This window comes from Pseudomonas sp. FP1740 (genome assembly GCF_030687165.1).
In the GTDB taxonomy this organism is placed as follows: Bacteria; Pseudomonadota; Gammaproteobacteria; order Pseudomonadales; family Pseudomonadaceae; genus Aquipseudomonas.
This window is the reverse complement of sequence record NZ_CP117461.1, coordinates 4497500-4555170: the sequence shown is the minus strand read 5'-3', so window position 1 is coordinate 4555170 and position 57671 is coordinate 4497500. Positions and strand designations below refer to the sequence as shown.

The window sequence follows — 57671 nt, the reverse complement described above, 5'->3', positions numbered from 1 at the left end:
AGCAAATTGAAGCTGTGGTTAAGTGCCGCGCGCGTGCCTTTGCTAAGTCCATGGTCCTTAATGGCCGTATTGACCGCTGCCTCCAATGCTGCTGGACGCCTGTCGCCCGCAGCAGGCGCCAGCGCGGACCAGTGCTGATTCTGCTGCTCGAGATGGCACAGAAATCGTGAAATATAAGAGCGGTATCGATGGTTAAAGGTTTTGGGCAGTTGCGCCATCACTGTTTGGTGTTCGAGCAACACAGGTGCCAGTCGGACCTGACCGGAAGGCGCCTGCAGAACCAGGTTGAAGCCGTTGTTAAGTGCCGCGCGTGTGCTTGGGTCAAGTCCGTGCTCCTGCATGGCCGTATTGACCGCCGCCTCCAACGCGGCTGGGCGCACTTCGCCCGCAACAGGCGCCAGCACTGACCAGCGCTGATTCTGCTGCTCGAGATGGCACAGAAATCGTGAAATATTAGAGCGGTACGACCGGCTAAGGGTTTGGGGCAGTTGTGCCATCATTGTTTGGTGTTCGGCCAGTAATGGTGCCAGTCGGACCCGACCGGAAGGCGCCACTAGAGCCAGGTTGAAGCCGTTGTTAAGTGCCGCGCGTGTGCTTGGGTCAAGTCCGTGGTGCTGCATGGCCGCATTGACCACCGCCTCCAACGCTGCTGGGCGCTTTTCGCCTGCAGCAGGCGCCAGCGCGGACCAGCGCTGATTCTGCCGCTCGAGATGGCATAGAAATCGGGAAATACAAGAGCGGTGCGACCGGTCAAGGATTTTGGGCAGTTGCGCCATCACGGTTTGGTGTTCGGTCAATAATCGTGTGGCTCCCCGCGTGGGGGCGGTGGATGACAGCGCGCGCGAGGATCCGGAGGAGTGCGTCGACGACGGGTAGGGGTGAGTAGCCCGTTTCTTGCCCCTGCGAGTGCGGGAAACGCCTGAGGTGGATGGGGCCGACGCGGCTCCGGACACAATATGCCCAAAAGGATGTGCGCCTTCGTCAAGCAGCGTCGGCGGTGCCCAGTATGATTCAGAGTGGTCGGAATCTCGTGAGGCCTTGCTCGACATCGTCTCCCGGCTCTCAGTCGTGCTGCCCGACGGCAGGGACGGCCCCGAGATGTTCTGCGGACTCCGTCTCTGAATCAAAGCACTGCGCAGTTGCGCTTCTGAGCGTGAGCGCGCGCGGAGGAAATCTTCAGAAGTCAGGTGGCGAGTTAGCAATAAGTCAGTCACGACGGGTGTTATATCCGCGAGGGTATAATTCGCGCTGTCGGAGCTATTCTGAGCCCGTTGCCGATTCAACTTCTCCAGCACAACCGTCTTTGGGTTGGGTAGGGCGTAGTCCTCGGACGGCAATGAATGCAGATAGTTCTTTGAGGAGGGTGAGAGCTCTCTGCGCGATGAGCCCGTGAACTCGGCAGGAAGGTGCTGTTGCACGTCCTCTGTGGTGTTCTGCAAATGATCTGGTCCAAAAGCCGATTGCGTAGAGACTTCCAGTGGCGCTAAATCGCCAGGGCCTCCTGGTGGGTGGGTGGCATTGGGAGCCGGGGCCGATGCAGCGAAGTTGGCGAGGTATGCAGAATACGGGGGAAGGGGGCGCACTCTTTTCTCCTTTGAGGACGAGTAGCAGGCAGTCTCCTGCCAAAGATCGATCGACCGAATGCAAACCACGGCCACGTGCATAGCCTGTTGGGTGGTCTGGGGGCAAGTTGGGTTCCAGGGCACGGGAAAGTCGATGGGGCGGTCCGGCTGAATGGGGGCTACCCCCGTACCCAGCGAGGGCTAGGGGGCATGCCGAGATAAGGCAAAAATCAGGACATTTGCTTCGCAAGCGCCGCGCACGCCTAGCGCGCAGTCTCAGGATTTTCAATGCCGACAAGTAGTTGCAGACCCCATGAGTGAATGTTTGCGTTATCGAAGCGGACGCCTGGGAAGAAGGAGTTGAGCGGCAGTGGTAGGGCTTGCGTTGGTTTTTGGTTCATTGCTCCGGACGGACCTGGCTAAGCGGTCAGAGTTTTGGTCAGCGAGTGCATCCCCGCAACGAACCGCAGCAAGAGCTTGATCCAGTCCTGGTCGGGATCGATTGATGCCAGTCAATCCATGATCCTCCTACGCCTCTGTTTTGCAAGGCAGTAGAGGACCAGCCTGCCGCGATAACACCGTCGCCTTCTACCGGCGTCGCGCAAGCCTTATCGCCTATGAGGATGTCTTCAGCTTCAGCTTGAAGCCCCGGTTAATTGCCGCGCGCGTGCTTGGGTGAAGTCCGTGGCCCTGCATGGCCGTATTGACCGCCGCCTCCAACGCTGCTGTGCGCTCTTCTCCCGCAGCAGGCGCCAGGGCGGACCAGCGCTGATCCTGCTGCTCGAGATGGCACAGAAATCGTGAAATATAAGAGCGCTGTTTCCGGTCAAGGGTGTCGGGCAGTTGCGCCATCACTGTTTGGTGTTCGGGCAGCCAGGTGCCAGTAGGACCTGCCCGGAAGGTCCCAGCAGAGCCAAGTTGAAGCCCTGGTTAAGTGCCGCGCGCGTGCCTTCGCCAATTATGTTCTCCTTAATGGCCGTATTGACCACCGCCTCCAACACTGCTGGGCGCCTGTCGCCCGCAGCAGGCGCCAGCGCAGACCAGCGCAGACCCTGCTGCTCGAGATAGCACAGAAATCGTGAAATTTTAGAGCGGTACGACCGGTCAAAGGTTCCGGGAAGTTGCGTCATCACTGTTCGGTGTTCGGGCTGCACAGGTGCCAGTCGGACCTGACCGGAAGGCCCCTGCAGAAGCAAATTGAAGCCCTGGTTAATTGCCGCGCGCGTGCCTTGGTCAAGTCCGTGGTCCTTAATGGCGGTATTGACCGCCGCCTCCAACACTGCTGGGCGCTTTTCGCCCGCTGCAGGCGCCAGCGCAGACCAGCGCTGACCCTGCTGCTCGAGATGGCGCAGAAATTGTGAAATTTTAGAGCGGTACGACCGGTTAAGGGGAGCGGGCAGTTGCGCCATCACGGTTTGGTGTTCGGCCAGTGATGGTGTAGCTCCCCGCGTGGGGGCGATGGATGACAGCGCGCGCGAGGGCCCGGAGGACTGGGTCGACGACGGATAGGGGCGAGCAGCCCGTTCCTTGCCCCTGCGAGTGCGGGAAACGCCTGTGGTGGATGGGGCCGACGCGGCGTCGGCTCCGGACACAATGTGCCCAAAAGGATGTGCGCCTTCGTCAAGCAGCGTCGGCGGTGCCCAGTATGATTCAGAGTGGTCGGAATCTCGTGAGGCCTTGCTCGACATCGTCTCCCGGCTCTCAGTCGTGCTGCCCGACGGCAGGGACGGCCCCGAGATGTTCTGCGGACTCCGTCTCTGAATCAAAGCACTGCGCAGTTGCGCTTCTGAGCGTGAGCGCGCGCGGAGGAAATCTTCAGAAGTCAGGTGGCGAGTTAGCAATAAGTCAGTCACGACGGGTGTTATATCCGCGAGGGTATAATTCGTGCTGTCGGAGCTATTCTGAGCCCGTTGCCGATTCAACTTCTCCAGCACAACCGTCTTTGGGTTGGGTAGGGCGTAGTCCTCGGACGGCAATGAATGCAGATAGTTCTTTGAGGAGGGTGAGAGCTCTCTGCGCGATGAGCCCGTGAACTCGGCAGGAAGGTGCTGTTGCACGTCCTCTGTGGTGTTCTGCAAATGATCTGGTCCAAAAGCCGATTGCGTAGAGACTTCCAATGGCGCTAAATCGCTAGGGCCTCCTGGTGGGTGGGGGGCATTGGGAGCCGGGACTGATGCAGCGAAGTTGGCGAGGTATGCAGAATATGGGGAAAGGGGGCGCACTCTTCTCTCCTTTGAGGACGAATAGCAGGCAGTCTCCTGCCAAAGATCGTTCGACTGAATGCAAACCACGGCCACGTGCATAGCCTGTTGGGTGGTCTGGGGGCGAGTTGGGTTCCAGGGCACGGGAAAGTCGTTGGGGCGGTCCGGCTGAATGACTGGCCACCTCGGACAATCCGTACACGCCTAGCGCGTTGTCTCAGGATTTTCAATGCCGACAAGTAGTTATAGATTCCATGAGTGAATGTCTCCTCATTTGGGAATGACCGTGAGCCCCCCTTAGAGAACCAGCATGCAGCGATAACAACCGTCGCCTTCTACCAACGTCGCGCAAGCTTTATCGCCTGGAAGGTGCCTTCAGCTTCAACTTGAAGCCCCGGTTAATTGCCGCGCGCGTGCGTTCGTCAAGTCCGTGGTCCTTAATAGCCGTATTGACCGCCGCCTCCAACGCTGCTGGGCGCTCTTCGCCCGCAGCAGGCGCCAGCGTGGACCAGCGCTGACCCTGCTGCTCGAGACGGCACAGAAATCGTGAAATATAAGAGCGCTGTCTCCGGTTAAGGGGTTCGGGCAGTTGCGCCATTACTGTTTGGTGTTCGGGCAGCGCAGGTGTCAGTCGGACCTGACCGGAAGGCCCCACTAGTGCCAAGTTGAAGCGCTGGTTAAGTGCGGCGCGTGTGTTTGGGTTAAGTCCGTGGTGCTGTATAGCGGTATTGACCGCTGCCTCCAACTCTAGTGGGCGCACTTCTTCCGCAGCAGGCGCCAGCACTGACCAGCGCTGATCCTGCTGCTCGAGATGGCACAGAAATCGTGAAATATAAGAGAGGTATCGATGGTCAAAGGTTTCGGGCAGTTGTGCCATCACTGTTTGGTGTTCGGGTTGCACAGGTGCCAGTCGGACCTGACCGGAAGGCGCCAGCAGAGCCAGGTTGAAGCCGTGGTTAAGTGCGGCACGCGTGCCTCGGTCAAGTCCAAGGTGCTTAATGGCTGTATTGACCGCCGCCTCCAGCGCTGCTGTGCGCTTTTCGCCTGCAGCAGGTGCCAGCGCGGACCAGCGCTGACCCTGATGCTCGAGATGGCGCAGAAATCGTGAAATATTAGAGCGCTGTTTCGGGGTAAGGGTTTCGGGCAGTTGCGCCATCACTGTTCGGTGTTCGGCCAGTAATGGTGTGGCTCCCCGCGTGGGGCCGGAGGACTGGGTCGACGACGGGTAGGGGGGAGCAGCCCGTTTCTTGCCCCTGCGATTGCGGGAAACGCCTGTGGTGGATGGGGCCGACGCGGCGTCGGCTCCGGACACAATGTGCCCAAAAGGATGTGCGCCTTCGTCAAGCAGCGGCGGCGGTGCCCAGTGTGGCTCAGAGTGATCGGAGTCTCGTGAGGCCTTGCTCGACGTCGTCTCGCGGCTCTCGGTCGTGCTGTCCGACGGCAGGGGAGACCCCGAGATGTCCTGCGGACTCCGTCTCTGAATCAAAGCATTGCGCAGTTGCGCCTCTGAGCGTGAGCGCGCGCGGAAGAAGTCGTCAGAAGTCAGGTGGCGAGTTAGCAGTAAGTCAGTCACGACGGGTGTTATATCCGCGAGGGTATAATTCGTGCTGTCGGAGCTATTCTGAGCCCGTTGCCGATTCAACTTCTCCAGCACAACCGTCTTTGGGTTGGGTAGAGCGTAGTCCTCGGACGGCAATGAATGCAGATAGTTCTTTGAGGAGGGTGAGAGCTCTCTGCGCGATGAGCCCGTGAACTCGGCAGGAAGGTGCTGTTGCACGTCCTCTGTGGTGTTCTGCAAATGATCTGGTCCAAAAGCCGATTGTGTAGAGGCTTCCAATGGCGCTAAATCGCTAGGGCCTCCTGGTGGGTGGGTGGCATTGGGAGTCGGGGCCGATGCAGCGAAGTTGGCGAGGTATGCAGAATATGGGGTAAGGGGACGCACTCTTTTCTCCTTTGGGGACGAATAGCAGGCAGTCTCCTGCCAAAGATCGTTCGACCGAATGCAAACCACGGCCACGTGCATAGCCTGTTGGGTGGTCTGGGGGCGAGTTGGGTTCCAGGGCACGGGGGGAAAGTCGATGGCAGTCCGGCTGAATGACTGGCCGATCAGTACATGCCATTTGTCCACCGGCATCCGGTTGGTCACCGGCGTCGAGCGGTTGCCGTAATGGTCGTTCGGCAGCTCGAGCATGTCGCGCCGTTGCGCAGCGGTAAACGGTGCCAGGCCCCAGTCGTTCAGGATCAGCAAATCGGTCTTGGCATAACCCGCCATCATTTTCGCGAAGCGACCGTCGCCGTGGGCCAGAGCGCAGGCGAGCCATGTTTTGCCCTCGTCAGTCGGGCCGCCGATGATCAGGTTCAGGCCATCGCGCAGCTACTGGCCGCTGCCTGGTTGCAGGATCAGAGTCTTGTCCAGGCCACGCGGGCTGCGGCGGTCGATGTTTTCCAGGCAGGAGTCAACGAACAGCTTTTCACCTGCGCGGTGCTCCTGGCGCATGACCCGCCGATGCATCGGACGCTGATCGCTTGGAACCGTCGGTGCAGGCGGGAACAGACATTGCTCCAGTTCGGCGCCTGATAACGATGTCGGTCAAGTCAGCCCGCAAGCGTTGAAACGGTGCAGGTAATTGCCGGCACCGAACTTTAGGCGTAGTACCTCTCGGATTTTACGCATGGATATACGCTTCAAGATGACCTCTTCGCTTCAATAAAAGAGGTCGCTACCTGCCTTGGCTTGGGTCGGATCAGTGACAGATCACTGTCCAAGTGGTCGTGGAATCCGCACCTTATCGCCAAGAAGGCGCCTTCAGCTTCAACATGAAGCCCCGGTTAATTGCCGCGCGCGTGTGTGAGGCAAGTCCATGGTCCTTAATGGCCGTATTGACCGCCGCCTCCAGCGCTAGTGGGCGCTTTTCGCCGGCAGCAGGCGCCAGCGCGGACCAGCGCTGATCCTGCCGCTCGAGATGGCACAGAAATCGTGAAATACAATAGCGGTACGACCGGCCAAGGCTTTCGGGCAGTTGCGCCATCATTGTTTGGTGTTCGGGCTGCACAGGTGTCAGCTGGGGCCGGCCGGAAGGCCCCACTAGAGCCAGGTTGAAGCCATGGTTAAGTGCCGCGCGCGTGCCGGGGTCAAGTCTTTTTTCCTGAATTGCCGTATTGATCGCCGCCTCCAACGCTGCTGGGCGCTTTTCGCCCGCAGCAGGCGCCAGTGCGGACCAGAGCTGATCCTGCTGCTCGAGAAGGTACAGAAATCGTGAAATATAAGAGCGGTATCGATGGTCAAAGGTTTGGGGCAGTTGCGCGATCACTGTTTGGTGTTCGGGCAGCGCAGGTGCCAGTCGGACGTAACCGGAAGGCCCCTGCAGAACCAGGTTGAAGCCTTGGTTAAGGGCCGCGCGCGTGCCTTCGTCAAGTCCGTGGTGCTGCATGGCGGTATTGACCGCCGTCTCCAACGCTGCTGGGCGCACTTCTTCCGCAGCAGGCGCCAGTGCGGACCAGAGCTGATCCTGCTGCTCGAGATGGCACAGAAATCGTGAAATACTAGAACGCTGTCTCCGGTCAAGGCTTTCGGGCAGTTGCGCCATCACTGTTTGGTGTTCGGCCAGTAATGGTTTCAGTCGGACCCGACCTGAAGGCGCCAGCAGAGCCAGGTTGAAGCCCAGGTTAAGGGCCGCGCGCGTGCCGGGGTCAAGTCTTTTTTCCTGAATTGCCGTATTGACCACTGCCTCCAACGCTGCTGGGCGCCTGTCGCCCGCAGCAGGCGCCAGCGCAGACCAGTGCTGACCCTGATGCTCGAGATGGCGCAGAAATTGTGAAATTTTAGCGCGGTACGACCGGTCAAGGGTTTTGGGCAGTTGCGCCATCACGGTTAGGTGTTCGGCCAGTAATGATCCGACTCGCCGCGTGGGGGCGGTGGATGGCAGCGCGCGCGAGGGGCCAGAGGGCTGGGTCGACGATGGATAGGGGGGGGCAGCCCGTTCCTTGCCCCTGCGAGTGCGGGAAACGCCTGAGGTGGATGGGGCCGACGCGGCGTCGGCTCCGGACACAATGTACCCAAAAGGATGTGCGTCTTCGTCAAGCAGCGGCGGCGGTGCCCAGTGTGGCTCAGAGTGATCGGAGTCTCGTGAGGCCCTGGTCGACGTCGCCTCCCGGCTCTCAGTCGTGCTGCCCGACGGCAGGGACGGCCCCGAGATGTCCTGCGGACTCCGTCTCTGAATCAAAGCACTGCGCAGTTGCGCTTCTGAGCGTGAGCGCGCGCGGAGGAAATCTTCAGAAGTCAGGTGGCGAGTTAGCAGTAAGTCAGTCACGACGGGTGTTATATCCGCGAGGGTATAATTCGTGCTGTCGGAGCTATTCTGAGCCCGTTGCCGATTCAACTTCTCCAGCACAACCGTCTTTGGGTTGGGTAGAGCGTAGTCCTCGGACGGCAATGAATGCAGATAGTTCTTTGAGGAGGGTGAGAGCTCTCTGCGCGATGAGCCCGTGAACTCGGCAGGAAGGTGCTGTTGCACGTCCTCTATGGTGTTCGGCAAATGATCTGGTCCAAAAGCCGATTGTGTAGAGGCTTCCAATGGCGCTAAATCGCCAGGGCCTCCGGGTGGGTGGGTGGCATTGGGAGCCGGGGCCGATGCAGCGAAGTTGGCGAGGTATGCAGAATACGGGGTAAGGGGACGCACTCTTTTCTCCTTTGGGGACGAATAGCAGGCAGTCTCCTGCCAAAGATCGTTCGACCGAATGCAAACCACGGCCACGTGCATAGCCTGTTGGGTGGTCTGGGGGCGAGTTGGGTTCCAGGGCACGGGGGGAAAGTCGATGGCAGTCCGGCTGAATGACTGGCCGATCAGTACATGCCATTTGTCCACCGGCATCCGGTTGGTCACCGGCGTCGAGCGGTTGCCGTAATGGTCGTTCGGCAGCTCGAGCATGTCGCGCCGTTGCGCAGCGGTAAACGGTGCCAGGCCCCAGTCGTTCAGGATCAGCAAATCGGTCTTGGCATAACCCGCCATCATTTTCGCGAAGCGACCGTCGCCGTGGGCCAGAGCGCAGGCGAGCCATGTTTTGCCCTCGTCAGTCGGGCCGCCGATGATCAGGTTCAGGCCATCGCGCAGCTACTGGCCGCTGCCTGGTTGCAGGATCAGAGTCTTGTCCAGGCCACGCGGGCTGCGGCGGTCGATGTTTTCCAGGCAGGAGTCAACGAACAGCTTTTCACCTGCGCGGTGCTCCTGGCGCATGACCACATCAACCTAGATAGCCCATTTTATATCGAGGCGGCGTAGTTCAGTATGCGCCGATGCATCGGACGCTGATCGCTTGGAACCGTCGGTGCAGGCGGGAACAGACATTGCTCCAGTTCGGCGCCTGATAACGATGTCGGTCAAGTCAGCCCGCAAGCGTTGAAACGGTGCAGGTAATTGCCGGCACCGAACTTTAGGCGTAGTACCTCTCGGATTTTACGCATGGATATACGCTTCAAGATGACCTCTTCGCTTCAATAAAAGAGGTCGCTACCTGCCTTGGCTTGGGTCGGATCAGTGACAGATCACTGTCCAAGTGGTCGTGGAATCCGCACCTTATCGCCAAGAAGGCGCCTTCAGCTTCAACATGAAGCCCCGGTTAATTGCCGCGCGCGTGTGTGAGGCAAGTCCATGGTCCTTAATGGCCGTATTGACCGCCGCCTCCAACGCTGCTGGGCGTATGTCGTCCGCAAAAGGCGCCAGCACTGATCCTGCTGCTCGAGATGGTACAGAAATCATGAAATATTAGAGCGGTATCACTGGGCAAAGGGTTTGGGCAGTTGCGCCATGACTGTTTGGTGTTCGGGCAGCACAGGTGTCAGTTGGACCCGACCGGAAGGTCCCACTAGAGCGAGGTTGAAGCCCTGATTAAGTGCCGCGCGTGTGCTTTCGCCAAGTCCGTGGTCCTGTATGCCCGTATTGACCGCCGCCTCCAACGCTGCTGGGCGCCTGTCGCCCGCGGCAGGCGCCAGCGCGGACCAGTGCTGACCCTGCTGCTCGAGATGGCACAGAAATCGTGAAATATTAGAGCGCTGTTTCGAGTTAAGGGTGTCGGGCAGTTGCGCCATCACTATTTGGTGTTCAGGTTGTACAGGTGCCAGTCGGACCTGACCGGAAGGCCCCAGCAAAAGCAAATTGAAGCTCTGGTTAAGTACCGCGCGCGTGTTTGGGTCAAGTCCATGGTGCTTAATGGCCGTATTGACCGCCGCCTCCAACGCTAGTGGGCGCTTTTCGCCCGCCGCAGGCGCCAGCGCGGACCAGTGCTGATCCTGCTGCTCGAGATGGCACAGAAATCGTGAAATACTAGAACGCTGTCTCCGGTCAAGGCTTTCGGGCAGTTGCGCCATCACTGTTTGGTGTTCGGCCAGTAATGGTTTCAGTCGGACCCGACCGGAAGGGCCCAGCAGAACCAGGTTGAAGCCGTGGTTAAGTGCGGCGCGCGTGGTTATGTTAAGTCCGTGGTCCTTAATGGCGGTATTGACCGCCGCCTCCAACGCTGCTGTGCGCTTTTCGTCCGCAGCAGGCGCCAGCGTGGACCAGCGCTGATCCTGCTGCTCGAGATGGCAAAGAAATCGTGAAATCGCAGAGCGGTATCGCCCGCTCAGGCTTTCGGGCAGTTGCGCCATCACGGTTTGGTGTTCGGTCAATAATGGTGTGGCTCCCCGCGTCGGGACGGTGGCTGACAGCGCGCGCGAGGGGCCAGAGGACTGCGTCGACGACGGATAGGGGCGAGCAGCCCGTTCCTTGCCCCTGCGAGTGCGGGAAACACCTGAGGTGGATGGGGGCGACGCGGCGTCGGCTCCGGACACAATGTGCCCAAAAGGATGTGCGCCTTCGTCAAGCAGCGTCGGCGGTGCCCAGTATGATTCAGAGTGGTCGGAGTTTCGTGAGGCCTTGCTCGACGCTGTCTCCCGGCTCTCGGTCCCCGAGATGTCCTGCGGACTCCGTCTCTGAATCAAAGCACTGCGCAGTTGCGCTTCTGAGCGTGAGCGCGCGCGGAAGAAGTCTTCAGAAGTCAGGTGGCGAGTTAGCAATAAGTCAGTCACGACGGGTGTTATATCCGCGAGGGTATAATCCGTGCTGTCGGAGCTATTCTGAGCCCGTTGCCGATTCAACTTCTCCAGCACAACCGTCTTTGGGTTGGGTAGAGCGTAGTCCTCGGACGGCAATGAATGCAGATAGTCCTTTGAGGAGGGTGAGACTTCTCTGCGCGATGAGCCCGTGAGCTCGGCGGGTTGGGGTGTTGATTGCCTCGACGAGCCGCAAGCAAGGTTTGAATGGTGCTGTTGCACGCCCTCTATGGTGTTCGGCAAATGATCTGGTCCAAAAGCCGATTGCGTAGAGGCTTCCAATGGCGCTAAATCGCTAGGGCCTCCTGGTGGGTGGGAGGCATTGGGAGTCGGGGCCGATGCAGCGAAGTTGGCGAGGTATGCAGAATACGGGGGAAGGGGGCGCACTCTTTTCTCCTTTGAGGACGAGTAGCAGGCAGTCTCCTGCCAAGATCGTTCGACCGAATGCAAGCCACGGCCACGTGCATAGCCTGTTGGGTGGTCTGGGGGCGAGTTGGGTTCCCAGGGCACGGGAAAGTCGATGGGGCGCTCCGGCTGAATGGGGGCTACCCCCGTACCCCGCGAGGGCTAGGGGGCATGCCGAGATAAGGCAAAAATCAGGACATTTGCTTCGCAAGCGCCGCGCACGCCTATCGCGTTGTCTCAGGATTTTCAATGTCGACAAATAGTTGCAGATCCCATGAGTGAATGTCCCCTCATCTGGGCATGACCCTGGTGAGCCCCCCCCTAGAGGACGAGCATGCAGTGATAACAACCGTTGCCACCGGCGTCGCGCAAGCCTTATCGCCTATGAGGATGTCTTCAGCTTCAACTTGAAGCCCCGGTTAATTGCCGTGCGCGTGCGTTCGTCAAGTCCGTGGTTCTTAATGGCCGTATTGACCGCCGCCTCCAACGCTAGTGGGCGCTCTTCACCCGCGGCAGGCGCCAGCGTGGACCAGCGCTGACCCTGCTGCTCGAGATGGCACAGAAATCGTGAAATATTAGAGCGGTATGACTGGTTAAGGGTTTTGGGCAGTTGCGCCATGACTGTTTGGTGTTCGGGCAGCCCAGGTGTCAGTTGGACCCGACCGGAAGGTCCCACTAGAGCGAGGTTGAAGCCCTGGTTAAGGGCCGCGCGCGTGGTTATGTGAAGTCCGTGGTCCTGCATGGCCGTATTGACCGCCGCCTCCAACGCTGCTGTGCGCTTTTCTCCCGCAGCAGGCGCCAACGCGGACCAGTGCTGATCCTGCTGCTCGAGATGGCACAGAAATCGTGAAATTTTAGAGCGGTACGACCGGCTAAGGCTTTGGGGCAGTTGCGCCATCATTGTTTGGTGTTCGGGTAGCGCAGGTGCCAGTCGGACCCGACCGGAAGGCGCCACTAGAGCCAGGTTGAAGCCGTGGTTAAGGGCCGCGCGCGTGTTTGGGTCAAGTTCGTGGTCCTGCATGGCCGTATTGACCGCTGTCTCCAACGCTGCTGGACGCATGTCGTCCGCAGCAGGCGCCAGCGCGGACCAGCGCTGATCCTGCTGCTCGAGGTGGCATAGAAATCGTGAAATATTAGAGCGTTGTTTTTTGTTAAGGCTTTCGGGCAGTTGCGCCATTACTGTTTGGTGTTCGGGCAGCACAGGTGTCAGTCGGACCTGACCGGAAAGCCCCACTAAAGCCAGGTTGAAGCCGTGGTTAAGTGCCGCGCGCGTGCTTGTTTGAAGTCCGTGGTCCTTAATGGCGGTATTGACCGCCGCCTCCAACGCTGCTGTGTGCTCTCCGCCTGCAGCAGGCGCCAGCGCGGACCAGCGCTGATTCTGCTGCTCGAGATGGCGCAGAAATCGTGAAATCGCAGAGCGGTATCTCGGGTTAAGGATTTCGGGTAGTTGCGCCATCACGGTTCGGTGTTCGGCCAGTAATGGTGTGGCGCCCCGCGTGGGGCCGAAGGACTGGGTCGACGACGGATAGGGGCGAGCATCCCGTCCCTTGCCCCTGCGAGTGCGGGAAACGCCTGTGGTGGATGGGGTCGATGCGGCGCCGGCTCCGGACACAATGTGCCCAAAAGGATGTGCGCCTTCGTCAAGCAGCGGCGGTGCCCGGTATGATTCAGAGTGGTCGGGGTCTCGTGAGACCTTGCTCGACGTCGCCTCCCGGCTCTCGGTCCCCGAGATGTCCTGCGGACTCCGTCTCTGAATCAAAGCACTGCGCAGTTGCGCTTCTGAGCGTGAGCGCGCGCGGAGGAAATCTTCAGAAGTCAGGTGGCGAGTTAGCAGTAAGTCAGTCACGACGGGTGTTATATCCGCGAGGGTATAATTCGCGCTGTCGGAGCTATTCTGAGCCCGTTGTCGATTCAACTTCTCCAGCACAACCGTCTTTGGGGTGGGTAGAGCGTAGTCCTCGGACGGCAATGAATGCAGATAGTCCTTTGAAAAAGGTGAGAGCTCTCTGCGCGATGAGCCCGTGAACTCGGCAGGAAGGTGCTGTTGCACGTCCTCTGTGGTGTTCGGCAAATGATCTGGTCCAAAAGCCGATTGCGTAGAGACTTCCAGTGGCGCTAAATCGCTAGGTGGGTGGGTGGCATTGGGAGCCGGGGCCGATGCAGCGAAGTTGGCGAGGTATGCAGAATATGGGGAAAGGGGGCGCACTCTTCTCTCCTTTAGGGACGAATAGCAGGCAGTCTCCTGCCAAAGATCGTTCGACCGAATGCAAGCCACGGCCACGTGCATAGCCTGTTGGGTGGTCTGGGGGCGAGTTGGGTTCCCAGGGCACGGGAAAGTCGATGGGGCGCTCCGGCTGAATGGGGGCTACCCCCGTACCCAGCGAGGGCTAGGGGGCATGCCGAGATAAGGCAAAAATCAGGACATTTGCTTCGCAAGCGCCGTGCACACCTGCCACGTTGTCTCCGGACTTTCAATGCCGACAAGTAGTTACAGATCCCATGAGTGAATGTCCCCACATCTGGGCATGACCCTGGTGAGCCCCTTAGAGAACCAGTATGCAGCGATAACAACCATCGCCTTCTACCGGCGTCGCGCAAGCCTTATCGCCTATGAGGATGCCTTCAGCTTCAACTTGAAGACCCGGTTAATTGCCGTGCGCGTGCGTTCGTCAAGTCCGTGGTGCTGCATGGCCGTATTGACCGCCGCCTCCAACGCTAGTGGGCGCTCTTCATCCGCGGCAGGCGCCAGCGTGGACCAGCGCTGATCCTGCTGCTCGAGATGGTACAGAAATCGTGAAATATTAGAGCGGTATGACTGGGTAAGGGTTTTGGGCAGTTGCGCCATGACTGTTTGGTGTTCGGGCAGCCCAGGTGTCAGTCGGACCCGACCGGAAGGGGCCCGCAGAGCCAGGTTGAAGCCCTGGTTAAGTGCCATGCGCGTGTTTATGTGAAGTCCGTGGTGCTGCATGGCTGTATTGACCGCCGCCTCCAACGCTAGTGGGCGCACTTCGTCCGCAGCAGGCGCCAGCGCGGACCAGCGCTGATCCTGCTGCTCGAGATGGCACAGAAATCGTGAAATTTTAGAGCGGTATGACCGGGTAAGGGTTTGGGGCAGTTGCGCCATCATTGTTTGGTGTTCGGCCAGTAATGGTGCCAGTCGGACCCGACCGGAAGGCGCCACTAGAGCCAGGTTGAAGCCGTGGTTAAGTGCCGCGCGCGTGCTTGGGTGAAGTCTGTGGTCCTTAATGGCTGTGTTGACCACCGTCTCCAACGCTGCTGGGCGCCTGTCGCCGGCAGCAGGCGCCAGCGCGGACCAGCGCTGATCCTGCTGCTCGAGATGGCACAGAAATCGTGAAATATTATAGCGGTATGGCAGGTCAAGGCTTTCGGGTAGTTGCGCCATCACTGTTTGGTGTTCGGGCTGCACAGGTGCCAGTTGGACCCGACCGGAAGGCGCCTGCAGAACCAGGTTGAAGCCGTGGTTAAGTGCCCCGCGCGTGCCTGTGTTAAGTCTGTGGTCTTTAATGGCCGTATTGACCACCGCCTCCAACGCTGCTGGGCGCCTGTCGCCCGCAGCAGGCGCCAGCGCGGACCAGTGCTGACCCTGATGCTCGAGATGGCGCAGAAATCGTGAAATATTAGAGCGCTGTTTTTTGTTAAGGGTTTCGGGCAGTTGCGCCATTACGGTTTGGTGTTCGGTCAATAATCGTGTGGCTCCCCGCGTGAGGGCGGTGGATGACAGCGCGCGCGAGGGCCCGGAGGACTGGGTCGACGACGGATAGGGGCGAGCAGCCCGTTCCTTGCCCCTGCGAGTGCGGGAAACGCCTGTGGTGGATGGGGCCGACGCGGCGTCGGCTCCGGACACAATGTGCCCAAAAGGATGTGCGCCTTCGTCAAGCAGCGGCGGCGGTGCCCAGTGTGGCTCAGAGTGGTCGGAGTCTCGTGAGGCCTTGCTCGACGTCGTCTCGCGGCTCTCGGTCGTGCTGTCCGACGGCAGGGGAGACCCCGAGATGTCCTGCGGACTCCGTCTCTGAATCAAAGCATTGCGCAGTTGCGCCTCTGAGCGTGAGCGCGCGCGGAAGAAGTCGTCAGAAGTCAGGTGGCGAGTTAGCAGTAAGTCAGTCACGACGGGTGTTATATCCGCGAGGGTATAATCCGTGCTGTCGGAGCTATTCTGAGCCCGTTGCCGATTCAACTTCTCCAGCACAACCGTCTTTGGGTTGGGTAGAGCGTAGTCCTCGGACGGCAATGAATGCAGATAGTTCTTTGAGGAGGGTGAGAGCTCTCTGCGCGATGAGCCCGTGAACTCGGCGAGTTGGGGGGGTGATTGCTTCGACGAGCCGCAAGCAAGGTTTGAACGGTGCTGTTGCACGTCCTCTATGGTGTTCGGCAAATGATCTGGTCCAAAAGCCGCTTGCGTAGAGGCCTCCAACGGCGCTAAATCGCTAGGGCCTCCTGGTGGGTGGGTGACATTGGGAGCCGGGGCCGATGCAGCGAAGTTGGCGAGGTATGCAGAATATGGGGAAAGGGGGCGCACTCTTTTCTCCTTTTGGGACGAATAGCAGGCAGTCTCCTGCCAAAGATCGTTCGACCGAATGCAAACCACGGCCACGTGCATAGCCTGTTGGGTGGTCTGGGGGCGAGTTGGGTTCCAGGGCACGGGAAAGTCGATGGGGGGCTCCGGCCCAAGACCGGACTCCGGGACCTTCCCGTGGAGTTGATACAGGATATTATCCGTCGGGTCGTCAGTGGTTCAGCGGGTGATGCGGCCGGGGGCTGCGCGCCATCATGTTGAGCAACAGGTTTTTAAACGAGTCGGTATTGGGTGAGCAGTCGGTCAAGGAGCATTACCTTTTTCTGCAACCGTTGATAGGCGCCTTCAAAGAGCTCAAACCGCCACCTGGCGATTACGAGATGAATAGCCACATGCTGACGGATGGGGCCTAAACAGCGCAATACGCTGGCCAGGGCCGTGTTCTTTAATCGGTTGGGCGAAATCCGTGACCGCAGTTTCGAAGCGATGAAGCATTTACCCCATGACGATGCGCGACCTCTCTGTGGCCTGCGCTCCCCGAGCAGTAATCTTCAACAACCGACAATTTCGTCTGCTCTGTGTACTTCTTCATGACATCCCCCGATGTTGATGTCCAACTTTCCGGGGTCAGATCATTTTAATCGGACGCGATAGCCCCTAACGTCAGGATTTCCATGCGCCAACGAAGCTCTTCCCCGAAGCCCTTCAAGGCCCAGGTTATTCAGGAATGCCTGCAATCGGGCGCAACCCTATTCAACGTTGCCATCAGCCACGGCATCAACGCCAACGTTATCCGCAGTGGCTACCGCTTCACCGAGACCAGCCGCCAGCGGCGTTGCCGGCTTTCGTTCCGTTGAGAGCTACGCCCAAACGGCAGGCGGAAGCGTTGGCGATTATGAGCTGCCGCTTGGCGAGCAATCGATCACAGTGAAATGGCCAACTTGAGATCCTGAAGGCTGCGCCCGCTTTGTCCGTGGATTCACTCAATGATTCGTATCGACGCCATCTAGCTCGCCACCGAGCCCATGGGCATGCGTGTCGGCACTGAAACTGCGCTGGCCAGAGTGAACGCGGTGTTCGGTGCGGCGAAGCCGCACTGCGCTTATCTGTCTGTCAACCGGATGGGCAAGAAAAACGGCCGCGACCAAGCCATCATCGAGCAACTCACCCACGAAATCGCCTGGTTCAAACGTAACAAGTTTGCCAAGCGCAGTGAGCATTTGAGCCCTGCTCAAAGCAGCCTGCTTGACGACCTGCCGATACCGACATCGCGGCCATCGAAGCCGAGCTGAAAGCATTGAATTCGCCGGCTGCGCCGGCCGAACCACGCAAGCGTGTTCCTTTGCCTGCGCAGTTTCCGCGTACCGTGATTTATCACGAACCAGACAACACCCAATGCGCCTGCGGCTGCCAGCTCCAGCGGATCGGTGAGGACATCAAAGAGAAGTTGGATTACACGCCGGGCGTGTTCACCGTGGCGCAGCATGTGCGTGGGAAGTGGGTCTGCCGCGAGTACGTAGCGGATGCCCACCTGAGCACGCAAGGTCACTTCGGCGGACGCTTACAATTGGTCGCCGGTCCGCAGCTATAGAAATGATCATGACAGCCTGATCTCATTTCCGGAATGGGGCTACAAATGATACGAGAGGCGGGCGTCCGCTTCTAAAACCAGCCTTTCGCTTCCGTTCCGCATTCTCGGCAGTACACCGCACCACTCTTTTGATTTTTTTTGCGCATGATGAAAAAATTTTCACCACCGCACTGACATCGGAAGCCTTCATCATGTGCTTCCGGCTCGTGTAATTCATTGACATTGACATTGACCTTGCCCTTGAAAGCACCACAGTAGGGACACTCAAAGTTACAGGTACCATGTGTGCCGGATGCGAACCATTCTTGCCTGCAACTCAGGCATGTGGCTTCGGCTGGAAGAACATGCTTCTGCTCAACGATCCCCTTCAAAACAAAAAGACTGAAACCGGGTTTTTTCATAAAAATTTCCTCCAGAAGTACTTCGCCTTGAACCCGGGCGGATACCTATGAGTGACAAATCAATACATTCAGTTCCTTGGAATTTGGTATTGGAGGAGAGGTGCGTTCGCCGGCCGCTTACATTTCGCTGACATTCTCGCCGATACGCTTGCAGGGCGGCACTTTTCTGCGATTGCAGCCGAATTCACTTATGGACGAGGTTCGCGTTGAGTCTGTGGCTCAGTGCAACATTATCAATCGAGCCCCCAGGCTGGGCGCACTCCTGAATGACCTGCGCCTTGAAGGATTTGGAGTAGGAACGGCGTTGTGGCTGAATGGACGATCCGCTTAAAAGGCTTGAAATGATGCCCACTTAAATTGATCTGCCCCCGAAATGTTGGACGCCTTTTATGCCCGCCGGGCTGGATCCATGATCCTCTTACGGCCTCTGTTTGCAAGGCAGTAGAGGACCAGCCAGCAGCGATGACCGTCGTTTTCTACCAGCATCGCGTAAGCTTTATCGCCTGGAAGGCACCTTCAGCTTCAACTTGAAGCCTTGGTTAATTGCCGCGCGCGTGCCTGTGTTAAGTCCATGGTGCTGCATGGCCGTATTGACCGCTGTGTCTCCAACGCTGCTGGGCGCACTTCGCCCGCAGTAGGCGCCAGGGCGGACCAGCGCTGATCCTGCGGTTCGAGATGGCAGCTCGTTCCTAATGATCTGGTCCAAAAGCCGATTGCGTAGATACCTCCAATGGCGCTAAATCGCTAGGACCTCCTGGTGGGGTGGTGGCATTGGGAGCCGGGGCCGATGCAGCGAAGTTGGCGAGGTATGCAGAATACGGGGAAAGGGGACGCACTCTTTTCTCCTTTGGGGACGAGTAGCAGGCAGTCTCCTGCCAAAGGTCGTTCGACCGAATCTAACCACGGCCAGGTGCATAGCCTGTTGAATGTCCCCTTATCTGGGCATGACCCTGGTGAGCCCCCTTCGAGGACCAGCTGCAGCAATAACAACCGTCGCCTTCTACTGACGTCACACAAACCTTATCGCCTGAAAGGCGCCTTCAGTTTCAACTTGAAGCCGTGGTTAATTGCCGCGCGCGCGCCTGCCTCAAGTCCGTGGTCCTTAATGGCGGTATTGACCGCCGCCTCCAGCGCTGCTGGGTGCTCTCCACCCGCAGCAGGCGCCAGCGCGGACCAGCGCTGACCCTGCTGCTCGAGATGGCACAGAAATCGTGAAATATTAGAGCGTTGTTTCGGGATAAGGGTGTCGGGCAGTTGCGCCATCACTGTTTGGTGTTCGGGCAGCCCAGGTGTCAGTCGGACCCGACCGGAAGGCGCCAGCAGAGCCAGGTTGAAGCCCCGGTTAAGGGCCGCGCGCGTGCTTGGGTGAAGTATGTGGTCCTGAATGGCCGTATTGACCACTGCCTCCAGCGCTAGTGGGCGCTCTTCGCCTGCAGCAGGCGCCAGCGCGGACCAGCGCTGACCCTGCTGCTCAAGATGGCACAGAAATCGTAAAATTCTAGAGCGGTACAACCGGTCAAAGGTTTTGGGCAGTTGCGTCATCACTGTTTGGTGTTCGGGCAGCCCAAGTGTCAGTTGGACTGGTACTACCAGAACCAACTTGAAACCCCGGTTAATTGCCGCGCGTGTGCCTGTGTCAAGTCCGTGGTCCTTAATGGCCGTATTGACCGCCGCCTCCAACGCTGCTGGGCGCACTTCGCCCGCAGCAGGTGCCAGTGCCGACCAGCGCTGACCCTGCTGCTCGAGATGGCACAGAAATCGTGAAATATTAGAGCGGTATGACGAGGTAAGGGTTTTGGGCAGTTGCGCCATCACTGCTTGGTGTTCGGGCTGCACAGGTGCCAGTCGGACGTGACCGGAAGGTGTCTGCAGAACCAAGTCGAAGCCATGGTTAAGTGCCGCACGCGTGTTTTTGTGAAGTCCGTGGTCCTTAATGGCCGTATTAACCGCCGCCTCCAACGCTGCTGGGCACTTTTCGCCCGCAGTAGGCGCCAGCGCGGACCAGCGCTGATTCTGCTGCTCGAGATGGTACAGAAATCGTGAAATATTAGAGCGGTATGTCGAGGAGAGGCTTTCAGGCAGTTGCGCCATCACGGTTCGGTGTTCGGCCAGTAATGATCCGACTCGCCGCGTGGGGGCGGTGGATGGCAGCGCGCGCGAGGGGCCAGAGGGCTGGGTCGACGATGGATAGGGGGGGGCAGCCCGTTCCTTGCCCCTGCGAGTGCGGGAAACGCCTGAGGTGGATGGGGCCGACGCGGCGTCGGCTCCGGACACAATGTGCCCAAAAGGATGTGCGCCTTCGTCAAGCAGCGGCGGCGGTGCCCAGTGTGGCTCAGAGTGATCGGAGTCTCGTGAGGCCTTGCTCGACGTCGTCTCGCGGCTCTCGGTCGTGCTGTCCGACGGCAGGGGAGACCCCGAGATGTCCTGCGGACTCCGTCTCTGAATCAAAGCATTGCGCAGTTGCGCCTCTGAGCGTGAGCGCGCGCGGAAGAAGTCGTCAGAAGTCAGGTGGCGAGTTAGCAGTAAGTCAGTCACGACGGGTGTTATATCCGCGAGGGTATAATTCGTGCTGTCGGAGCTATTCTGAGCCCGTTGCCGATTCAACTTCTCCAGCACAACCGTCTTTGGGTTGGGTAGAGCGTAGTCCTCGGACGGCAATGAATGCAGATAGTCCTTTGAGAAAGGTGAGAGCTCTCTGCGCGATGAGCCCGTGAACTCGGCGAGAAGGTACTGTTGCACGTCCTCTATGGTGTTCGGCAAATGATCTGGTCCAAAAGCCGATTGCGTAGAGACTTCCAATGGCGCTAAATCGCCAGGGCCTCCGGGTGGGAGGGTGGCATTGGGAGCCGGGGCCGATGCAGCGAAGTTGGCGAGGTATGCAGAATATGGGGAAAGGGGGCGCACTCTTCTCTCCTTTAGGGACGAGTAGCAGGCAGTCTCCTGCCAAAGATCGATCGACCGAATGCAAACCACGGCCACGTGCATAGCCTGTTGGGTGGTCTGGGGGCGAGTTGGGTTCCAGGGCACGGGAAGCCGATGGGCCTGCCATTGAGCCGCGTCATCAGGAATCCGGGAGGCCGATGCTGTTAAGCGACGCTGGAAGGCAATCCGGAGCATGGCGTTATACGCCAATGCCTCGAAAACACGACTGATTGAGTTTGGTCGTTTTGCTGCGAGAAATCGTAGGAAGCGAGGTTTATACAGACCGGAGGCGTTTGACGTCCTGGGCTTCACGCATTGTTGCAGTGCCGACAGAAGCGGTGGATCTCAAATCCTGCGACTGACGGCCAAGACGCAAATGTGTACAACACTGTTGGCTATTCGGGATGAGTTGAAACGCCAACGTCATGAGCCTGTTCGACCAAAGGATCGCAGCAGCAGGCGCTGGTCACGGCCGCCTCGGCCAGCCCGGCGACGGGAACACGTCCATGGCGATCGTCCGGGTTGGGTGCCGGGCTGGAGGCTCTCAGGCGAAAACCGTTCCTTGCCGGTACTCACCCAACTTTTGGAGGCGCGAGCGATTACGACCAGCATGGAAGTGCATCAGAAAACGGAATTTAAAGCACGTTAAGCGTGTTCGGGGGGCCCCCCAGGAAGCCTATCGAAGCGGATGCCTTGGAAGAAGGCACAGAGCGAGGTTGGTAGGACGCAATTCCGTTGCACCTCAAACCCCAATATTGGCGATGGCTATTTCCACGTTGTCGTGCAAATAGCCTTGAGGATCGGTGTTTGCCAGACACCCGCGGAGGGTGTCGCCCTTTTCGCGGCCTCAGCGATTAACCGGCGTGTCCTGACTTGGGGTTGTGGGTTGGCGCCAGTTTGCACAGGGTATCGGCCAGCCCCTCAACGAAGATAGTCACGAACCCTGGAAGCTTGATAGCCATTGACCAGCCCGGCGAGCGCCCGGGCCTTGGGTGACTCCTCGGTCAGGCCGAGGGCGGCGGTGATCAGCTCCTCGCGCTGCGACTCGCTCAGGTGCGCCAGCCCGGCGCCCAACCCGGCGATCGCCCGGGCCTTGTCCCACTCGCGGGCCAAGCCGAGGGCGGCGGTGACCAGCTCCTCGCGCTGCGACTCGCTCAGGTGCGCCAGCCCGGCGCCCAACCCTCGGATCGCCAGGGCCTTGTCCCAGTCTTTGGCCAAGCTGAGGGCGGCCGTGACCAGCTTCTGCTGCTGCGACTCGCTCAGGTGCGCCAGCCCGGCGCCCAACCCGGCGATCGCCTGGGCCTTGTCCTCCTCGCCGGTCAGGTCGAGGGCGGCCGTGATCAGCGCCTCCTGCTGCGACCGGTCGAGAGCCGCCAGCCCGGCGCCCAGTCCGGCGATCGCCTGGGACTTGTCCCACTCGTAGGCGAGGCCGAGGGCGGCGGTGACCAGCTCCTCGCGCTGCGACTCGCTCAGGTGCGCCAGCCCGGCAGCCAACCCTTCGATCGCCTCGGACTTTTCCCACCCGTAGGCCAGGCCGAGGGCGGCCGTGACCTGCTCCTGGCGCTGTTTAGGCCCCATCAACGCCAGCAGCTGGCTATTTATCTCATGAATCGGCAGTTGGGGTTTGAGCGCTTTGAAGGCGCCTATCAACGGTTGCAGAAAAAGGTAATGCTCCTTGACCGACTTCCCATTCAATACCGACGCCTTTAAAAACCTGTTGCTCAACATGAGGGCGTGCAACCCCGCGGCCGTATCACCCGCCGAGCCACTGGCGACCCGACGGCTAATCTCCTGTAGCAACTCCGCGGGAAGGTTCCGGAGTCCGGTCTTGGTCGATGTGCCCGATCGGTTAAGGGCCGCCTCCAGGATCGCCGAGGACAACGAAGTTTTTTGTGAGGACTTGCCCGGTTTGATCGGTGTCCCTGTCGCATCCGTACGATCCATGCGCTTCCCGGGTGGCTCTGGTGTCGCTGTCGTTGAAGTCGAAATGGAGGCGACTGCAGAGGGTGTTACGTCTGGCACAACAGCGGGTGGCGGCGGGCTGGCAGAGGAAATACGCGTCATCGGTTGTAGATTTCTTACGGTTCAGTTGACGGCCGGCACACGGAAGCCGGCGGCGTAACCGTGGATTGACTCACGGCCCTGTGTGTCGAGAGTCTTGAGTGGTCTGAGCGCGGTTCGAGTTCCGGCTACAGCTACCCGACCCATGGGGAAATCACCCTGGCTCATGAAGCGCAGGGGCGAATGTATGGGTTTGTCATGAACTGAATACTGCGAGGGCTATTTGCGCGTTGTCGCGCAAATAGCCTTGAGGCTCGGGTGTCGCCTTCTTCGCGGACCCAGCGATTAATCAGCGTGTCATGGCTGGGGCTGTGGGTTGGCGCCAGCTTGCGCAGGGTATCGGCCAGCCTCTCAACGAAGATAGTCACGAACCCTCGAAGCTTGATAACCATTGACCAGTCCGACGATCGCCTGGGCCTTGTACCAGTTGCTGGTCAGGCCGAGGGCGGCCTTGACCAGCGCCTGCTGTTGCGTCCCGTCGAGAGCCGCCAGCCCGGCGCCTAGCCCGACGATCGCCTCGGCCTTTTCCGAGTCGTCGGCCAGGCCGAGGGCGGCCGTGACCAGCGCCTGCCGCTGCGGCGGTTCGAGAGCCGCCAGCCCGGGGCCCAGCCCGGCGATCGCCAGGGCCTTGGGCCTGTCGTCGGCCAGGCGGAGGGCGCCCGCGACCAGGTCCTCGCGCTGCGACTCGCTCAGGTGCGTCAGCCCGGCACCCAGTCCGGCGATCGCCTGTCCTTTGGGCCCCTCGTCGACCAGGCCGAGGGTGGTCGTGACCAGGTTCTCGCGCTGCGACTCGCTCAGGTGCGCCAGCCCGGCGCCCAACCCGGCGATCGCCCGGGCCTTGTGCTTCTCGTCGGCCAAGCTGAGGGCGGCCGTGACCAGCTCCTCGCGCTGCGACTCGCTCAGGTGCGCCAGCCCGGCGCCCAACCCGGCAATCGCCAGGGCCATGGGCCACTCGGGGGCCAGGCCGGGGGCCAGGCGGAGGGCGGCGGTGACCAGGTCCTCGCGCTGCGACTCGCTCAGGTGCGCCAGCCCGGCGCCCAACCCTTCGATCGCCTCGGCCTTGTCCCCCTCGTAGGCCAGGCGGAGGGCGGCGGTGACCAGCTCCTCGCGCTGCGACTCGCTCAGGTGCGCCAGCCCGGGGCCCAGTCCGGCGATCGCCTGGGCTTTGTCCCACCCGTTCAGGCGGAGGGCGGCGGTGACCAGCTCCTCGCGCTGCGACTCGCTCAGGTGCGCCAGGCCGGTGCCCAGTCCGGCGATCGCCTGGGACTTGTCCCATTCGCGGGCCAGGCCGAGGGCGGCCATGACCAGCTCCTCGCGCTGCGACTCGCTCAGGTGCGCCAGTCCGGCGCCCAACCCGGCGAGCGCCTTGGCCTTTAGAAGCTCGTCGGTCAGGCCGAGGGCGGCGGTGACCAGGTCCTCGCGCTGCGACTCGCTCAGGTGCGCCAGCCCGGCGCCCAGTCCGGCGATCGCCTGGGTCTTGTCCGAGTCGTAGGCCAGGCGGAGGGCGGCGGTGACCAGGTCCTCGCGCTGCGACTCGCTCAGGTGCGCCAGCCCGGGGCCCAACCCGGCGATCGCCATGGACTTTTCCCAGTCGTAGGCCAAGCCGAGGACGGCCGTGACCTGCTCCTGGCGCTGTTTAGGCCCCATCAACGCCAACATCTGGCTATTTATCTCATGAATCGGCAGCTGGGGTTTGAGCGCTTTGAAGGCGCCTATCAACGGTTGCAGAAAAAGGTAATGCTCCTTGACCGACTTCCCAGCCAATACTGACGCCTTTAAATACTTGTTGCTCAACATGATGGCATGCAGCCCCGCGGCCGCATCACCCGCTGAGCCACTGGCGACCTGACGGCTAATAGCCTGTACCAACTCCACGGGAAGGTCCTGGAATCCGCTCTTGGGCGATGTGCCCGATCGATCAAGGGCCGCCTCAAGGGCCACCTGGGACAACGAAGTTTTTTGTGAGGCGCTGCCCGCCTGAATCAGTGCCCCGTTCGCATCCGTGCGATCCATACGCTTCTTGGGTGGCTCTGGTGTCGCTGTCGTTGAAGTCGAAATGGGGGCGACTGCAGAGGGTGTCGTGTCTACCTCCACAGGGCCGGGTGACCAGCAGCAGCTTAAAATAGAGAGTTTCATCGATATAGACCCTTATTGGAGACGGCCGGGCACACGGAAGCCGGTAGCGTAACCGTGGATTGACTCACGGCCCTGTGTGTCGAGAGTCTTGAGTGGTCTGAGCGCGGTTTGAGTTCCGGCTACAGCTACCCGACCCATGGGGAAATCACCCTGGCTCATGAAGCGCAGGGGCGAATGTATGGGGTCGTCATGAACTGAATACTGGCGAGGGCTATTTCCGCGTCGTCGCGCAAATAGCCTTGAGGGGTGGTGTTCGCCAGGCGCCCGCGGAGGGTATCGCCCTTGTTCATGAAGCGCAGAAGTGGATGTATTGGCGCCAGCTTGCGCAGGGTATCGGTCAGCCCCTCAGCGAAGATAGCCACGAACCCTCGAAGCTTGATAACCATTAGCCAGTCCGGCGATCGCCTGGGCCTTTAGAAGCCCGCTGGTCAGGTCGAGGGCGGCGGTGACCAGCTTCCTGCTGCGACCCTTCGAGAGTCGCCAGCCCGGGGCCCAGTCTGGCGAACGCCATGGAACTGTCCCCCTTGTCGGTCAGGCGGAGGGCGGCCGTGACCTGCTCCTGACGCTGTTTAGGCCCCATCAACGCCAGCAGCTGGCTATTTATCTCATGAATCGGCAGTTGGGGTTTGAGCGCTTTGAAGGCGCCTATCAACGGTTGCAGAAAAAGGTAATGCTCCTTGACCGACTTCCCATTCAATACCGACGCCTTTAAAAACCTGTTGCTCAACATGAGGGCGTGCAACCCCGCGGCCGTATCACCCGCCGAGCCACTGGCGACCCGACGGCTAATCTCCTGTAGCAACTCCGCGGGAAGGTTCCGGAGTCCGGTCTTGGTCGATGTGCCCGATCGGTCAAGGGCCGCCTCCAGGATCGCCGAGGACAACGAAGTTTTTTGTGAGGACTTGCCCGGTTTGATCGGTGTCCCTGTCGCATCCGTACGATCCATGCGCTTCCCGGGTGGCTCTGGTGTCGCTGTCGTTGAAGTCGAAATGGAGGCGACTGCAGAGGGTGTTACGTCTGGCACAACAGCGGGTGGCGGCGGGCTGGCAGAGGAAATACGCGTCATCGGTTGTAGATTTCTTACGGTTCAGTTGACGGCCGGCACACGGAAGCCGGCGGCGTAACCGTGGATTGACTCACGGCCCTGTGTGTCGAGAGTCTTGAGTGGTCTGAGCGCGGTTCGAGTTCCGGCTACAGCTACCCGACCCATGGGGAAATCACCCTGGCTCATGAAGCGCAGGGGCGAATGTATGGGTTTGTCATGAACTGAATACTGCGAGGGCTATTTGCGCGTTGTCGCGCAAATAGCCTTGAGGCTCGGGTGTCGCCTTCTTCGCGGACCCAGCGATTAATCAGCGTGTCATGGCTGGGGCTGTGGGTTGGCGCCAGCTTGCGCAGGGTATCGGCCAGCCTCTCAACGAAGATAGTCACGAACCCTCGAAGCTTGATAACCATTGACCAGTCGACGATCGCCTGGGCCTTGTACCAGTTGCTGGTCAGGCCGAGGGCGGCCTTGACCAGCGCCTGCTGTTGCGTCCCGTCGAGAGCCGCCAGCCCGGCGCCTAGCCCGACGATCGCCTCGGCCTTTTCCGAGTCGTCGGCCAGGCCGAGGGCGGCCGTGACCAGCGCCTGCCGCTGCGGCGGTTCGAGAGCCGCCAGCCCGGGGCCCAGCCCGGCGATCGCCAGGGCCTTGGGCCTGTCGTCGGCCAGGCGGAGGGCGCCCGCGACCAGGTCCTCGCGCTGCGACTCGCTCAGGTGCGTCAGCCCGGCACCCAGTCCGGCGATCGCCTGTCCTTTGGGCCCCTCGTCGACCAGGCCGAGGGTGGTCGTGACCAGGTTCTCGCGCTGCGACTCGCTCAGGTGCGCCAGCCCGGCGCCCAACCCGGCGATCGCCCGGGCCTTGTGCTTCTCGTCGGCCAAGCTGAGGGCGGCCGTGACCAGCTCCTCGCGCTGCGACTCGCTCAGGTGCGCCAGCCCGGCGCCCAACCCGGCAATCGCCAGGGCCATGGGCCACTCGGGGGCCAGGCCGGGGGCCAGGCGGAGGGCGGCGGTGACCAGGTCCTCGCGCTGCGACTCGCTCAGGTGCGCCAGCCCGGCGCCCAACCCTTCGATCGCCTCGGCCTTGTCCCTCTCGTAGGCCAGGCGGAGGGCGGCGGTGACCAGCTCCTCGCGCTGCGACTCGCTCAGATACGCCAGTCCGGCGCCCAACCCGGCGAGCGCCTTGGCCTTTAGAAGCTCGTCGGTCAGGCCGAGGGCGGCGGTGACCAGGTCCTCGCGCTGCGACTCGCTCAGGTGCGCCAGCCCGGCGCCCAGCCCGGCGATCGCGTGAGCCTTATGCCAGTCGTCGGCCAGGCCGAGGGCGGCGGTGACCAGGTCCTCGCGCTGCGACTCGCTCAGGTGCGCCAGCCCGGGGCCCAACCCGGCGATCGCCATGGACTTTTCCCAGTCGTAGGCCAAGCCGAGGACGGCCGTGACCTGCTCCTGGCGCTGTTTAGGCCCCATCAGCGCCAGCATCTGGCTATTTATCTCATCAATCGCCAAGTCAGGTTTGAGCGCGTTGAAGGCGCCTATCAACGGTTGCAGAAAAAGGTAATGCTCCTTGACCGACTTCCCATTCAATACCGACGCGTTTAAAAACCTGTTGCTCAACATGAGGGCATGCAACCCCGCGGCCGTATCACCCTGAGCCACTGGCGACCCGACGGATAATCTCCTGTAGCAACTCCGCGGAAGGTTCCGGAGTCCGGTCTTGGTCGATGTGCCCGATCGGTCAAGGGCCGCCTCAAGGATCGCCGAGGACAACGAAGTTTTTTGTGAGGACTTGCCCGGTTTGATCGGTGTCCCTGTCGCATCCGTACGATCCATGCGCTTCTCGGGTGGCTCTGGTGTCGCTGTCGTTGAAGTCGAAATGGAGGCGACTGCAGAGGGTGTTACGTCTGGCACAACAGCGGGTGGCGGCGGGCTGGCAGAGGAAATACGCGTCATCGGTTGTAGATTCCTTACGGTTCAGTTGACGGCCGGCACACGGAAGCCGGCGGCGTAACCGTGGGTTGATTCACGGTCCTGTGTGTCGAGTGTCTTGAGTGGTCTGAGCGCGGTTCGAGTTCCGGCTACAGCTACCCGACCCATGGGGAAATCCTCCTGGCTCATGAAGCGCAGGGGCGAATGTATGGGTTTGTCATGAACTGAATACTGCGAGGGCTATTTGCGCGTTGTCGCGCAAATAGCCTTGAGGCTCGGGTGTCGCCTTCTTCGCGGACCCAGCGATTAATCAGCGTGTCATGGCTGGGGCTGTGGGTTGGCGCCAGCTTGCGCAGGGTATCGGCCAGCCTCTCAACGAAGATAGTCACGAACCCTCGAAGCTTGATAACCATTGACCAGTCCGACGATCGCCTGGGCCTTGTACCAGTTGCTGGTCAGGCCGAGGGCGGCCTTGACCAGCGCCTGCTGTTGCGTCCCGTCGAGAGCCGCCAGCCCGGCGCCTAGCCCGACGATCGCCTCGGCCTTTTCCGAGTCGTCGGCCAGGCCGAGGGCGGCCGTGACCAGCGCCTGCCGCTGCGGCGGTTCGAGAGCCGCCAGCCCGGGGCCCAGCCCGGCGATCGCCAGGGCCTTGGGCCTGTCGTCGGCCAGGCGGAGGGCGCCCGCGACCAGGTCCTCGCGCTGCGACTCGCTCAGGTGCGTCAGCCCGGCACCCAGTCCGGCGATCGCCTGTCCTTTGGGCCCCTCGTCGACCAGGCCGAGGGTGGTCGTGACCAGGTTCTCGCGCTGCGACTCGCTCAGGTGCGCCAGCCCGGCGCCCAACCCGGCGATCGCCCGGGCCTTGTGCTTCTCGTCGGCCAAGCTGAGGGCGGCCGTGACCAGCTCCTCGCGCTGCGACTCGCTCAGGTGCGCCAGCCCGGCGCCCAGTCCGGCAATCGCCAGGGCCATGGGCCACTCGGGGGCCAGGCCGGGGGCCAGGCGGAGGGCGGCGGTGACCAGGTCCTCGCGCTGCGACTCGCTCAGGTGCGCCAGCCCGGCGCCCAACCCTTCGATCGCCTCGGCCTTGTCCCACCCGTCGGCCAGGTCGAGGGCGGCGGTGACCAGCTCCTCGCGCTGCGACTCGCTCAGGTGCGCCAGCCCGGGGCCCAACCCGGCGAGCGCCTTGGCCTTTAGAAGCTCGTTGGTCAGGCAGAGGGCGGCGGTGACCAGCGCCTCGCGCTGCGACTCGCTCAGGTGCGCCAGCCCGGCGCCCAGTCCGGCGATCGCCTCGGCCTTGTCCGAGTCGTAGGCCAGGCCGAGGGCGGCGGTGACCAGGTCCTCGCGCTGCGACTCGCTCAGGTGCGCCAGCCCGGGGCCCAACCCGGCGATCGCCATGGACTTTTCCCAGTCGTAGGCCAAGCCGAGGACGGCCGTGACCTGCTCCTGGCGCTGTTTAGGCCCCATCAACGCCAGCATCTGGCTATTTATCTCATGAATCGGCAGCTGGGGTTTGAGCGCTTTGAAGGCGCCTATCAACGGTTGCAGAAAAAGGTAATGCTCCTTGACCGACTTCCCAGCCAATACTGACGCCTTTAAATACTTGTTGCTCAACATGATGGCATGCAGCCCCGCGGCCGCATCACCCGCTGAGCCACTGGCGACCTGACGGCTAATAGCCTGTACCAACTCCACGGGAAGGTCCTGGAATCCGCTCTTGGGCGATGTGCCCGATCGATCAAGGGCCGCCTCAAGGGCCACCTGGGACAACGAAGTTTTTTGTGAGGCGCTGCCCGCCTGAATCAGTGCCCCGTTCGCATCCGTGCGATCCATGCGCTTCTTGGGTGGCTCTGGTGTCGCTGTCGTTGAAGTCGAAATGGGGGCGACTGCAGAGGGTGTCGTGTCTACCTCCACAGGGCCGGGTGACCAGCAGCAGCTTAAAATAGAGAGTTTCATCGATATAGACCCTTATTGGAGACGGCCGGGCACACGGAAGCCGGTAGCGTAACCGTGGATTGACGCACGGTCTGTGTGTCGAGAGTCTTGAGTGGTCTGAGCACGGTTTGAGTTCCGGTCACAGCTACCGACCCATGGGGAAATCACCCTGACTCATGAAGCGCAGGGGCGAATGTATGGGGTCGTCATGAACTGAATACTGGCGAGGGCTATTTGCGCGTTGTCGCGCAAATAGCCTTGAGGGTCGGTGTTCGCCAGACACCCGCGGAGGGTGTCGTTCTTTTCGCGGACCCAGTGATTAACCGGCGTGTCCTCGCCTGGGATCGGCCAGCCCCTCAACGAAGATAGTCACGAACCCTCGAAGCTTGATAACCATTGACCAGTCCGACGATCGCCCGGGCCTTGTGCCACCTATCGGCCAGTCCGAGGGCGGCCTTGACCAGCGCCTGCTGTTGCGTCCCGTCGAGAGCCACCAGCCCGGCACCCAACCCGGCGATCGCCTTAGCCTTGTCCCCCTTGATGGTCAGGCCGAGGGCGGCCGTGACCAGCGCCTCCTGCTGCGACCCTTCGAGGGCCGCCAGCCCGGCGCCCAGTCCGGCGATCGCATGGGCCTTATGCTCCCCGTTGGTCAGGCCGAGGGTGGCCTTGACCAGCGCCTGCCGCTGCGAGCGTTCGAGAGCCGTCAGCCCGGCGCCCAGTCCGGCGATCGCCCGGGTCTTGTGCCTCTCGTGGGTCAGGCCGAGGGCGGCGGTGACCAGGTCCTCGCGCTGCGACTCGCTCAGATGCGCCAGCCCGGCGCCCACCCCGGCGATCGCCTGTCCCTTGGGCCCCTCGTCGACCAGGCCGAGGGTGGCCGTGACCAGGTCCTCGCGCTGCGACTCGCTCAGGTGCGCTAGCCCGGCGCCCAACCTGGCGATCGCGTAGGCCATGTCACCCTCGTTGCTTAGGCCGAGGGCGGTGGTGACCAGCTCCTCGCGCTGCGACTCGCTCAGGTGCGCCAGCCCGGCGCCCAACCCGGCAATCGCCTGGGCCATGGGCCACTGGGGGGCTAGGCCGGGGGCCAGGTCGAAGATGGCCGTGACCAGGTCCTCGCGCTGCGACTCGCTCAGGTGCGCCAGCCCGGCGCCCAACCCTTCGATCGCCTCGGCCTTGTCCCCCTCGTAGGCCAGGCGGAGGGCGGCGGTGACCAGCTCCTCGCGCTGCGACTCGCTCAGATACGCCAGTCCGGCGCCCAACCCGGCGAGCGCCTTGGCCTTTAGAAGCTCGTCGGTCAGGCCGAGGGCGGCGGTGACCAGGTCCTCGCGCTGCGACTCGCTCAGGTGCGCCAGCCCGGCGCCCAGTCCGGCGACCGCCTCGGCCTTCTTCCAGCTGCTGGTCAGGCCGAGGGCGGCGGTGACCAGCTCCTCGCGCTGCGACTCGCTCAGGTGCGCCAGCCCGGGGCCCAACCCGGAGATCGCCCGGGCCTTGTCCTCCTCGTAGGCCAAGCCGAGGACGGCCGTGACCTGCTCCTGGCGCTGTTTAGGCCCCATCAGCGCCAGCATCTGGCTATTTATCTCATGAATCGCCAAGTCAGGTTTGAGCGCTTTGAAGGCGCCTATCAACGGTTGCAGAAAAAGGTAATGCTCCTTGACCGACTTCCCATTCAATACCGACGCGTTTAAAAACCTGTTGCTCAACATGAGGGCATGCAACCCCGCGGCCGTATCACCCGCTGAGCCACTGGCGACCCGACGGCTAATCTCCTGTAGCAACTCCGCAGGAAGGTTCCGGAGTCCGGTCTTGGTCGATGTGCCCGATCGGTCAAGGGCCGCCTCCAGGATCGCCGAGGACAACGAAGTTTTTTGTGAGGACTTGCCCGGTTTGATCGGTGTCCCTGTCGCATCCGTGCGATCCATGCGCTTCTCGGGTGGCTCTGGTGTCGCTGTCGTTGAAGTCGAAATGGAGGCGACTGCGGAGGGTGTTACGTCTGGCACAACAGCGGGTGGCGGCGGGCTGGCAGAGGAAATACGCGTCATTGGTTATAGATTCCTTGCGGTACAGTTGACGGCCGGCACACGGAAGCCGGCGGCGTAACCGTGGATTGACGCACGGTCTGTGTGTCGAGAGTCTTGAGTGGTCTGAGCACGGTTTGAGTTCCGGTCACAGCTACCGACCCGAGGGGAAATCACCCTGACTCATGAAGCGCAGGGGCGAATGTATGGGTTTGTCATGAACTGAATACTGCGAGGGCTATTTGCGCGTTGTCGCGCAAATAGCCTTGAGGCTCGGGTGTCGCCTTCTTCGCAGACCCAGCGATTAATCAGCGTGTCATGGGATCGCCCAGCCCCTCAACGAAGATAGTCACGAACCCTCGAAGCTTGATAGCCATTGACCAGCCCGGCGATCGCGTGGGCCTGGTGCCCCTTGACGGCCAAGCCGAGGGCTGCCGTGACCAGCGCCTGCTGTTGCGTCCCGTCGAGAGCCACCAGCCCGGCACCCAACCCGGCGATCGCCTGGGCCTTGTCCCACCAGTTGGCTATGCCGAGGGCGGCCGTAACCAGCGCCTGCTGCTGCGTCCTGTCGAGAGCCGCCAGCCCGGCACCCAGGCCGACAATCGCCTTGGCCTTGTCCCCCCCATCGGCCAGGTTAAGGGTGGCTTTGACCAGCGCCTCCTGCTGCGGCCGTTCGAGAGCCGTCAGCGCAGCACCCAACCCGGCAATCGCCTCGGCCTTGTTCCCCCTGAAGGCCAGGCCGAGGGCAGCCTTGACCAGCGCCTGCTGCTGCGAGCGTTCGAGAGCCACCAGCCCGGCGCCCAGCCCGGCGAGTGCCTCGGCCTTGTGCCCCTCGTCGGTCAGGCCGAGGGCGGCGGTGACCAGGTCCTCGCGCTGCGACTCGCTCAGGTGCGCGAGCCCTGCGCTCAGTCCGGCGATCGCTTTGGCCTTGCGCCCCTCGTCGGACGGGCCGAGGGCGGCCGTGACCAGGTCCTCGCGCTGCGACTCGCTCAGGTGCGCGAGCCCTGCGCCCAGTCCGGCGATCGCCTGGGCTTTGTCCCACCCGTTCAGGCGGAGGGCGGCGGTGACCAGGTCCTCGCGCTGCGACTCGCTCAGGTGCGCCAGCCCTGCGCCCAGTCCGGCGATCGCCTCGGCTTTGCCCCACTTCAGGCTGAGGGCGGCCGTGACCAGCGCCTGCCGCTGCGAGCGTTCGAGAGACGCCAGCCCGGCACCCAGTCCGGCGAGCGCCCGGGCCTTGTCCCACCCGTCGGCCAGGTCGAGGGCAGCGGTGACCAGATCCTCCTGCTGCTTCGGTTCGAGAGCCGCCAGCCCGGCACCCAGTCCGGCGATCGCCTGGGCCTTGTACGGGGCGAAGGCCAGACCGAGGGCGGCCGTGACCAGCGCCTCCTGCTGCGACCGTTCGAGAGCCGCCAGCCCGGCGCCCAACCTGGCGATCGCGTAGGCCTTTTCAAGCTCGTCGGCCAACCCGAGGACGGCCGCGACCTGCTCCTGGCGCTGTTTAGGCCCCATCAGCGCCAGCATCTGGCTATTTATCTCATGAATCGCCAAGTCAGGTTTGAGCGCGTTGAAGGCGCCTATCAACGGTTGCAGAAAAAGGTAATGCTCCTTGACCGACTTCCCATTCAATACCGACGCGTTTAAAAACCTGTTGCTCAACATGAGGGCATGCAACCCCGCGGCCGTATCACCCGCTGAGCCACTGGCGACCCGACGGATAATCTCCTGTAGCAACTCCGCGGGAAGGTTCCGGAGTCCGGTCTTGGTCGATGTGCCCGATCGGTCAAGGGCCGCCTCAAGGATCGCCGAGGACAACGAAGTTTTTTGTGAGGACTTGCCCGGTTTGATCGGTGTCCCTGTCGCATCCGTACGATCCATGCGCTTCTCGGGTGGCTCTGGTGTCGCTGTCGTTGAAGTCGAAATGGAGGCGACTGCAGAGGGTGTTACGTCTGGCACAACAGCGGGTGGCGGCGGGCTGGCAGAGGAAATACGCGTCATTGGTTATATTCCTTACGGTACAGTTGACGGCCGGCACACGGAAGCCGGCGGCGTAACCGTGGGTTGATTCACGGTCCTGTGTGTCGAGTGTCTTGAGTGGTCTGAGCGCGGTTCGAGTTCCGGTCACAGCTACCGACCCAAGGGGAAATCACCCTGGCTCATGAAGCGCAGGGGCGAATGTATGGGGTCGTCATGAACTGAATACTGGCGAGGGCTATTTCCGCGTTGTCGCGCAAATAGCCCTGAAGGGTGGTGTTTGCCAGACACCCGCGGAGGGTGTTGTCCTCTTCGCGGACCCAGTGATTAATCCGCGTGTCATGGGATCGCCCAGCCCAGCCCCTCAGCGAAGATAGTCACGAACCCTCGAAGCTTGATAACCATTGACCAGTCCGGCGATCGCCTGGGCCTTGTGCCACCCATCGGCCAGTCCGAGGGCGGCCTTGACCAGCGCCTGCTGTTGCGTCCCGTCGAGAGCCGCCAGCCCGGCGCCCAGCCCGGCGATCGCCTTGCCCCTGTTCCACTCGTCGGCCAGGCCGAGGGCGGCGGTGACCAGGTCCTCGCGCTGCGACTCGCTCAGGTGCGCCAGCCCGGCACCCAACCCGGAGATCGCCGGGGCCTTGTCCCCCCCGTTGGCCAGGCCGAGGGCGGCCGTGACCAGCGCCTTTTTCTGCGACTTGCTCAGGTGCGCCAGCCCGGCGCCCAACCCGGCGATCGCTTCGGGCTTTAGAAAACCGATGGTCAGGCCGAGGACGGCGGTGACCAGCTCCTCGCGCTGCGATTCGCTCAGGTGCGCCAGCCCGGGGCCCAACCCGGAGATCGCCGGGGCCTTGTCCCAGTCGTCGGCCAAGTCGAGGGCGGCGGTGACCAGGTCCTCGCGCTGCGACTCGCTCAGGTGCGCGAGCCCTGCGCCCAGTCCGGCGATCGCCTGGGCTTTCTCCCACCTGTTCAGGCGGAGGGCGGCGGTGACCAGGTCCTCGCGCTGCGACTCGCTCAGGTGCGCCAGCCCTGCGCCCAGTCCGGCGATCGCCTGGGCTTTGCCCCCCTTCAGGCTGAGGGCGGCCGTGACCAGCGCCTGCCGCTGCGAGCGTTCGAGAGACGCCAGCCCGGCACCCAGTCCGGCGAGCGCCCGGGCCTTGTCCCCCCCGTTGGCCAGGTCGAGGGCAGCGGTGACCAGCGCCTCCTGCTGCGACCGTTCGAGAGACGCCAGCCCGGCACCCAGTCCGGCGATCGCCTGGGCCTTGTCCGAGTCGTAGGCCAGGCCGAGGGCGGCGGTGACCAGCTCCTCGCGCTGCGACTCGCTCAGGTGCGCCAGCCCGGCGCCCAACCTGGCGATCGCGTAGGCCTTTTCAAGCTCGTCGGCCAACCCGAGGACGGCCGTGACCTGCTCCTGGCGCTGTTTAGGCCCCATCAGCGCCAGCATCTGGCTATTTATCTCATGAATCGCCAAGTCAGGTTTGAGCGCGTTGAAGGCGCCTATCAACGGTTGCAGAAAAAGGTAATGCTCCTTGACCGACTTCCCATTCAATACCGACGCGTTTAAAAACCTGTTGCTCAACATGAGGGCATGCAACCCCGCGGCCGTATCACCCGCTGAGCCACTGGCGACCCGACGGCTAATCTCCTGTAGCAACTCCGCAGGAAGGTTCCGGAGTCCGGTCTTGGTCGATGTGCCCGATCGGTCAAGGGCCGCCTCAAGGATCGCCGAGGACAACGAAGTTTTTTGTGAGGACTTGCCCGGTTTGATCGGTGTCCCTGTCGCATCCGTACGATCCATGCGCTTCTCGGGTGGCTCTGGTGTCGCTGTCGTTGAAGTCGAAATGGAGGCGACTGCAGAGGGTGTTACGTCTGGCACAACAGCGGGTGGCGGCGGGCTGGCAGAGGAAATACGCGTCATCGGTTGTAGATTCCTTACGGTTCAGTTGACGGCCGGCACACGGAAGCCGGCGGCGTAACCGTGGGTTGATTCACGGTCCTGTGTGTTGAGTGTCTTGAGTGGTCTGAGCGCGGTTCGAGTTCCGGTCACAGCTACCGACCCGAGGGGAAATCACCCTGGCTCATGAAGCGCAGGGGCGAATGTATGGGGTCGTCATGAACTGAATACTGGCGAGGGCTATTTCCGCGTTGTCGCGCAAATAGCCCTGAAGGGTGGTGTTTGCCAGACACCCGCGGAGGGTGTTGTCCTCTTCGCGGACCCAGTGATTAATCAGCGTGTCATGGGATCGCCCAGCCCAGCCCCTCAGCGAAGATAGTCACGAACCCTCGAAGCTTGATAACCATTGACCAGTCCGGCGATCGCCCGGGCCTTGTGCCACCCATCGGCCAGTCCGAGGGCGGCCTTGACCAGCGCCTGCTGTTGCGTCCCGTCGAGAGCCACCAGCCCGGCACCCAACCCGGCGATCGCCTGGGCCTTGTCCCACCAGTTGGCCATGCCGAGGGCGGCCGTAACTAGCGCCTGCTGCTGCGTCCCGTCGAGAGCCGCCAGCCCGGCACCCAGTCCGGCGATCGCCTGGGCCTTATGCTCCCCGTTGGTCAGGCCGAGGGTGGCCTTGACCAGCGCCTCCTGCTGCGGTCGTTCGAGAGCCGCCAGCCCGGCACCCAACCCGGCAATCGCCTCGGCCTTGTCCTTGTCCCCCCTGAAAGCCAGGCCGAGGGCGGCGGTGAACAGGTCCTCGCGCTGCGACTCGCTCAGGTGCACCAGCCCGGCGCCCAGCCCGGCGATCGCCTTGGCCTTGTCCTTCTCGTCGGCCAGGTCGAGGGCGGCGGTGACCAGGTCCTCGCGCTGCGACTCGCTCAGGTGCGCGAGCCCTGCGCCCAGTCCGGCGATCGCCTGGGCTTTGGCCCACCCGTTCAGGCGGAGGGCGACGGTGACCAGGTCCTCGCGCTGCGACTCGCTCAGGTGCGCCAGCCCGGCGCCCAGTCCGGCGATCGCCTGGGCTTTGTCCCACCCGTTCAGGCGGAGGGCGGCGGTGACCAGGTCCTCGCGCTGCGACTCGCTCAGGTGCGCCAGCCCTGCGCCCAGTCCGGCGATCGCCTCGGCCTTGTCCCCCTCGTAGGCCAGGCCGAGGGCGGCGGTGACCAGCGCCTCCTGCTGCGACCGTTCGAGAGACGCCAGCCCGGCACCCAGCCCGGCGATCGCCTTGGCCTTGTTCATGCTGCTGGTAAGGCCGAGGGCGGCCGTGACCAGATCCTCCTGTTGCCTCGGTTCGAGAGCCGCCAGCCCGGCACCCAACCCGCTGATCGCCCAGGTCTTGTGCCTCTCGTCGGTCAGGCCGAGAGCGGCGGTGACCAGCGCCTCCTGCTGCGGCCGTTCGAGAGCCGCCAGCCCGGCGCCCAACCTGGCGATCGCGCAGGCCTTTTCAAGCTCGTCGGCCAACCCGAGGACGGCCGCGACCTGCTCCTGGCGCTGTTTAGGCCCCATCAGCGTCAGCATGTGGCTATTTATCTCATGAATCGGCAGTTGGGGTTTGAGCGCTTTGAAGGCGCCTATCAACGGTTGCAGAAATTCGTAATGCTCCTTGACCGACGTCTCAGCCAATATCGCCCCCTTTAAAAACTTGTTGCTCAACATGAGGGCATGCAGCCCCGCGGCCGCATCACCCGCTGAGCCACTGGCGACCTGACGGCTAATAGCCTGTAGCAACTCCACGGGAAGGTCCTGGAATCCGCTCTTGGGCGATGTGCCCGATCGGTCAAGGGCCGCCTCAAGGGCCACCTGGGACAACGAAGTTTTTTGTGAGGACTTGCCCGGTTTGATCGGTGCCCCGCTCGCATCCGTACGATCCATACGCTTCCCGGGTGGTCCTGGTGTCGCTGTCGTTGAAGTCGAAATGGAGGCGACTGCGGAGGGTGTTACGTCTGGCACAACAGCGGGTGGCGGCGGGCTGGCAGAGGAAATACGCGTCATTGGTTGTAGATTCCTTGCGGTTCAGTTGACGGCCGGCACACGGAAGCCGGCGGCGTAACCGTGGGTTGATTCACGGCCCTGTGTGTCGAATGTCTTGGGTGGTCTGAGCACGGTTCGAGTTCCGGCTACAGCTACCTGACCCATGGGGAAATCCTCCTGGCTCATGAAGCGCAGGGGCGAGTGTATGGGTTTGTCATGAACTGAATACTGCGAGGGCTATTTGCGCGTTGTCGCGCAAATAGCCTTGAGGCTCGGGTGTCGCCTTCTTCGCGGACCCAGCGATTAATCAGCGTGTCATGGGATCGGCCAGCCCTCAACGAAGATAGTCACGAACCCTCGAAGCTTGATAACCATTGGCCAGTCCGGCGATCGCCCGGGCCTTGTGCCACCCATCGGCCAGTCCGAGGGCGGCCTTGACCAGCGCCTGCTGTTGCGTCCCGTCGAGAGCCGCCAGCCCGGCGCCCAGCCCGGCGATCACCTTGCCCCTTTCCCAGTCGTCGGCCAGTCCGAGGGCGGCGGTGACCAGCGCCTGCTGCTGCGGCTGTTCGAGAGCCGCCAGCCCGGCACCCAACCCGGCGATCACGCGGGCCTTGTCGGCCAGGCCGAGGGCGGCCGTGACCAGCGCCTTTTTCTGCGACTTGCTCAGGTGCGCCAGCCCGGCGCCCAACCCGGCGATCGCTTCGGCCTTTAGAAAACCGATGGTCAGGCCGAGGACGGCGGTGACCAGCTCCTCGCGCTGCGATTCGCTCAGGTGCGCGAGCCCGGGGCCCAACCCGGCGATCGCCCGGGCCTTGTCCCAGTCTTCGGCCAGGCCGAGGGCGGCGGTGACCAGGTCCTCGCGCTGCGACTCGCTCAGGTGCGCGAGCCCTGCGCCCAGTCCGGCGATCGCCTCGGCTTTGTCCCACATGTTCAGGCGGAGGGCGGCGGTGACCAGCTCCTGCCGCTGCGAGCGTTCGAGAGACGCCAGCCCGGCACCCAGTCCGGCGAGCGCCCGGGCCTTGTCCCCCTCGTTGGCCAGGTCGAGGGCAGCGGTGACCAGCGCCTCCTGCTGCGAGCGTTCGAGAGACGCCAGCCCGGCACCCAGTCCGGCGAGCGCCCGGGCCTTGTCCCTCTCGCGGGCCAGGTCGAGGGCAGCGGTGACCAGCGCCTCCTGCTGCGACCGTTCGAGAGACGCCAGCCCGGCGCCCAGTCCGGCGATCGCCTCGGCCTTGTCCGCCCCGTCGGCCAAACCGAGGACGGCCGTGACCAGCGCCTCCTGCTGCGACCGTTCGAGAGCCGCCAGCCCGGCGCACAGTCCAGCGATCGCCTCGGCCTTGCCCCCCCCGTCGGCCAAACCGAGGACGGCCGTGACCTGCTCCTGGCGCTGTTTAGGCCCCATCAACGCCAACATCTGGCTATTTATCTCATGAATCGCCAGCTGGGGTTTGAGCGCTTTGAAGGCGCCTATCAACGGTTGCAGAAAAAGGTAATGCTCCTTGACCGACGTCTCAGCCAATACTGACGCCTTTAAATACTTGTTGCTCAACATGATGGCATGCAGCCCCGCGGCCGCATCACCCGCTGAGCCACTGGCGACCTGACGGCTAATAGCCTGTACCAACTCCACGGGAAGGTCCTGGAATCCGCTCTTGGGCGATGTGCCCGATCGATCAAGGGCCGCCTCAAGGGCCACCTGGGACAACGAAGTTTTTTGTGAGGCGCTGCCCGCCTGAATCAGTGCCCCGCTCGCATCCGTACGACCCATACGCTTCCCGGGCGGCTCTGGTGTCGCTGTCGTTGAAGTCGAAATGGGGGCGACTGCAGAGGGTGTCGCGTCTACCTCCACAGGGGCGGGGGACCAGCAGCAGCTTAAAATAGAGAGTTTCATCGATATAGACCCTTATTGGAGACGGCCGGGCACACGGAAGCCGGCGGCGTAACCGTGGATTGACTCACGGCCCTGTGTGTCGAGTGTCTTGAGTGGTCTGAGCGCGGTTCGAGTTCCGGTCACAGCTACCGACCCGAGGGGAAATCACCCTGGCTCATGAAGCGCAGGGGCGAATGTATGGGGTCGTCATGAACTGAATACTGCGAGGGCTATTTGCGCGTCGTCGCGCAAATAGCCTTGAGGGGTGGTGTTCGCCAGGCGCCCGCGGAGGGTATCGCCCTTGTTCATGAAGCGCAGAAGTGGATGTATTGGCGCCAGCTTGCGCAGGGTATCGGTCAGCCCCTCAGCGAAGATAGCCACGAACCCTCGAGGCTTGATAACCATTGACCAACCCGGTGATCGCCAGGGCCTTGTGCCACCCATCGGCCAGTCCGAGGGCTGCCTTGACCAGCGCCTGCTGCTGCGTCCCGTCGAGAGCCACCAGCCCGGCACCCAACCCGGCGATCGCCTTGCCCCTTTCCCAGCCGTTGGCCAGGCCGAGGGCGGCCGTGACCAGCGCCTGCTGCTGCGACTCGCTCAGGTGCGCCAGCCCGGCGCCCAGTCCGGCGATCGCCTGGGCCTTTAGAAGCCCGCTGGTCAGGTCGAGGGCGGCGGTGACCAGCTTCTGCTGCTGCGACCCTTCGAGGGCCGCCAGTCCGGCGCCCAGTCCGGCGATCGCCTGGGCCTTTAGAACCTCGTTGGTCAGGTTGAGGGCGGCGGTGACCAGCTTCTGCTGCTGCGACCCTTCGAGGGCCGCCAGTCCGGCGCCCAGTCCGGCGATCGCCTGGGCCTTTAGAAGCTCGTTGGTCAGGTTGAGGACGGCGGTGACCAGCGCCTCCTGCTGCGACCGTTCGAGAGCCGCCAGCCCGGCGTCCAGTCCGACGATCGCCTGGGTCTTGTGCCTCTCGTCGGCCAAGCCGAGGGCGGCGGTGACCAGATCCTCGCGCTGCGACTCGCTCAGGTGCGCCAGCCCGGCGCCCAGTCCGGCGATCGCCTGGGCCTTGTCCCAGTTGTTGGTCAGGCCGAGGGCGGCGGTGACCAGCTCCTCGCGCTGCGACTCGCTCAGGTGCGCCAGCCCGGCGCCCAACCCGGCGAGCGCCTTGGCCTTGTGCTTCTCGTCGGCCAAGCCGAGGGCGGCGGTGACCAGCTCCTCGCGCTGCGACTCGCTCAGGTGCGCGAGCCCGGCGCCCAACCCGGCGATCGCCTCGGCCTTGTCTCTCTCGTCGGCCAGGCCGAGGGCGGCGGTGACCAGGTCCTCGCGCTGCGACTCGCTCAGGTACGCCAGCCCGGCGCCCAACCCGGCGAGCGCCTTGGCCTTTAGAAACTGGTCGGTCAGGCCGAGGGCGGCGGTGACCAGCTCCTCGCGCTGCGACTCGCTCAGGTGCGCCAGCCCGGCGCCCAGTCTGGCGATCACCATGGACTTGCCCAGTATGTTGGTCTGGCGGAGGGCGGCCGTGACCTGCTCCTGACGCTGTTTAGGCCCCATCAACGCCAGCACCTGGCTATTCATCTGATGAATCGCCAAGTCAGGTTTGAGCGCTTTGAAGGCGCCTATCAACGGCTGCAGAAAGTCGTAATGCTCCTTGACCGACGTCTCAGCCAATACCGACGCCTTTAAAAACTTGTTGCTCAACATGAGGGCATGCAGCCCCGCGGCCGCATCACCCGCTGAGCCACTGGCGACCTGACGGCTAATAACCTGTAGCAACTCCACGGGAAGGTCCTGGAATCCGCTCTTGGGCGATGTGTCCGATCGGTCAAGGGCCGCCTCAAGGGCCACCTGGGACAACGAAGTTTTTTGTGAGGCGCTGCCCGCCTGAATCAGTGCCCCGTTCGCATCCGTGCGATCCATACGCTTCTTGGGTGGCTCTGGTGTCGCTGTCGTTGAAGTCGAAATGGGGGCGACTGCAGAGGGTGTCGTGTCTACCTCCACAGGGCCGGGTGACCAGCAGCAGCTTAAAATAGAGAGTTTCATCGATATAGACCCTTATTGGAGACGGCCGGGCACACGGAAGCCGGTAGCGTAACCGTGGATTGACTCACGGCCCTGTGTGTCGAGAGTCTTGAGTGGTCTGAGCGCGGTTTGAGTTCCGGCTACAGCTACCCGACCCATGGGGAAATCACCCTGGCTCATGAAGCGCAGGGGCGAATGTATTGGCGCCAGTTTGCGCAGGGTATCGGCCAGCCCCTCAACGAAGATAGTCACGAACCCTCGAAACTTGATAACCATTGACCAGTCCGGCGATCGCCCGGGCCTGGTGCCCCTTGACGGCCAAGCCGAGGGCGGCCTTGACCAGCGCCTGCTGTTGCGTCCCGTCGAGAGCCGCCAGCCCGGCGCCCAGCCCGACGATCGCTATGGACTTATGCCACCCGACGGCCAGGCCGAGGGCAGCCTTGACCAGCGCCTGCTGCTGCGACCCTTCGAGGGCCGCCAGCCCGGCGCCCAGTCCGGCGATCGCCTTAGCCTTGTCCCCCCCGAAGGCCAGGTCGAGGGCAGCCTTGACCAGCGCCTGCTGCAGCGGTGGTTCGAGAGCCGCCAGCCCGACGCCCAGTCCGGCGATCGCCTGGGCCTTTAGAAACTCGTTGGTCAGGCCGAGGGTGGCCTTGACCAGCGCCTGCTGCAGCGGTGGTTCGAGAGCCGCCAGCCCGGCGCCCAGCCCGACGATCGCCCGGATCTTGTGTCTCTCGTCGGCCAGGCCGAGGGCGGCGGTGACCAGCTCCTCGCGCTGCGACTCGCTCAGGTGCGCGAGCCCTGCGCCCAGTTCGGCGATCGCCTGGGCTTTGTCCCACCCGTTCAGGCCGAGGGCGGCGGTGACCAGCTCCTCGCGCTGCGACTCGCTCAGGTGCGCCAGCCCGGCACCCAGCCCGACGATCGCCCGGATCTTGTGTCTCTCGTCGGCCAGGCCGAGGGCGGCGGTGACCAGCTCCTCGCGCTGCGACTCGCTCAGGTGCGCCAGCCCGGCGCCCAGTCCGGCGATCACCTGGATCTTGTGTCTCTCGTCGGCCAGGCGGAGGGCGGCGGTGACCAGCTCCTCGCGCTGCGACTCGCTCAGGTGCGCCAGCCCGGCGCCCAACCCGGCGAGCGCCTTGGCCTTTAGAAGCTCGTCGTCCAAGCCAAGGGCGGCCGCGACCAGGTTCTCGCGCTGCGACTCGCTCAGGTGCGCCAGCCCGGCGCCCAGTCCGGCAATCGCCTGGGACTTGTCCCACTCGCGGGCCAGGCCGAGGGCGGCCGCGACCAGGTCCTCGCGCTGCGGCTCGCTCAGGTGCGCCAGCCCGGCGCCCAACCTGGCGATCGCGTAGGCCTTTTCAAGCTCGTGGGCCAAACCGAGGACGGCCGTGACCTGCTCCTGGCGCTGTTTAGGCCCCATCAACGCCAGCAGCTGGCTATTTATCTCATTAATCGGCAGGTGGGGTTTGAGCGCTTTGAAGGCGCCTATCAACGGTTGCAGAAAAAGGTAATGCTCCTTGACCGACTTCCCATTCAATACCGACGCGTTTAAAAACCTGTTGCTCAACATGAGGGCGTGCAACCCCGCGGCCGTATCACCCGCCGAGCCACTGGCGACCCGACGGATAATCTCCTGTAGCAACTCCGCGGGAAGGTTCTGGAGTCCGGTCTTGGTCGATGTGCCCGATCGGTCAAGGGCCGCCTCAAGGATCGCCGAGGACAACGAAGTTTTTTGTGAGGAGTTGCCCGGTTTGATCGGTGTCCCTGTCGCATCCGTACGATCCATGCGCTTCTCGGGTGGCTCTGGTGTCGCTGTCGTTGAAGTCGAAATGGAGGCGACTGCAGAGGGTGTTACGTCTGGCACAACAGCGGGTGGCGGCGGGCTGGCAGAGGAAATACGCGTCATCGGTTGTAGATTCCTTACGGTTCAGTTGACGGCCGGCACACGGAAGCCGGCGGCGTAACCGTGGGTTGATTCACGGTCCTGTGTGTTGAGTGTCTTGAGTGGTCTGAGCGCGGTTCGAGTTCCGGTCACAGCTACCGACCCGAGGGGAAATCACCCTGGCTCATGAAGCGCAGGGGCGAATGTATGGGGTCGTCATGAACTGAATACTGCGAGGGCTATTTCCGCGTTGTCGCGCAAATAGCCTTGAGGGTCGGGTGTCGCCTTCTTCGCGGACCCAGTGATTAATCAGCGTGTCATGGGATCGGCCAGCCCCTCAACGAAGATAGTCACGAACCCTCGAAGCTTGATAACCATTGACCAGTCCGACGATCGCCTCGGCCTTGTGCCACCCATCGGCCAGTCCGAGGGCGGCCTTGACCAGCGCCTGCTGTTGCGTCCCGTCGAGAGCCGCCAACCCGGCGCCCAGCCCGACGATCGCCATGGACTTATGCCACCCGACGGCCAGGCCGAGGGCAGCCTTGACCAGCGCCTGCTGCTGCGACCCTTCGAGGGCCGCCAGCCCCGCACCCAGCCCGGCGATCGCCTGGGCCTTGTAGTCGTCGTCGGCCAGGCGGAGGACGGCGGTGACCAGGGCCTCCTGCTGCGACCGTTCGAGAGCCGCCAGCCCGGCACCCAGTCCGGCGATCGCCTGGGCCTTGTCCTCCCCGTCGGCCAGGCCGAGGGCGGCCGTGACCAGCACCTGCTGCTGTGGCCGTTCCAGAGCCGCCAGCCCGGGGCCCAGCCCGGCGATCGCCATGGACTTGTGCCACTCGTCGGTCAGATCGAGGGCGGCGGTGACCAGCTCCTCGCGCTGCGACTCGCTCAGGTGCGCCAGCCCGGCACCCAGCCCGACGATCGCCCGGATCTTGTGTCTCTCGTCGGCCAGGCCGAGGGCGGCGGTGACCAGCTCCTCGCGCTGCGACTCGCTCAGGTGCGCCAGCCCTGCGCCCAACCCGGCGAGCGCCTGGGCCTTGTAGTCATCGTAGACCAGGTCGAGGGCGGCGGTGACCAGCTCCTCGCGCTGCGACTCGCTCAGGTGCGCCAGCCCGGCGCCCAGTCCGGCGATCGCCTGGGCTTTGTCCCACCCGTTCAGGCGGAGGGCGGCGGTGACCAGCTCCTCGCGCTGCGACTCGCTCAGGTGCGCCAGCCCGGCGCCCAACCCGGCGATCGCCTCGGCCTTGTGATTCTCGTCGTCCAAGCCAAGGGCGGCCGCGACCAGGTTCTCGCGCTGCGACTCGCTCAGGTGCGCCAGCCCGGCGCCCAGTCCGGCAATCGCCTCGGCCTTGTGCCTCTCGCGGGCCAGGCCGAGGGCGGCCGCGACCAGGTCCTCGCGCTGCGGCTCGCTCAGGTGCGCCAGCCCGGCGCCCAGTCCGGCGATCGCCTCGGCCTTGTCCCCCCCGTCGGCCAAACCGAGGACGGCCGTGACCTGCTCCTGGCGCTGTTTAGGCCCCATCAACGCCAGCATCTGGCTATTTATCTCGCGAATCGGCAGGTGGGGTTTGAGCGCTTTGAAGGCGCCTATCAACGGTTGCAGAAATTCGTAATGCTCCTTGACCGACGTCTCAGCCAATATCGCCCCCTTTAAAAACTTGTTGCTCAACATGAGGGCATGCAGCCCCGCGGCCGCATCACCCGCTGAGCCACTGGCGACCTGACGGCTAATAGCCTGTAGCAACTCCACGGGAAGGTCTGGAGGAATGGCCGCTCTTGGGCGATGTGCCCGATCGGTCAAGGGCCGCCTCAAGGGCCCCTGGGACAACGAAGTTTTTTGTGAGGCGCTGCCCGCCTGAATCAGTGCCCCGTTCGCATCCGTGCGATCCATACGCTTCTTGGGTCTCTGGTGTCGCTGTCGTTGAAGTCGAAATGGGGGCGACTGCAGAGGGTGTCGTGTCTACCTCCACAGGGCCGGTGACCAGCAGCAGCTTAAAATGAGAGTTTTCATCGATATAGACCCTTATTGGAGACGGCCGGGCACACGGAAGCCGGTAGCGTAACCGTGGATTGACTCACGGCCCTGTGTGTCGAGAGTCTTGAGTGGTCTGAGCGCGGTTTGAGTTCCGGCTACAGCTACCCGACCCATGGGGAATCACCCTGGCTCATGAAGCCAGGGGCGAATGTATGGGGTCGTCATGAACTGAATACTGGCGAGGCTATTTACGCGTCGTCGCGCAATAGCCTTGAGGGTCGGGTGTCGCCTTCTTCGCGGACCCAGTGATTAATCAGCGTGTCATGGATCGGCCATCCCCTCAACGAGATAGTCACGAACCCTCGAAGCTTGATAACCATTGACCAGTCCGACGATCGCCTCGGCCTTGTGCCACCCATCGGCCAGTCCGAGGGCGGCCTTGACCAGCGCCTGCTGTTGCGTCCCGTCGAGAGCCGCCAGCCCGGCGCCCAGTCCGGCGATCGCCTTAGCCTTGCCCCCCCCGAAGGCCAGGCCGAGGGCGGCGGTGACCAGCTCCTCGCGCTGCGACTCGCTCAGGTGCGCCAGCCCGGCACCCAGCCCGGCGATCGCCTTAGCCTTGTCCCCCCCGAAGGCCAGGTCGAGGGCAGCCTTGACCAGCGCCTGCTGCAGCGGTGGTTCGAGAGCCGCCAGCCCGACGCCCAGTCCGGCGATCGCCTGGGCCTTTAGAAGCCCGTTGGTCAGGTCGAGGACGGCCTTGACCAGCGTCTGCTGCAGCGGTGGTTCGAGAGCCGCCAGCCCGGCGCCCAGCCCGACGATCGCCCGGATCTTGTGTCTCTCGTCGGCCAGGCGGAGGGCGGCGGTGACCAGCTCCTCGCGCTGCGACTCGCTCAGGTGCGCCAGCCCGGCGCCCAGTCCGGCGATCGCCCGGGACTTGTCCCACTCGCGGGCCAAGCCGAGGGCGGCGGTGACCAGCTCCTCGCGCTGCGACTCGCTCAGGTGCGCCAGCCCGGCACCCAACCCGGCAATCGCCCGCGCCTTGTCCAAGTCGTTGGCCAAGCTGAGGGCGGCGGTGACCAGCTCCTCGCGCTGCGACTCGCTCAGGTGCGCCAGCCCGGCGCCCAGCCCGACGATCGCCTCGGCCTTGTGCCTCTCGCGGGCCAGGCCGAGGGCGGCCGTGACCAGCTCCTCGCGCTGCGACTCGCTCAGGTGCGCCAGCCCGGCGCCCAGTCCGGCGATCGCCTCGGCCTTGTGCCTCTCGTAGGCCAGGCCGAGGGCGGCCATGACCAGGTCCTCGCGCTGCGACTCGCTCAGGTGCGCCAGCCCGGCGCCCAGTCCGGCGATCGCCTCGGCCTTGTCCTCCTTGTCGGTCAGGCTGAGGACGGCCGTGACCTGCTCCTGGCGCTGTTTAGGCCCCATCAACGCCAGCAGCTGGCTATTTATCTCATTAATCGGCAGGTGGGGTTTGAGCGCTTTGAAGGCGCCTATCAACGGTTGCAGAAAAAGGTAATGCTCCTTGACCGACTTCCCATTCAATACCGACGCGTTTAAAAACCTGTTGCTCAACATGAGGGCGTGCAACCCCGCGGCCGTATCACCCGCTGAGCCACTGGCGACCCGACGGATAATCTCCTGTAGCAACTCCGCGGGAAGGTTCCGGAGTCCGGTCTTGGGCGATGTGTCCGATCGATCAAGGGCCGCCTCAAGGATCGCCGAGGACAACGAAGTTTTTTGTGAGGACTTGCCCGGTTTGATCAGTGTCCCTGTCGCATCCGTACGATCCATGCGCTTCTCGGGTGGCTCTGGTGTCGCTGTCGTTGAAGTCGAAATGGAGGCGACTGCAGAGGCTGTTACGTCTGGCACAACAGCGGGTGGTGGCGGGCTGGCAGAGGAAATACGCGTCATCGGTTGTAGATTCCTTGCGGTTCAGTTGACGGCCGGCACACGGAAGCCGGCGGCGTAACCGTGGATTGACTCACGGCCCTGTGTGTCGAGAGTCTTGAGTGGTCTGAGCGCGGTTTGAGTTCCGGCTACAGCTACCCGACCCATGGGGAAATCACCCTGGCTCATGAAGCGCAGGGGCGAATGTATGGGGTCGTCATGAACTGAATACTGCGAGGGCTATTTCCGCGTTGTCGCGCAAATAGCCTTGAGGGTCGGGTGTCGCCTTCTTCGCGGACCCAGTGATTAATCAGCGTGTCATGGGATCGGCCAGCCCCTCAACGAAGATAGTCACGAACCCTCGAAGCTTGATAACCATTGACCAGTCCGACGATCGCCTCGGCCTTGTGCCACCCATCGGCCAGTCCGAGGGCGGCCTTGACCAGCGCCTGCTGTTGCGTCCCGTCGAGAGCCGCCAACCCGGCGCCCAGCCCGACGATCGCCATGGACTTATGCCACCCGACGGCCAGGCCGAGGGCAGCCTTGACCAGCGCCTGCTGCTGCGACCCTTCGAGGGCCGCCAGCCCGGCGCCCAGTCCGGCGATCGCCTTAGCCTTGTCCCCCCCGAAGGCCAGGTCGAGGGCAGCCTTGACCAGCGCCTGCTGCAGCGGTGGTTCGAGAGCCGCCAGCCCGACGCCCAGTCCGGCGATCGCCTGGGCCTTTAGAAACTCGTTGGTCAGGCCGAGGGTGGCCTTGACCAGCGCCTGCTGCAGCGGTGGTTCGAGAGCCGCCAGCCCGGCGCCCAGCCCGACGATCGCCCGGATCTTGTGTCTCTCGTCGGCCAGGCCGAGGGCGGCGGTGACCAGCTCCTCGCGCTGCGACTCGCTCAGGTGCGCCAGCCCGGCACCCAGCCCGACGATCGCCCGGATCTTGTGTCTCTCGTCGGCCAGGCCGAGGGCGGCGGTGACCAGCTCCTCGCGCTGCGACTCGCTCAGGTGCGCCAGCCCTGCGCCCAACCCGGCGAGCGCCTGGGCCTTGTAGTCATCGTAGACCAGGTCGAGGGCGGCGGTGACCAGGTCCTCGCGCTGCGACTCGCTCAGGTGCGCCAGCCCGGCGCCCAGTCCGGCGATCGCCTGGGCTTTGTCCCACCCGTTCAGGCGGAGGGCGGCGGTGACCAGCTCCTCGCGCTGCGACTCGCTCAGGTGCGCCAGCCCGGCGCCCAACCCGGCGATCGCCTGGGCCTTGTGCCTCCAGTTGGCCATGCCGAGGGCGGCCGTGACCAGCTCCTGCTGCTGCGACTCGCTCAGGTGCGCCAGCCCGGCGCCCAGTCCGGCAATCGCCTCGGCCTTGTCCCACTCGCGGGCCAGGCCGAGGGCGGCCGCGACCAGGTCCTCGCGCTGCGGCTCGCTCAGGTGCGCCAGCCCGGCGCCCAGTCCGGCGATCGCCTCGGCCTTGTCCCCCCCGTTGGCCAAACCGAGGACGGCCGTGACCTGCTCCTGGCGCTGTTTAGGCCCCATCAACGCCAGCATCTGGCTATTTATCTCGCGAATCGGCAGGTGGGGTTTGAGCGCTTTGAAGGCGCCTATCAACGGTTGCAGAAAAAGGTAATGCTCCTTGACCGACTTCCCATTCAATACCGACGCGTTTAAAAACCTGTTGCTCAACATGAGGGCGTGCAACCCCGCGGCCGTATCACCCGCTGAGCCACTGGCGACCCGACGGCTAATCTCCTGTAGCAACTCCGCGGGAAGGTTCCGGAGTCCGGTCTTGGGCGATGTGTCCGATCGATCAAGGGCCGCCTCAAGGATCGCCGAGGACAACGAAGTTTTTTGTGAGGACTTGCCCGGTTTGATCAGTGTCCCTGTCGCATCCGTACGATCCATGCGCTTCTCGGGTGGCTCTGGTGTCGCTGTCGTTGAAGTCGAAATGGAGGCGACTGCAGAGGCTGTTACGTCTGGCACAACAGCGGGTGGCGGCGGGCTGGCAGAGGAAATACGCGTCATCGGTTGTAGATTCCTTGCGGTTCAGTTGACGGCCGGCACACGGAAGCCGGCGGCGTAACCGTGGGTTGATTCACGGTCCTGTGTGTCGAGAGTCTTGAGTGGTCTGAGCGCGGTTCGAGTTCCGGCTACAGCTACCCGACCCATGGGGAAATCACCCTGGCTCATGAAGCGCAGGGGCGAATGTATGGGGTCGTCATGAACTGAATACTGGCGAGGGCTATTTACGCGTCGTCGCGCAAATAGCCTTGAGGCTCGGGTGTCGCCTTCTTCGCGGACCCAGCGATTAATCAGCGTGTCATGGCTGGGGCTGTGGGTTGGCGCCAGCTTGCGCAGGGTATCGGCCAGCCTCTCAACGAAGATAGTCACGAACCCTCGAAGCTTGATAACCATTGACCAGTCCGACGATCGCCTGGGCCTTGTACCAGTTGCTGGTCAGGCCGAGGGCGGCCTTGACCAGCGCCTGCTGTTGCGTCCCGTCGAGAGCCGCCAGCCCGGCGCCTAGCCCGACGATCGCCTCGGCCTTTTCCGAGTCGTCGGCCAGGCCGAGGGCGGCCGTGACCAGCGCCTGCCGCTGCGGCGGTTCGAGAGCCGCCAGCCCGGGGCCCAGCCCGGCGATCGCCTGGGCTTTGTCCCACCCGTTCAGGCGGAGGGCGCCCGCGACCAGGTCCTCGCGCTGCGACTCGCTCAGGTGCGTCAGCCCGGCACCCAGTCCGGCGATCGCCTGTCCCTTGGGCCCCTCGTCGACCAGGCCGAGGGCGGCCGTGACCAGCTCCTCGCGCTGCGACTCGCTCAGGTGCGCCAGCCCGGCGCCCAACCCGGCGATCGCCCGGGCCTTATCCTCCTCGAGGGCCAAGCTGAGGGCGGCCGTGACCAGCTCCTCGCGCTGCGACTCGCTCAGGTGCGCCAGCCCGGCGCCCAACCCGGCAATCGCCAGGGCCATGGGCCACTCGGGGAATAGGCCGGGGGCCAGGCGGAGGGCGGCGGTGACCAGGTCCTCGCGCTGCGACTCGCTCAGGTGCGCCAGCCCGGCGCCCAACCCTTCGATCGCCTCGGCCTTGTCCCCCTCGTAGGCCAGGCCGAGGGCGGCGGTGACCAGCTCCTCGCGCTGCGACTCGCTCAGATACGCCAGTCCGGCGCCCAACCCGGCGAGCGCCTTGGCCTTTAGAAGCTGGTCGGTCAGGCCGAGGGCGGCGGTGACCAGGTCCTCGCGCTGCGACTCGCTCAGGTGCGCCAGGCCGGTGCCCAGTCCGGCGATCGCCTGGGACTTGTCCCATTCGCGGGCCAGGCCGAGGGCGGCCATGACCAGCTCCTCGCGCTGCGACTCGCTCAGGTGCGCCAGCCCGGGGCCCAACCCGGAGATCGCCCGGGCCTTGTCCTCCTCGTAGGCCAAGCCGAGGACGGCCGTGACCTGCTCCTGGCGCTGTTTAGGCCCCATCAACGCCAGCATCTGGCTATTTATCTCATTAATCGGCAGGTGGGGTTTAAGCGCTTTGAAGGCGCCTATCAACGGTTTCAGAAATTTGTAATGCTCCTTGACCGACGTCTCAGCCAATACTGACGCCTTTAAATACTTGTTGCTCAACATGATGGCATGCAACCCCGCGGCCGCATCACCCGCTGAGCCACTGGCGACCTGACGGCTAATAGCCTGTACCAACTCCACGGGAAGGTCCTGGAATCCGGTCTTGGGCGATGTGTCCGATCGGTCAAGGGCCGCCTCAAGGGCCACCTGGGACAACGAAGTTTTTTGTGAGGAGTTGCCCGGTTTGATCGGTGCCCCGCTCGCATCCGTACGATCCATGCGCTTCCCGGGTGGTCCTGGTGTCGCTGTCGTCGAAGTCGAAATGGGGGCGACTGCAGAGGGTGTCGTGTCTACCTCCACAGGGCCGGGTGACCAGCAGCAGCTTAAAATAGAGAGTTTCATCGATATAGACCCTTATTGGAGACGGCCGGGCACACGGAAGCCGGTAGCGTAACCGTGGATTGACTCACGGCCCTGTGTGTCGAGAGTCTTGAGTGGTCTGAGCGCGGTTTGAGTTCCGGTCACAGCTACCGACCCGAGGGGAAATCACTCTGGCTCATGAAGCGCAGAGACGGATGTATTGGCGCCAGTTTGCGCAGGGTATCGGCCAGCCCCTCAACGAAGATAGTCACGAACCCTCGAAACTTGATAACCATTGACCAGTCCGGCGATCGCCCGGGCCTGGTGCCCCTTGACGGCCAAGCCGAGGGCTGCCGTGACCAGCGCCTGCTGTTGCGTCCCGTCGAGAGCCACCAGCCCGGCACCCAACCCGGCGATCGCCTGGGCCTTGTCCCACCAGTTGGCTATGCCGAGGGCGGCCGTAACCAGCGCCTGCTGCTGCGTCCCGTCGAGAGCCGCCAGCCCGGCACCCAGGCCGACAATCGCCTTGGCCTTGTCCCCCCCATCGGCCAGGTTAAGGGTGGCTTTGACCAGCGCCTCCTGCTGCGGCCGTTCGAGAGCCGTCAGCGCAGCACCCAACCCGGCAATCGCCTCGGCCTTGTTCCCCCTGAAGGCCAGGCCGAGGGCAGCCTTGACCAGCGCCTGCTGCTGCGAGCGTTCGAGAGCCACCAGCCCGGCGCCCAGCCCGGCGATCGCCTCGGCCTTGTGCCTCCCGTTGGCCAGGTCGAGGGTGGTGGTGACCAGGTCCTCGCGCTGCGACTCGCTCAGGTGCGCGAGCCCTGCGCCCAGTCCGGCGATCGCCTGGGCTTTGTCCCACCCGTTCAGGCGGAGGGCGGCGGTGACCAGGTCCTCGCGCTGCGACTCGCTCAGGTGCGCGAGCCCTGCGCCCAGTCCGGCGATCGCCTGGGCTTTGTCCCACCCGTTCAGGCGGAGGGCGGCGGTGACCAGGTCCTCGCGCTGCGACTCGCTCAGGTGCGCCAGCCCTGCGCCCAGTCCGGCGATCGCCTGGGCTTTGTCCCACTTCAGGCGGAGGGCGGCCGTGACCAGCGCCTCCTGCTGCGACCGTTCGAGAGCCGCCAGCCCGGCACCCAGTCCGGCGAGCGCCCGGGCCTTGTCCCACCCGTCGGCCAGGTCGAGGGCAGCGGTGACCAGCGCCTCCTGCTGCGACCGTTCGAGAGACGCCAGCCCGGCACCCAGTCCGGCGATCGCCTGGGCCTTGTACGGGGCGAAGGCCAGACCGAGGGCGGCCGTGACCAGCGCCTCCTGCTGCGACCGTTCGAGAGCCGCCAGCCCGGCGCCCAACCTGGCGATCGCGTAGGCCTTTTCAAGCTCGTGGGCCAAACCGAGGACGGCCGTGACCTGCTCCTGGCGCTGTTTAGGCCCCATCAACGCCAGCATCTGGCTATTTATCTCATGAATCGGCAGTTGGGGTTTGAGCGCTTTGAAGGCGCCTATCAACGGTTGCAGAAAAAGGTAATGCTCCTTGACCGACTTCCCATTCAATACCGACGCGTTTAAAAACCTGTTGCTCAACATGAGGGCGTGCAACCCCGCGGCCGTATCACCCGCCGAGCCACTGGCGACCCGACGGATAATCTCCTGTACCAACTCCGCGGGAAGGTTCCGGAGCCCGGTCTTGGTCGATGTGCCCGATCGGTCAAGGGCCGCCTCAAGGATCGCCGAGGACAACGAAGTTTTTTGTGAGGACTCGCCCGGTTTGATCGGTGTCCCTGTCGCATCCGTACGATCCATGCGCTTCTCGGGTGGCTCTGGTGTCGCTGTCGTTGAAGTCGAAATGGAGGCGACTGCGGAGGGTGTTACGTCTGGCACAACAGCGGGTGGCGGCGGGCTGGCAGAGGAAATACGCGTCATTGGTTGTAGATTCCTTGCGGTTCAGTTGACGGCCGGCACACGGAAGCCGGCGGCGTAACCGTGGATTGACGCACGGTCTGTGTGTCGAGTGTCTTGAGTGGTCTGAGCACGGTTCGAGTTCCGGCTACAGCTACCTGACCCATGGGGAAATCCTCTTGGCTCATGAAGCGCAGGGGCGAATGTATGGGGTCGTCATGAACTGAATACTGGCGAGGGCTATTTGCGCATTGTCGCGCAAATAGCCTTGAGGCTCGGGTGTCGCCTTCTTCGCAGACCCAGCGATTAATCAGCGTGTCATGGGATCGCCCAGCCCCTCAACGAAGATAGTCACGAACCCTCGAAGCTTGATAGCCATTGACCAGCCCGGCGATCGCGTGGGCCTGGTGCCCCTTGACGGCCAAGCCGAGGGCTGCCGTGACCAGCGCCTGCTGTTGCGTCCCGTCGAGAGCCGCCAGCCCGGCACCCAGGCCGACAATCGCCTTGGCCTTGCTCCCCTCGTCGGCCAGGTTAAGGGTGGCTTTGACCAGCGCCTCCTGCTGCGGCCGTTCGAGAGCCGTCAGCCCAGCACCCAACCCGGCAATCGCCTCGGCCTTGTTCCCCCTGAAGGCCAGGCCGAAGGCAGCCTTGACCAGCGCCTGCTGCTGCGAGCGTTCGAGAGCCACCAGCCCGGCGCCCAGCCCGGCGATCGCCTCGGCCTTGTGCCTCCCGTTGGCCAGGTCGAGGGTGGCGGTGACCAGGTCCTCGCGCTGCGACTCGCTCAGGTGCGCCAGCCCTGCGCCCAGTCCGGCGATCGCTTTGGCCTTGCGCCCCTCGTCGGACGGGCCGAGGGCGGCCGTGACCAGCGCCTCGCGCTGCGACCGTTCGAGAGACGCCAGCCCGGCACCCAGTCCGGCGATCGCCCGGGCCTTTTCCGAGTCGTCGGCCAGGCCGAGGGCGGCCGTGACCAGCGCCTCCTGCTGCGACCGTTCGAGAGCCGCCAGCCCGGCGCCCAACCTGGCGATCGCGTAGGCCTTTTCAAGCTCGTGGGCCAAACCGAGGACGGCCGTGACCTGCTCCTGGCGCTGTTTAGGCCCCATCAACGCCAGCATCTGGCTATTTATCTCATGAATCGGCAGTTGGGGGTTGAGCGCTTTGAAGGCGCCTATCAACGGTTGCAGAAAAAGGTAATGCTCCTTGACCGACGTCTCAGCCAATACTGACGCCTTTAAATACTTGTTGCTCAACATGATGGCATGCAGCCCCGCGGCCGCATCACCCGCTGAGCCACTGGCGACCTGACGGCTAATAGCCTGTAGCAACTCCACGGGAAGGTCCTGGAATCCGCTCTTGGGCGATGTGTCCGATCGGTCAAGGGCCACCTCAAGGGCCACCTCAAGGCCACCTGGGACAACGAAGTTTTTTGTGAGGACTTGCCCGGTTTGATCGGTGCCCCGCTCGCATCCGTACGACCCATACGCTTCCCGGGCGGCTCTGGTGTCGCTGTCGTTGAAGTCGAAATGGGGGCGACTGCAGAGGGTGTCGCGTCTACCTCCACAGGGGCGGGGGACCAGCAGCAGCTTAAAATAGAGAGTTTCATCGATATAGACCCTTATTGGAGACGGCCGGGCACACGGAAGCCGGCGGCGTAACCGTGGATTGACTCACGGCCCTGTGTGTCGAGTGTCTTGAGTGGTCTGAGCGCGGTTCGAGTTCCGGTCACAGCTACCGACCCGAGGGGAAATCACCCTGGCTCATGAAGCGCAGGGGCGAATGTATGGGGTCGTCATGAACTGAATACTGGCGAGGGCTATTTCCGCGTTGTCGCGCAAATAGCCCTGAAGGGTGGTGTTTGCCAGACACCCGCGGAGGGTGTTGTCCTCTTCGCGGACCCAGTGATTAATCAGCGTGTCATGGGATCGCCCAGCCCAGCCCCTCAGCGAAGATAGTCACGAACCCTCGAAGCTTGATAACCATTGGCCAGTCCGGCGATCGCCTGGGCCTGGTGCCGGCCGTGAAGGCCGAGGGCTGCCGTGACCAGCGCCTGCTGCTGCGTCCCGTCGAGAGCCACCAGCCCGGCACCCAACCCGGCGATCGCCTGGGCCTTGTGCCTCCAGTTGGCCATGCCGAGGGCGGCCGTGACCAGCTCCTGCTGCTGCGACTCGCTCAGGTGCGCCAGCCCGGCGCCCAGTCCGGCGATCGCCTCGGCCTTGTTCCTATCGTCGGCCAGGCGGAGGGCGGCCGTGACTAGCGCCTGCTGCTGCGACTGGCTCAGGTGCGTCAGCCCGGCACCCAGCCCGGCGATCGCCTCGGCCTTGTTCCTCTCGTCGGCCAGGCCGAGGGCGGCGGTGATCAGCGCCTCTTGCTGCGACTGTTCGAGAGCCGCCAACCCGGCGCCCAACCCGACGATCGCGTGAGCCTTGTGCCAGCCGTCAAGGCCGAGGGCGGCGGTGATCAGCGCCTCCTGCTGCGACTCGCTCAGGTGCACCAGCCCGGCGCCCAACCCGGCGATCGCCTGGGCCTTGTGCCCCTCGATGGCCAAGCCGAGGGCGGCCGTGACCAGCGCCTGCTGCAGCGTCCCTTCAAGAGCCGCCAGCCCAGGGCCCAGTCCGGCGAGCGCCTTGGCTTTGTGCTCGTCGCCGGTCAGGCCGAGGGCGGCGGTGACCAGCTTCTGCTGCTGCGACTCGCTCAGGTGCGCCAGCCCGGTACCCAGCCCGGCGATCGCCCGGGCCTTGTCCCACCCATCGGCCAGTCCGAGGGCGGCGGTGACCAGCTTCTGCTGCGACTCGCTCAGGTGCGCCAGCCCGGCGCCCAACCCGGCGAGCGCTTTGGCCTTGTGCTCGTCGCCGGCCAGGCCGAGGGCGGCGGTGACCAGATCCTCGCACTGCGACTCGCTCAGGTGCGCCAGCCCGGCGCCCAACCCGGCGATCGCGTGGGCCTTGTGCCTGTCGTCGGCCAAACCGAGGACGGCCGCGACCTGTTCCTGACGCTGTTTAGGCCCCATCAACGCCAGCATCTGGCTATTTATCTCGTGAGTCGCCAGCTGGGGTTTGAGCGCGTTGAAGGCGCCTATCAACGGTTGCAGAAATTCGTAATGCTCCTTGACCGACTTCCCATTCAATACCGACGCGTTTAAAAACCTGTTGCTCAACATGAGGGCGTGCAACCCCGCGGCCGTATCACCCGCCGAGCCACTGGCGACCCGACGGATAATCTCCTGTAGCAACTCCGCGGGAAGGTTCCGGAGTCCGGTCTTGGTCGATGTGCCCGATCGGTCAAGGGCCGCCTCAAGGATCGCCGAGGACAACGAAGTTTTTTGTGAGGACTTGCCCGGTTTGATCGGTGTCCCTGTCGCATCCGTGCGATCCATGCGCTTCTCGGGTGGCTCTGGTGTCGCTGTCGTTGAAGTCGAAATGGAGGCGACTGCAGAGGGTGTTACGTCTGGCACAACAGCGGGTGGCGGCGGGCTGGCAGAGGAAATACGCGTCATCGGTTATAGATTCCTTACTGACGGCCGGGCATACGGAAGCCGGTGGCGAAACCGTGGGCTAATTCACGGCTCTGTGTCGAGAGTCTTGAGTGGTCAGAGCGCGGTTCGAGTTCCGGTCACAGCTACCCGACCCATGGGGAAATCACCCTGGCTCATGAAGCGCAGGGGCGAATGTATGGGGTCGTCATGAGCTGAATACTGGCGAGGGCTATTTGCGCGTTGTCGCGCAAATAGCCTTGAGGGTCGGTGTTCGCCAGACACCCGCGGAGGGTGTCGTTCTTTTCGCGGACCCAGTGATTAACCGGCGTGTCCTCGCCTGGGATCGGCCAGCCCCTCAACGAAGATAGTCACGAACCCTCGAAGCTTGATAACCATTGGCCAGTCCGGCGATCGCTTGGGCCTTTTGCAACCCGCCGGTCAGGCCGAGGGCGGCCGTGACCAGCTTCTGCTGCTGCGACTCGCTCAAGTGCGCCAGCCCGGCGCCCACCCCGGCGATTGCCCGGGACTTGTCCCCCTCGATGGCCAAGCTGAGGGCGGCCGTGACCAGCTTCTGCTGCTGCGACTCGCTCAGGTGCGCCAGTCCGGCGCCTAGCTTGGCGATCGCCATGGACTTTTCCCACCCATCGTTCAGGCCGAGGGCGGCCGTGACCAGCTTCTGCTGCTGCGACTCGCTCAGGTGCGCCAGCCCGGCGCTCAACCCGGCGACCGCCGTGCCCCTGTACAAGTCGTCGGCCAGGTCGAGGGCGGCCGTGACCAGCTTCTGCTGCTGCGACTCGCTCAGGTGCGCCAGCCCGGCGCCCAGCCCGGCGAGCACCTTGCCCCTGTTCCACTCGTCGGCCAGGCCGAGGGCGGCGGTGACCAGGTCCTCGCGCTGCGACTCGCTCAGGTGCGCCAGCCCGGCAGCCAACCCGGCGATCGCCTCGGACTTTTGCCTGTCGCCGGCCAAGCCGAGGACGGCCGTGACTAGCGCCTCCTGCTGCGACCGTTCGAGAGCTGCCAGCCCGGCACCCAACCCGGCGATCGCCTGGGCCTTGTCCCCCCCGATGGCCAAGCTGAGGGCGGCCGTGACCAGCGCCTCCTGCCGCGACTCGCTCAGATGCGCCAGCCCGGTGCCCAGCCCGGCGA

At 63.3% G+C, this 57671-nt stretch carries 36 protein-coding genes and 7 pseudogenes (2 of these 43 running past the window's edge); 3 read left to right on the top strand and 40 right to left on the bottom strand.

Annotated elements, in window-relative coordinates:
• From PSH69_RS20180 to PSH69_RS20120, 13 genes and pseudogenes are all read right to left on the bottom strand, one after another.
• A protein-coding gene (locus PSH69_RS20180) for a hypothetical protein (RefSeq protein WP_305409583.1) crosses the window boundary here: on the bottom strand, positions 1-797 show its 5' portion. It extends 583 nt beyond the left edge of the window; 797 of the gene's 1380 nt are visible here — the first part of the coding sequence; its start codon is at positions 795-797; the stop codon falls past the left edge of the window.
• 1173 nt (positions 798-1970) lie between these two features.
• Positions 1971-2087 (bottom strand): annotated as a pseudogene (locus PSH69_RS30340) (recombinase family protein); the annotation flags it as partial.
• A gap of 90 nt (positions 2088-2177) precedes the next feature.
• Complete coding sequence (locus PSH69_RS20170) at positions 2178-2414, bottom strand: hypothetical protein (protein WP_305409581.1); 237 nt, start codon at positions 2412-2414, stop codon at positions 2178-2180.
• Complete coding sequence (locus PSH69_RS20165) at positions 2414-2971, bottom strand: hypothetical protein (RefSeq protein WP_305409580.1); 558 nt, start codon at positions 2969-2971, stop codon at positions 2414-2416. The genes PSH69_RS20170 and PSH69_RS20165 overlap by 1 nt, the downstream gene beginning before the upstream one ends.
• Before the next feature lie 1147 nt (positions 2972-4118).
• Positions 4119-4919: a hypothetical protein gene (locus tag PSH69_RS20160; RefSeq protein WP_305412903.1), complete on the bottom strand. Its 801-nt coding sequence runs from the start codon at positions 4917-4919 to the stop codon at positions 4119-4121.
• 981 nt (positions 4920-5900) lie between these two features.
• Positions 5901-6035: pseudogene (locus PSH69_RS30335) on the bottom strand (hypothetical protein); the annotation flags it as partial.
• 153 nt (positions 6036-6188) lie between these two features.
• A pseudogene (locus tag PSH69_RS20150) lies at positions 6189-6452 on the bottom strand (IS21 family transposase); the annotation flags it as partial.
• A 97-nt stretch (positions 6453-6549) separates the two neighbouring features.
• Positions 6550-7629 (bottom strand): hypothetical protein, encoded by a 1080-nt coding sequence (locus PSH69_RS20145; RefSeq protein ID WP_305412901.1) that lies wholly within the window; start codon positions 7627-7629, stop codon positions 6550-6552.
• Between the two features lie 1008 nt (positions 7630-8637).
• Positions 8638-8772 (bottom strand): annotated as a pseudogene (locus PSH69_RS30330) (hypothetical protein); the annotation flags it as partial.
• Positions 8773-8925: 153 nt separating this feature from the next.
• Positions 8926-9224, bottom strand: a pseudogene (locus PSH69_RS20135) (IS21 family transposase); the annotation flags it as partial.
• 312 nt (positions 9225-9536) lie between these two features.
• Positions 9537-10427 carry a hypothetical protein gene (locus tag PSH69_RS20130; protein ID WP_305409579.1) on the bottom strand — a complete coding sequence of 297 codons (891 nt, stop codon included), beginning with the start codon at positions 10425-10427 and terminating at the stop codon, positions 9537-9539.
• 1210 nt (positions 10428-11637) lie between these two features.
• Positions 11638-12711 (bottom strand): hypothetical protein, encoded by a 1074-nt coding sequence (locus PSH69_RS20125; protein ID WP_305409578.1) that lies wholly within the window; start codon positions 12709-12711, stop codon positions 11638-11640.
• A 1152-nt stretch (positions 12712-13863) separates the two neighbouring features.
• A complete protein-coding gene (locus PSH69_RS20120; protein ID WP_305409577.1) occupies positions 13864-14958 on the bottom strand; it encodes a hypothetical protein in 1095 nt (364 codons plus the stop codon).
• A gap of 1085 nt (positions 14959-16043) precedes the next feature.
• Here PSH69_RS20120 and PSH69_RS20115 point away from each other — a divergent pair.
• Positions 16044-16202, top strand: a complete 159-nt coding sequence (locus PSH69_RS20115; protein WP_305409576.1) for a hypothetical protein — start codon at positions 16044-16046, stop codon at positions 16200-16202.
• A gap of 116 nt (positions 16203-16318) precedes the next feature.
• Here PSH69_RS20115 and PSH69_RS30325 read toward each other — a convergent pair.
• A pseudogene (locus PSH69_RS30325) lies at positions 16319-16381 on the bottom strand (hypothetical protein); the annotation flags it as partial.
• Positions 16382-16463: 82 nt separating this feature from the next.
• Between PSH69_RS30325 and PSH69_RS20105 the strand changes: the two are divergent.
• Positions 16464-16646, top strand: coding sequence for a hypothetical protein (locus PSH69_RS20105; RefSeq protein WP_305409575.1), 183 nt, complete (start codon positions 16464-16466; stop codon positions 16644-16646).
• 255 nt (positions 16647-16901) lie between these two features.
• Positions 16902-17302, top strand: a pseudogene (locus PSH69_RS20100) (IS66 family transposase zinc-finger binding domain-containing protein); the annotation flags it as partial.
• Between the two features lie 149 nt (positions 17303-17451).
• Here the strand turns inward: PSH69_RS20100 and PSH69_RS20095 are convergent.
• From PSH69_RS20095 to PSH69_RS19970, 26 genes are all read right to left on the bottom strand, one after another.
• A complete protein-coding gene (locus PSH69_RS20095; RefSeq protein WP_305409574.1) occupies positions 17452-17781 on the bottom strand; it encodes a hypothetical protein in 330 nt (109 codons plus the stop codon).
• Positions 17782-17965: 184 nt separating this feature from the next.
• Positions 17966-18133, bottom strand: a complete 168-nt coding sequence (locus PSH69_RS20090; protein WP_305409573.1) for a transposase — start codon at positions 18131-18133, stop codon at positions 17966-17968.
• Positions 18134-18801: 668 nt separating this feature from the next.
• The gene (locus tag PSH69_RS20085) at positions 18802-19872 is read right to left on the bottom strand and encodes a hypothetical protein (protein WP_305409572.1); all 1071 of its coding nucleotides are present in this window, start codon (positions 19870-19872) and stop codon (positions 18802-18804) included.
• 1752 nt (positions 19873-21624) lie between these two features.
• On the bottom strand, positions 21625-22647 hold the full coding sequence (locus PSH69_RS20080; RefSeq protein ID WP_305409571.1) for a hypothetical protein: 1023 nt from the start codon (positions 22645-22647) through the stop codon (positions 21625-21627).
• A 468-nt stretch (positions 22648-23115) separates the two neighbouring features.
• Positions 23116-24777, bottom strand: coding sequence for a hypothetical protein (locus PSH69_RS20075; protein WP_305409570.1), 1662 nt, complete (start codon positions 24775-24777; stop codon positions 23116-23118).
• Between the two features lie 278 nt (positions 24778-25055).
• On the bottom strand, positions 25056-25286 hold the full coding sequence (locus PSH69_RS20070) for a hypothetical protein (protein WP_305409569.1): 231 nt from the start codon (positions 25284-25286) through the stop codon (positions 25056-25058).
• Positions 25286-25846, bottom strand: coding sequence for a hypothetical protein (locus PSH69_RS20065; protein WP_305409568.1), 561 nt, complete (start codon positions 25844-25846; stop codon positions 25286-25288). Before PSH69_RS20065 ends, PSH69_RS20070 begins: the two co-directional genes overlap by 1 nt.
• A gap of 281 nt (positions 25847-26127) precedes the next feature.
• The gene (locus tag PSH69_RS20060; protein ID WP_305409567.1) at positions 26128-27765 is read right to left on the bottom strand and encodes a hypothetical protein; all 1638 of its coding nucleotides are present in this window, start codon (positions 27763-27765) and stop codon (positions 26128-26130) included.
• Between the two features lie 468 nt (positions 27766-28233).
• A complete protein-coding gene (locus PSH69_RS20055) occupies positions 28234-29688 on the bottom strand; it encodes a hypothetical protein (protein WP_305409566.1) in 1455 nt (484 codons plus the stop codon).
• A 458-nt stretch (positions 29689-30146) separates the two neighbouring features.
• Positions 30147-31706 (bottom strand): hypothetical protein, encoded by a 1560-nt coding sequence (locus PSH69_RS20050; RefSeq protein ID WP_305409565.1) that lies wholly within the window; start codon positions 31704-31706, stop codon positions 30147-30149.
• Positions 31707-32138: 432 nt separating this feature from the next.
• Positions 32139-33677: a hypothetical protein gene (locus PSH69_RS20045; RefSeq protein WP_305409564.1), complete on the bottom strand. Its 1539-nt coding sequence runs from the start codon at positions 33675-33677 to the stop codon at positions 32139-32141.
• 460 nt (positions 33678-34137) lie between these two features.
• Positions 34138-35571: a hypothetical protein gene (locus PSH69_RS20040; RefSeq protein WP_305409563.1), complete on the bottom strand. Its 1434-nt coding sequence runs from the start codon at positions 35569-35571 to the stop codon at positions 34138-34140.
• Between the two features lie 462 nt (positions 35572-36033).
• On the bottom strand, positions 36034-37581 hold the full coding sequence (locus PSH69_RS20035) for a hypothetical protein (protein WP_305409562.1): 1548 nt from the start codon (positions 37579-37581) through the stop codon (positions 36034-36036).
• 433 nt (positions 37582-38014) lie between these two features.
• Positions 38015-39445 (bottom strand): hypothetical protein, encoded by a 1431-nt coding sequence (locus PSH69_RS20030; RefSeq protein WP_305409561.1) that lies wholly within the window; start codon positions 39443-39445, stop codon positions 38015-38017.
• Positions 39446-39754: 309 nt separating this feature from the next.
• A complete protein-coding gene (locus tag PSH69_RS20025; protein ID WP_305409560.1) occupies positions 39755-39928 on the bottom strand; it encodes a hypothetical protein in 174 nt (57 codons plus the stop codon).
• Entirely contained in the window at positions 39912-41459 is a 1548-nt protein-coding gene (locus PSH69_RS20020; RefSeq protein ID WP_305409559.1) for a hypothetical protein, read from the bottom strand. The genes PSH69_RS20025 and PSH69_RS20020 overlap by 17 nt, the downstream gene beginning before the upstream one ends.
• A 337-nt stretch (positions 41460-41796) precedes the next feature.
• Positions 41797-43341: a hypothetical protein gene (locus tag PSH69_RS20015; RefSeq protein ID WP_305409558.1), complete on the bottom strand. Its 1545-nt coding sequence runs from the start codon at positions 43339-43341 to the stop codon at positions 41797-41799.
• A 433-nt stretch (positions 43342-43774) separates the two neighbouring features.
• Positions 43775-45181, bottom strand: coding sequence for a hypothetical protein (locus PSH69_RS20010; protein WP_305409557.1), 1407 nt, complete (start codon positions 45179-45181; stop codon positions 43775-43777).
• A gap of 546 nt (positions 45182-45727) precedes the next feature.
• Positions 45728-47188 (bottom strand): hypothetical protein, encoded by a 1461-nt coding sequence (locus PSH69_RS20005; RefSeq protein WP_305409556.1) that lies wholly within the window; start codon positions 47186-47188, stop codon positions 45728-45730.
• Between the two features lie 434 nt (positions 47189-47622).
• Positions 47623-49167, bottom strand: a complete 1545-nt coding sequence (locus PSH69_RS20000; RefSeq protein WP_305409555.1) for a hypothetical protein — start codon at positions 49165-49167, stop codon at positions 47623-47625.
• A 141-nt stretch (positions 49168-49308) separates the two neighbouring features.
• Positions 49309-49653 (bottom strand): hypothetical protein, encoded by a 345-nt coding sequence (locus PSH69_RS19995; protein ID WP_305409554.1) that lies wholly within the window; start codon positions 49651-49653, stop codon positions 49309-49311.
• Entirely contained in the window at positions 49637-51088 is a 1452-nt protein-coding gene (locus tag PSH69_RS19990; protein WP_305409553.1) for a hypothetical protein, read from the bottom strand. Before PSH69_RS19990 ends, PSH69_RS19995 begins: the two co-directional genes overlap by 17 nt.
• Positions 51089-51424: 336 nt before the next feature.
• Positions 51425-52960, bottom strand: coding sequence for a hypothetical protein (locus PSH69_RS19985; protein WP_305409552.1), 1536 nt, complete (start codon positions 52958-52960; stop codon positions 51425-51427).
• A 434-nt stretch (positions 52961-53394) separates the two neighbouring features.
• Entirely contained in the window at positions 53395-54384 is a 990-nt protein-coding gene (locus PSH69_RS19980) for a hypothetical protein (protein WP_305409551.1), read from the bottom strand.
• A gap of 608 nt (positions 54385-54992) precedes the next feature.
• Positions 54993-56426 carry a hypothetical protein gene (locus tag PSH69_RS19975; protein WP_305409550.1) on the bottom strand — a complete coding sequence of 478 codons (1434 nt, stop codon included), beginning with the start codon at positions 56424-56426 and terminating at the stop codon, positions 54993-54995.
• 454 nt (positions 56427-56880) lie between these two features.
• Positions 56881-57671, bottom strand: partial view of a hypothetical protein gene (locus PSH69_RS19970; RefSeq protein WP_305409549.1) — the 3' portion only. 652 nt of this gene lie beyond the right edge of the window; the window shows 791 of its 1443 coding nt (coding positions 653-1443); its start codon lies beyond the right edge, outside the window; it ends in the stop codon at positions 56881-56883.

Coding starts and splice junctions, on each gene's coding strand:
- PSH69_RS20170 (WP_305409581.1), bottom strand. CDS start 2,414: ATGGCGCAACTGCCCGACACCCTTGACCGGAAACAGCGCTCTTATATT.
- PSH69_RS20165 (WP_305409580.1), bottom strand. CDS start 2,971: ATGGCGCAACTGCCCGCTCCCCTTAACCGGTCGTACCGCTCTAAAATT.
- PSH69_RS20160 (WP_305412903.1), bottom strand. CDS start 4,919: ATGGCGCAACTGCCCGAAACCCTTACCCCGAAACAGCGCTCTAATATT.
- PSH69_RS20145 (WP_305412901.1), bottom strand. CDS start 7,629: ATGGCGCAACTGCCCAAAACCCTTGACCGGTCGTACCGCGCTAAAATT.
- PSH69_RS20125 (WP_305409578.1), bottom strand. CDS start 12,711: ATGGCGCAACTACCCGAAATCCTTAACCCGAGATACCGCTCTGCGATT.
- PSH69_RS20115 (WP_305409576.1), top strand. CDS start 16,044: ATGTTGAGCAACAGGTTTTTAAACGAGTCGGTATTGGGTGAGCAGTCG.
- PSH69_RS20105 (WP_305409575.1), top strand. CDS start 16,464: ATGCGCCAACGAAGCTCTTCCCCGAAGCCCTTCAAGGCCCAGGTTATT.
- PSH69_RS20095 (WP_305409574.1), bottom strand. CDS start 17,781: ATGAAAAAACCCGGTTTCAGTCTTTTTGTTTTGAAGGGGATCGTTGAG.
- PSH69_RS20085 (WP_305409572.1), bottom strand. CDS start 19,872: ATGGCGCAACTGCCTGAAAGCCTCTCCTCGACATACCGCTCTAATATT.
- PSH69_RS20080 (WP_305409571.1), bottom strand. CDS start 22,647: ATGGATCGTACGGATGCGACAGGGACACCGATCAAACCGGGCAAGTCC.
- PSH69_RS20075 (WP_305409570.1), bottom strand. CDS start 24,777: ATGGATCGCACGGATGCGAACGGGGCACTGATTCAGGCGGGCAGCGCC.
- PSH69_RS20070 (WP_305409569.1), bottom strand. CDS start 25,286: ATGGTTATCAAGCTTCGAGGGTTCGTGGCTATCTTCGCTGAGGGGCTG.
- PSH69_RS20065 (WP_305409568.1), bottom strand. CDS start 25,846: ATGGATCGTACGGATGCGACAGGGACACCGATCAAACCGGGCAAGTCC.
- PSH69_RS20060 (WP_305409567.1), bottom strand. CDS start 27,765: ATGGATCGTACGGATGCGACAGGGACACCGATCAAACCGGGCAAGTCC.
- PSH69_RS20055 (WP_305409566.1), bottom strand. CDS start 29,688: ATGGATCGCACGGATGCGAACGGGGCACTGATTCAGGCGGGCAGCGCC.
- PSH69_RS20050 (WP_305409565.1), bottom strand. CDS start 31,706: ATGGATCGCACGGATGCGACAGGGACACCGATCAAACCGGGCAAGTCC.
- PSH69_RS20045 (WP_305409564.1), bottom strand. CDS start 33,677: ATGGATCGTACGGATGCGACAGGGACACCGATCAAACCGGGCAAGTCC.
- PSH69_RS20040 (WP_305409563.1), bottom strand. CDS start 35,571: ATGGATCGTACGGATGCGACAGGGACACCGATCAAACCGGGCAAGTCC.
- PSH69_RS20035 (WP_305409562.1), bottom strand. CDS start 37,581: ATGGATCGTACGGATGCGAGCGGGGCACCGATCAAACCGGGCAAGTCC.
- PSH69_RS20030 (WP_305409561.1), bottom strand. CDS start 39,445: ATGGGTCGTACGGATGCGAGCGGGGCACTGATTCAGGCGGGCAGCGCC.
- PSH69_RS20020 (WP_305409559.1), bottom strand. CDS start 41,459: ATGGATCGCACGGATGCGAACGGGGCACTGATTCAGGCGGGCAGCGCC.
- PSH69_RS20015 (WP_305409558.1), bottom strand. CDS start 43,341: ATGGATCGTACGGATGCGACAGGGACACCGATCAAACCGGGCAACTCC.
- PSH69_RS20005 (WP_305409556.1), bottom strand. CDS start 47,188: ATGGATCGTACGGATGCGACAGGGACACTGATCAAACCGGGCAAGTCC.
- PSH69_RS20000 (WP_305409555.1), bottom strand. CDS start 49,167: ATGGATCGTACGGATGCGACAGGGACACTGATCAAACCGGGCAAGTCC.
- PSH69_RS19990 (WP_305409553.1), bottom strand. CDS start 51,088: ATGGATCGTACGGATGCGAGCGGGGCACCGATCAAACCGGGCAACTCC.
- PSH69_RS19985 (WP_305409552.1), bottom strand. CDS start 52,960: ATGGATCGTACGGATGCGACAGGGACACCGATCAAACCGGGCGAGTCC.
- PSH69_RS19975 (WP_305409550.1), bottom strand. CDS start 56,426: ATGGATCGCACGGATGCGACAGGGACACCGATCAAACCGGGCAAGTCC.